Below are 57,671 nucleotides of genomic sequence, written 5' to 3' on the forward strand. Positions count from 1 at the left end.
CCACCGTCCTGGGCTACCTGGCAGGCTGGGGCATAGCGAAGGTCATCCCCATCGCCTGCAGGAACGCCGACCGCCGTCGCGCCAACGACTTCTTCGGCCGCATGCAGGTGGTCGGCGCCGCGGGCGTGGCCCTCATGCACGGTGCCCAGGACGGCCAGAAGTTCATGTCCACCGCCATGGTGGCGATCGCGCTCGCCGCGAACATGGGCGTCTCGGACGTGGGCGGCTTCCCCCTGTGGATCGAGGTGCTCTGCGCCGGCGTCATGGCCCTGGGCACCGCCGTGGGTGGCAAGAAGATCATCAAGACCGTGGGCATGAGCATGGTGCAGCTGGACAAGTACCAGGGCTTCGCCGCGTCCATCAGCGCCACGGCGTCACTGCTCGTCGCCACGCTCACAGGCCTTCCCGTCTCGACCACGCACACCAAGACGGCGGCCATCATGGGTGCCGGAGCGGCCGAGAATGTCCGCTCCGTCAACTGGGCGATCGCCAAGGACATGGTCCTGACCTGGGTATTCACCTTCCCGGGCTGCGGGCTCATCGGGTACCTCCTCGCCCGGCTCTTCCTTGTGCTCTTCTAGGGGCACGCATTGACCGGTGGCCCGAGCGGCAGCCGGGCCTCCAACGACCAACGGACCACGCGCAGAAAAGAGAGGGACATGGCTCGCATCAAGAAGGAAGACCCGTTCTACACCCTGCTGAGAGACTTCTCGACCGAGATCCTTGCCACCGCCGAGGACTACGTGAAGTTCGTCGAGGGCTACCCCGACTCCATCACCATGATTCCCGCCATGAAGCTCCACGAGGGGTGCTCGGACGAGCACGTGCGCAAGATCATGAAGGAGCTCTATGCCTCCTTCATCACCCCCTTCGATCGCAACGATATCTCTGACCTGGCCCTCAAGATGGATGACATCGTGGACTACATCGAGGGCGTCTGCACGGGTCTGGACCTCTTCAACATGAGTGGCACCCGCGTCGAGGCGCGGCAGATGGCCGAGCTCACCCTGCAGGCCATCAAGGAGCTCTGCGTGATGTTCGACCACCTGTCCGACTACAAGAGCGACCCCGTGGTCATGGAGAAGGCCATCGCCGTGGGCAACATCGAGGACGAGGGCGACAACGTCTACGAGCAGGGCCTGCGCAACCTCTTCCATGACGACACCCTGGACGAGGCGCGTCGCGGCCACGTGGTGGGCTGGATGCGCGTCTTCGACCGCATGGAGGGCTGCCTGGACGCCTGCGACGCCGCGGCGGGCGTCGTGCGCTCCGTGATCATGAAGAGCGCGTAGGGCAGGCAGGGCAGGGGCTGGGCGAGAGGGGCTCGGCTTCGGGCCTGCGGCCGCTCGCTCGACAGCGTCCGACGCGTTTCTCGTCCAGCGTCGACAACGCCCGGTGCGTCTTCGCGTTCGCGCGACAACGTCCGGCGCGTCTTCGCGTTCGCGCGACAACGTCCGGCGCGTCTCTCGCCTGTTCGACAACGTCCGACAACGCCCAGCGCGTCCCTGGCGCGCCCGACAACGTCTAACGCGTCTCTCGCCTGCTCGACAACGTCCAACGCGTCTCGAGTTCGCGCGACAACGTCCGGCGCGTCTCGAATTAGCGCGACAACGTCCAACGCATCTTGTCGCTCCGCATCGCCCCAGTTGGCGCGCGACAGTCGCGCGCGTTGGGCGCTTTCGGCGCAAGCGGAGACGCGTTCGGCGCTCTCGACGCGGAGAGAGGCGCATTGGACGTCGCAGAGGCGCCATCGCACGCGTTCGGCGTGCACGGCGTCGAGTGGCGCGCACGAAACGCCGCCGGCGTCGAGTGGCACGCGTCGGGCGCCCCCGCGACAGCCTCCGCACGCGTCGGACGCCCCGCGACAGGCCCCGCGGCGGAGAACGAGGAAGTAACTCGTAGCGCCTCCGCGTGCGAGCTACTCGCGCTTCCTGTCCAAATGGACCATTCGCGTCCTAACGGACTAGGGAGGTGCGAGGCAAGATGCTACGCTCTTCCAACAGTAACCCTAAGCTAACTCCTTGCGAGTCCCATCGGGCTGGCTCGCAGGGCTTCTCGGAAAGGAAGACTCATGAGCGCACGCATACCCGCAAACGGCGACGCAAACGCCGGCGCCGCCTCCACCACCCCCTCCACAGACCTGGGCCTCAAGGGGCGCGACCTCATAACCATCGGCATCTTCACGGCCCTCTACTTCGCGCTGACCATGATTCCCATGTTCGTCTCGGGCATCCACCCCATGGTCTGGGCGTTCTTCCCCGCCATGGCAGCCATCCTGGGGTCCGTTCCCTTCATGCTGCTGTGTTCGCGCGTGCGGAAGCCCTTCGCCATCCTCATCATGGGCTCGGTGATGTGCCTCATCACCCTCACAGGCAGCTTCACGCCCCTCATCGTGGGGCTCTTCGTGGGCGGCGCTCTCCTGGCGGAGCTCGCGCGCTACCTGACCCACTACGAGCGCTACCTGGGCAACGCCGTCGCCTTCGCGTTCTTCTCCCTGGGCTGGCTGGGGTCGCCCCTGCCCATCTGGCTCTTCCACGACGCCTTCGCGGCCCACATCGCGCAGGCGGGCATGCCGGCCGAGTACGTCGCGCAGCTCGTCTCGGTCTCCGACCCCATCTGGATGGCGGCCTGCATAGGGGCGACCGTCGCGTGCGCGTGCCTTGGCTCCCTGCTCACGCGCGCGCTGTTCAGGAAGCACTTCGAGAGGGCGGGGCTCGTATAGTGGGACTCCCTGCCACCTCGCGTTCGCGGCAGGGGCATGGGGGAGAGGGGCGCGGCGGGCTCCTGAGGCTCGACCCGCGCACGCTCCTGGGGCTCCTCGTGGCTTCGACGCTGCTCTCGTTCCTCGGGCTTCCCCTGTGGCTCGAGGCGACCCTCGTCCTTGTGCTTGCCCTCCTCCAGGCGGCCTGCGGACATGCGGCGCTCGCCGCGCGCTCCGTCGTGACGTATGTCGTCGTGGTCGCTACGCTCGACCTCGTGCTGGCCCGGCTGGGCATCGTGTTCGTCTCGGCGTTCACCTACTCCCTCTCGCTTGCACGCTCCGTCTTCCTGTGCGGCATGTGCTGCGCCCTCATCGTCGCGGAGTGCAGCGTGCATCGCGCCGCAGCAGCGCTGCGTGCCCTGCATGCGCCCGAGCCCCTCATCATTCCGTTCTCCACCACCCTGCGCTACTTCCCGACTCTCGTGCGGGACGCCGGCCACATCCGCGACGCCATGGCCCTGCGCGACATCCCTCCTCTCGAGCGCCTCGAGGCCTTCGTGGTGCCCCTCATGGTCTGCGCCACCAACACGGCCGACGACCTCTCGCGTGCGGCGGTGTGCCGGGGCATCGAGGACCCCTCGCGCGTGACGGACACCGAGGGCCTGCGCATGCGCATGGCCGACTGGGCTGCGCTCGCATCGGCGGCGCTCGCGGTGGCCGTGGTGCGCAGCGGGGTGCTCCTGTGAGCGCGCCGGTCCCCGTGGCGTCGCTGCGGGACGTCGGCTGCCTCGCAGGAAAGAGGGCCCTCCTGGCGGACGTGTGCCTCGACGTCGGGCCCGGCGAGTGCGTCCTGCTCTGCGGGCGCTCCGGCTCCGGCAAGACCACCCTCACCAAGTGCATGAACGGCCTCGTCCCCGCGCTCGAGCCGGGGCTCGAGCGCACGGGCGAGCTACGCGTCCTGGGCATGGAGCCCCTGTCGTGCGAGACCTGGGAGCTCGCGCGCGTGGTCGGATCCGTCTTCCAGAACCCGAGGTCCCAGTTCTACCACCTCACGTCGACCGACGAGCTCGCCTTCGGCCTCGAGAACCGCGGGACCGACGCGGCCCGCATCGCCGCGCGCGTGCGCGAGGTGGTGTCGGACATGGGTCTGGAACGCCTCCTGGACCGCGACGTGTCCCGCATGAGCGGGGGAGAGAGGCAGGCGCTCGTGTTCGCCTCCGTCGCCGTGGCCGACCCGGAGCTCTACGTCCTGGACGAGCCCACCGCCAACCTGGACGAACGGGCGACGTCGGTGCTCCACGACCAGATCGCCGCCGTCCTCGCGCGGGGCAAGACCGTCGTGGTGGCCGAGCATCGCCTGGCCTTCCTCTCTGACCTCGTCACCAGGGCGCTCCTGGTCGAGGACGGACGCATCGTGCGAGAGATGGGCGCGGGCGAGCTCGCCTCCCTCACCGAGGGAGAGAGGCTGGCCCTGGGGCTGAGGGCGACGCTGCCGAGCCAGGTCCCCGCGCCCCACGTGGCCCCGGTGCCGTCCGAGGACGCCCCGGCGCTGGGAGAGGGCCTCTCCCTTCGCGGCCTCTCCGTGCTGCGTCATGGCAGGCAGGTCTTCTCTCCCCTGAGCCTCGACGCTCCCCGTGGCATGGTCACGGGAATCGTGGGTGCCAACGGCGCCGGCAAGTCCACCCTCCTGCGCGCCCTGGCCGGCCTCGAGCGACGGACCCAGGGCCGCGTGACGCTCGACGGCGTCCCGCAGTCGGGGCGCAGGCGGCGCAGGCGCTGCTCCATGGTCATGCAGGACGTCAACCACCAGCTGTTCAGCGACAGCGTGCGCGGGGAGTGCGAGCTCTCCTGCCGGGCGCGCGGGGACCTGGACGACCGTGGGGAGTACGGTGGCGTCGACGCCGTGCTCCGGTCGCTGGACCTCACGGACCTCGCCGAGCGACACCCCATGTCGCTCTCCGGCGGTCAGAAGCAGCGCCTGGCAATAGCCTGCGCGATGCTCTCGGGCAGGCCCGTCGCACTCTTCGACGAGCCGACGAGTGGCCTGGACCTCGGTCACATGATCGAGGTGAGCGCCCTCATGAGGAGGCTCGCTGACGCGGGGACGGCCGTGCTCGTGGCGACGCACGACTGGGAGCTTCTTGACAGGTGCTGCGACCGGGTCTTCAGGCTGGAGGGACGGGGCGATGGAATGGCGGGGTGACGGGGACGACGCGATGCGGCTCCTGATGGACGAGCTCGACCAGGCCGACAACATGAGCGTGAGCAGGGAGGGGGAGGGCTGCCGCATCACGGTGAAGAGCGATTCCGGCACGGGGTCGATGCTCTTCTACGAGGTCATGCCCGGCGTCATTCTCACCTACAACGACTTCCACATGGCCGAGTGCTACTCGGGGTTCTCGCGGAGCTCCGACTACCTGAGCGTCAACCACTGCCGCGAGGGGCGCCTCGAGCAGCTCATGCCCGGCGGGACCTACTCCTACACCTCGGCGGGTGACCTCAAGCTCGACGACATCTCGCACCATGCGGGGAACTACGTCTTCCCCGTCGAGCACTACCACGGCATCAGCATCGGCTTCGACGTCGCGGCCTGCAGCGACGGCGTGAGGGAGGCTCTCGGGGACCAGGCCCCGGACGTCTCGGAGCTCCGCCGCCGATTCTGCCGCGGGGGGAGCCCCTACGTGCTGCATGACTTCACGGAGGCGGAGGAGGTCTTCGCGGGTCTCTACCACGTGCGCCCGGCCATCCGCAGGCCCTTCGCCCGCCTCCGGGCGCTCGAGCTGCTGCTCCTGCTCTCGCAGCTGGAGTACGACGAGTCCTGCCAGGCCGTCGAGTACTTCACGTGCGCGCAGGTGCAGAAGGTCAAGGAGGCCCGCCGCATCATGGTGGCGGACCTCATGAGCATCCATACCGTGGGAGAGCTGGCGGCTTGCGTCGGCATGCCGACGACGGCCTTCAAGGCCTGCTTCAAGGGCGTCTTCGGCCTGCCGCCCTATGCCTACCTGCGCTCGTATCGCATGGAGCGGGCGGCCGCGTTGCTGCGGTCCGGCAAGCTGTCCGTCGCGGCCATCGGCGCCCAGGTGGGCTACGACAGCCCGTCCAAGTTCACCGCGGCCTTCAAGGCGGTCATGGGGCTCACCCCCACGTCCTACCGCCGGGGGCAGTAGGGCACGTGTCGCGGCACAGGCCCGGGAACTTTCCTGTCCGGACGGGCCATTCGAGGCCACATGGGGCGGAAGTGCCAGCTCCAAGCACATAGAGTTCCCTGTCAGGACGGATTCCTTGTCCCGCCGCAGACGTCGGCGGGCTTCCTGAGGCGATGGAGGTGCCTGTATGGCAGAGGCCAGCGGAAGCGGTGGCAGGATTGGCGTCCCTGACGGTGGGGGCGGAAAGGGACGGAGAAGGGACACGAGTGGCTGGGTCTCCACGCTCCTCTCGTACGCCGGACGCTGCCGGGGCAAGATGGCGGCCTCGGTGCTGCTCTCGCTCCTGAGCGTGGGGGCGGGACTGGTGCCCTACTATGCGATCTATCGCGTGCTCGACGTGGTGCTCTTGGGGGGCGGCTGGGACGGGGTCGTGCCCTGGCTCGTCGTGGCGGTCGTGGCCCACGTCGCCACACGCCTGCTCTTCGCGGGCTCCACGCTCCTCTCGCACATCTCCGCCTACACCATCCTGGCCGACCTGCGCCACGACGTGGCGAGGAAGCTCATGCGCGCGTCGCTGGGCACCGCCACCTCCAAGGGCGTGGGATCGCTCAAAAACCTGCTCGTGGACCGCATCGAGTCCATCGAGGTGCCTCTCGCCCACATGATCCCCGAGCTCACGGGCAACCTGCTGCTCTCGCTGGGCATCCTCGCGTGGCTGTGGGCGGTGGACTGGCGCATGGCCCTGGCCTGCGCGGCGACCGTCCCCGTGGGCTTCCTCGTGTTCGCGAGCGGCTTTGCCAGCTACAACAGGATGTACGCCGGCTACATGGAGGCGAGCGACCACGTCAACAGCGTGATGGTCGAGTACATAGAGGGCATCCGCGTGGTGAAGGCCTTCAACCAGACCTCGGGGTCCTACAGGCGCTATGCGGACGCCGTGCGGGCGTTTCGCGACTACACGCTGGGATGGTTCAAGGCGACCTGGGTCACGCAGAACCTCGCCCTGGCGGTCATTCCCACCACGCTCCTGGGCGTGGTGCCCGCCGGCCTTGCGCTCTACCTCGAAGGCAGTCTCGACGCCGCCCAGTTCGCCCTCTGTTGCGTGCTCGCCCTGGCCGTGGTCATGCCCGTCACCTACCTGGGCGCCAGCTTCAACGTCGCCAACAACGTCTCCTACGCCATCGCGGACGCGAGGGAGTTCCTCGACCTTCCCGAGCTCCCCCAGCCCAGCGCCCGTGCGGACGTGCGGGGGCGGGGACTCGTCCTCGAGGGCGTGCGCTTCTCGTACGGGGAAGGTCGCGACGAGGTGCTGCACGGCGTCGACCTGGAGGTGGGGGAGGGCGAGTTCCTGGCCCTGGTTGGCCCCTCCGGCTCGGGCAAGTCGACCATCGCGCGGCTCGTCGCCCGCCACTGGGACGTCACTGCGGGCTCGGTGCGCATAGGTGGGCGAGACGTGCGCGACATGCCGCTCGACCAGCTCTCGGAGCTGGTGAGCTACGTGTCGCAGGACGACTACCTGCTGGCAGGGACCCTGCTCGACAACGTGCGCCTGGGGAGGCCGGGCGCCACGGACGAGGAGGTCCTGGCTGCCGCACGGGCCGCGAGCTGCGAGGAGTTCGTCTCTCGCCTGCCCCAGGGGTGGCAGACGCCGGCGGGCGAGGCGGGCCATGCCCTCTCGGGCGGGGAGCGGCAGCGCATCTGCATCGCGCGGGCGATTCTCAAGGACGCGCCGATCGTCGTCTTCGACGAGGCGACTGCCTTCGCCGACCCCCAGAACGAGGCGCGCATTCAGGCCTCGGTGGCCCGTCTGGCCAGGGGAAAGACCCTGGTGGTCATCGCGCACCGCCTCTCGACCATCACGGGGGCGGACCAGATCGCCGTGGTGAGCGAGGGGGCGATAGTTGCGCGTGGCACCCACGAGCAGCTCCTGGAGGGTTGCGAGCTGTATCGGGGCATGTGGCAGGCGCACGTGGGGGCCAGCTCCTGGGCGGCGGGGTCGCGCGGTGCAGCGGGGTCCCGCGGTGCGGCGGCCCCATCGGAAGCGTCGGACAAGAAGGGGGATGACCGGTCATGCTGAGGGTCATCAGGAGGATCGTCGCGTGGTGTGGCTCGTATGGCTGGCGCGTCTACCTGGGCATGGCCATCTCTGTCCTGAGCGCGATCGCCATCGCGTCGCCCGCCTTCGTGGCGGCGCTTACCATGGGGCGTGTGGTCGAGGACGCCCAGGGAGGAGCCCCGCTCGACCCCTCCCTGGTGTGGCAGAGCGCGCTCGCGATCCTGGCCTGCGTGCTCCTGCGCTTCGCGGTCTCCTACGCGAAGAACCGCATCCAGGAGAGCGTGGGCTACGAGCGCGCGCCGGAGGTCCGCATAGAGGTCGGCGACGTGCTCAAGCGCGTGCCCCTGGGATACTTCTCGCGGGTGAGCACAGGTGACATACTCTCGACCGTGACCACCAACCTCTCGACCCTCGAGCTGGAGGGCGTGCGCCAGGCCGACGCCGCGGTGGGCGGCTACCTCTCTGCCGCGGTCATCACGGCGTGGCTCTTCTCGGTGAGACCCTGGTGCGGCATGGTGTCGGTGTGCGCCGTCCTGGCTACCCTCCCCACCCTGAGGGCGGTCAACCGCGCGAGCGCCCGCCTCGCCGCCCGGGCGCATGCCGACCAGGAGCGTCTGTCCGGCTCGGTCGTGGAGCTCTTCAGGGGGCTGGGCATGGCGAAGTCCTACGGACATGCGGGTGCCGTGCTGAGGCCCTTCTCGGACGACGTCGACGCACTGAGCGACACGCGCGTCTCCATAGAGAAGGCCTTCACGCCCATCAACGCGCTGCACAAGGGCATCCTGGAAGTCGCCTCGGTGGCGCTGCTGGGGGTCGCCGCCGCAGGGGCGCTGGCGGGGGAGGTGCCGCTCTGGAGCTTCGTGGGCATAGCGCTCTTCTCGACCACCATCTTCGGTGCCATCGGACGGCTGACCGACGCCGCCCACATGTTCGCCGACCTCGATGACGTGCTCGACCGCCTGGAGCGCATAGAGAAGGCCCCGTTCATCGACGGGGACGGGCGGGACGTGGTGCCGGAGCGCCACGACATACGCCTCGAGCACGTGAGCTTCTCGTACGAGGGACGCGACGGCGTCAGACGAGAGGTGCTGCACGACGTGAGCCTGGACGTCCCGGAGGGATCGACCTGCGCGATTGTGGGGCCGAGCGGCTCGGGCAAGACCACCGTCTCGAGCCTCATGGCGCGCTTCTGGGACGTCGACTCCGGCAGGGTGTGCGTGGGCGGACACGACGTGCGCGAGTTCACCTGCGACAGCCTTCTGCAGAACTTCTCGATGGTGTTCCAGGACGTCTACCTCTTCGACGACACGATAGAGGCGAACATCGCCTTCGGGTGCGAGGGGGCCACGCACGAGCAGGTGGTCAAGGCGGCGCGGCGCGCGCGGTGCGACGAGTTCGTGAGCCAGCTGCCGCAGGGCTACGACACGGTGGTGGGAGAGGGTGGGAGTGCCCTCTCGGGCGGCGAGCGCCAGCGCGTCTCCATCGCGCGAGCCCTGCTCAAGGACGCTCCCATCGTCATCCTCGACGAGGCGACCGCCAGCATGGACCCCGAGAACGAGAGGCTGGTGCAGCTCGCGCTCACGGAGCTGACGCGCGACAAGACCGTCGTGGTCATCGCGCACCGCCTGCCCACGGTGGAGCAGGCCGACCAGATCCTGGTCATGGACCAGGGTCGCATAGTGCAGCGGGGCACGCACCGGGAGCTTCTGGAGCGAGAGGGGCTCTACCGCGACTTCGTGGAGGCACGTGCCCAGGCCGAGGGCTGGCGATTGGGCTAGGCTTCGGACTGGGCCCGAACGGGCTCCCGCCCCCAGGATCCTGCGGCGTTGAGCGTGCATGACGCGCCTCGCGTCCAGCGTTGACGTCGCCGGATGCGTCTCGCGCCTGTTCGACAACGTCCGGCGCGTCCCTGGCGCGCCCGAAAACGTCTAATGCGTCTCTCTCCTGTTCGACAACGTCCAGCGCGTCTCGAATTAGCGCGAAAACGTCCAACGCGTCTTGTCGCTCCGCATCGCCCCAGTTGGCGCGACGCCGCCGCGCGCGTTGGGCGCTCTCGGTGCAAACGGAGACGTGTTCGACGCTCTCGATGCGGAGAGAGACGCATTTGACGTCGTCGAGCTGCCGTCGCACGCGCTCGGCGTGCACGGCGCCGAGAGACGTGCGCGTGACGCCGCCGGCGCCGAGAGACGCGCGCCGGGCGCTATCGCTGCGTGCCTCGCACGTGCGAGACGCCATCGCTGCGGAGAAGAGCACGCCCTCGCGGCCGCTGCGCCCAACAGCTACGCCAGGGTCGCAGCAAACCCCAACAGCTCGTCCACGTCCTCCTGTCGCGTGGCCCAGGAGCAGACGAAGCGGATGACCTCTTCGCCCGTGGGCAGGACGGCGAAGGTCTCGGAGCCGACGGCCTCGTCGAAGGCGCGCGCCTGCTCGGGCGAGACCACGAAGAACTGCTGGTTGGTGGGGGAGTCCAGGTAGCTCCTGAAGCCCAGCCCGGCCATGCCCTCCCTGAGGCGCGCCGCGCACGTGTTGGCCTGCCGTGCCAGCCTCCAGTAGAGGGCCTCCCCGCTCCCGTCGCGCTCGAAGGCTGCCTCGAACTGAACGCCCAGGAGGCGTCCCTTGGCCATGAGGCCGCCCCTCTCCTTCACCAGATAGGGGAAGCTCCGCTTGAGCTCGGGGTCGGCGATGACCATCGCCTCGCCGAAGAGCATGCCGTTCTTGGTTCCGCCGATGTAGAAGGCACTCGCGCGCTCGGCGATGTGCGTCAGGCTGAGGTCGTTGCCCTCGCTGGTGAGGGCGCTGCCCAGCCGCGCCCCGTCGACGAAGACCTTGAGCTCGTGCCCCTGGGCCCAGTCGCAGATGGCGTCGAAGCGCTCGCGACTCCACACGCCCCCGAACTCGGTCGAGTTGGTGATGTAGACCAACTTGGGAAGGGTCATGTGCCGCCCGGTGAGGGTCTGTCGCGCGTACACCTGCTCGGCCTGCTCTACCGAGAGGAAGCCGTCTGCGTCCTGGGTGGGTAGCACGGTGCGTCCACAGGCGGCGATGGCGCCGGTTTCGTGCACGTTGATGTGGGCGTCCTTGGTGCAGATGACGCCCTCCCAGTCGTGCAGCATGCCGGTCACGCCCACGACGTTAGCCGAGGTGCCGCCGATGCAGAACTCCACATTCACGTCGTCGCGGCCCACCTCGGCGCGAATGAGCTCGCGGGCCCGCTCGCAGTGAGAGTCTCCCTCGGTGTATCCCACGCACTGCTCGTCGTTGCTGCGAACGAGGGCGTCCAGGATCTGGGGTGCCGCGCCCTCGGAGTAGTCGTTCTTGAACATGCGCATGCCGCGCTCCTCTCGCCTTGCCGTTTCGTCCCGTCCATGGTGGCACCGTGCGTGCGGGCAGGGGCACATCGTGCGGACGGGCGGGGGGGCAAAAGGAAACAAAAAAGGCGGCGGAGAGAGGCCTTCCCTCCGCCGCCGATGCCGCGTTGGCTGGGGTAGTAGGATTCGAACCCACATTCCAGGCACCAAAAACCCGTGTCCTAACCGTTGGACGATACCCCAGTGCGCTCGCCGCGCTGGGCTTGCTTCGCCCCAGTCACGCAAGCAAGGTGTAGCAGGCAGATTGTAGCAGCTGGGCAGACGGTCCGCCAGACGGGCATGGGCGCTCCTGCCTGGACGTGTCAGGACGTGCCAGGACGTGCCGACCGGTCCGCTCGCCGCGCGTCGTCGTTGCGATTCGCGAGTTCGTGCCGACGGGCCTCTCCCCATGCTATGTTCGAGGTGTGGACGTCCGGGCACAGGGGTCGGACGCGCCAGGGGCAGGGGGCCGGCGGCTCATGATGAAGGCGATCCAGCGCTTCGGCGGCACCATGTTCGTTCCCGTGATGCTCTTCACCTTCGCGGGGGTGGTCATAGGCCTTGGCACGCTCTTCACCACGTCCAGCCTCATGGGTCCCCTCGCCGCGGAGTCCAGTGCCTGGGGACAGTTCTGACGGGTCGTCCTCGCCGGCGGCTGGACCGTCTTCAACCAGCTCCCCCTGCTCTTTGCGGCATCGCTGCCCATAGGGCTCGCCCGCAAGCAGGCGAGCCGCTGCTGCATGGAGGCGCTCGTCGGCTACCTCAGCTTCAACTACTTCGTCAGTGCGATCCTAGGCGCCTGGGGTCCGGAGCTGGGCGTCGACTTCGCCGCCGAGCCGGGCGGCGCCTCCGGCCTCGCGCTCGTGGCGGGAATCAAGACCCTCGACATGGGCATGGTGGGTGCCCTCGTGGTCTCGGGCATCGTCATAGCCCTGCACGACCGCTTCTTCGACACCCGTCTGCCGGAGTGGTTGGGCGTCTTCTCGGGCTCGACCTTCGTGTACATGCTCTCGTTCTGCGCCATGCTGCCCCTGGCCGGCGTGGCGGTGCTCGTCTGGCCGCGCATCCAGGCAGGAATGTGCCTGCTGCAGGCGGCCATCGTTGGCGCGGGCACGCTGGGGGTGGGGGCCTTCGTCTTCCTCGAGAGGGTGCTCATCCCCTTTGGGCTGCACCATCTCCTCTATGCGCCGGCATACTACGACAACGTAGTGGTGGGCGGGGGCATCTATGCCGCCTGGGCCAACGCCCTTCCCCAGCTCGCGGCCAGCACGGCCCCGCTCAAGGAGCTCACGCCCTGGGCCGCCATCACGGCCACGGGCTGGTCCAAGCTCTTCGGGACGCCGGGCATCGCCGCCGCCATGTACGTCACCGCCCGGCCCCAGAACCGCCGACGCCTCCTGGCGCTCCTCGTGCCTGCCACGCTCACGGCCGTGCTCTGCGGCGTGACGGAGCCGCTAGAGTTCACCTTCCTCTTCGTGGCCCCGCCGCTCTTCGTGATGCACGCCGCCCTCGCGGCCCTGCTCTCGATGGCGATCAACCTGTTGGGGGTCGTCGGTGTCTTCTCGGGTGGCCTGATAGAGATGTCGTCCTTCAACTTCGTCCCCCTCGCCGCCACCCACGGAGGCTCCTACCTCGCGGCCCTTGGCGTGGGTGTCTGCTTCGCCCTGCTGTACTTCGTCACGTTCCGTGCGCTCATCCTGCACTTCGACTTCCTGACTCCCGGCAGGGGAGTGGGGCCCGAGTTCGAGCTTGGAAGCAAGGGCGCCTTCCGCTCGCTCCACGGCATGGAGCAGCCGGCGGTCCCCTCTGACGACCGAGACGAGCTGGCGGCGCGCCTCCTCGAGCTCCTGGGAGGGCCGCAGAACGTGGAGGACGTGAGCTGCTGCGCCACCCGCCTGCGCGTGAGCGTGGCAGACCCTGCGCTCGTTGCCGCGGACGATGAGTTCGTGTGTGCCGGGGCCGTCGGCGTCATGCGCCGCGGACAGGCCCTGCAGGTCGTGGTGGGACTCTCCGTGGCAACGGTGCTCGAACGCCTCTGCGACCTCATCGAGGGCTGACGTCGATACGGGGGTTGCGCGCGCCTCTCGCTCATGTGCCATGCCGCGGGAGACATGATGTGGGTGGACCTCCCTGCCGCCACAGGGGCGATGTGGGTGAGAGTAACCGCCGCAAGCCCGTTGTGGGCGCTTCTCTCCTCCGCAAGCCACCCACTTCGGTCCTCTCGCGCGGGAAGTTTCGCGGGGACGCCGCCACCCTCCCGCGCGGGGAGTTTCGCCGATTTCGCCGATTCCGCCCCCGCGCCCTCGGACCTGCCCCTAGCGCCTCGAGACCGTGTTGAAGCAGAAGGCGTCCGGATGGTGCCTGACCTGCGTGTACTCGAACATCACGCCGTCGGAGTTGTACGACTGGCTCTCCACCACCGCCACGCAGTTGTAGGGGCCGAGCTCGAGGTAGCTGCAGTCCTCGTCCGTGGCGAGCTGCACCGTGATGCTGCGTCTGCTGGTGAGGATGCGCATGCCCAGTCGCTCCTCCAGGAAGGAGTAGACCGATTCCTCGGCCACCTCTGCGGTGAGGCCGGGGGCGGCGGAGGCCAGGAAGTAGTCGTGGTCCACCTGTCGTGCCACCCCGTCGAGCGACCTCACGCGGACGACGCGCAGGAGCTCCGTGCCTTCGGCGAAGCCCGTGCGATGCGCGAGCCCCGCGCTGCAGACAACATGTTCAAATGACTTGACCGAGGTGCTGGGCTCGAGACCGTTGCGTCGTGCGTACTCGCCGAAGGACTCCACGCCCTCGAGCACGCCCTGGGTGCTGTGGTCCTTGCGCTGCCAGATGACGCGCACGCCACGGCCGTGCATGGGCTGCACGTAGGCGTCGTCCGCGAGCATCGAGAGGGCGCGCCTCAGGGCGTTGCGGGAGCAGCCGTACTCCTCGGTGAGGGTGCTCTCGGGGGGAAGAAACTCCTGGTAGGCATAGCTCCCCTCCTGGATCTTGCCCTTGAGGTCACGGTAGATCCCCTCGAAGATCGCCCTTGGCATGCCACTCTCCCTGCTCGTCTCGCCGTCCGCGTCGCGCACCCTAGCCTAACTCTGCGGCGACGGACGCCGCGCACATCCAACCCAGGGCTTCCAAAACTGCAGAAGATGGTAGCGCGACAGGGTCCGCCCCCGCCTAGGCTAGACGTCCACTAAAGCTCGTTTAGTCCGTTTATCGGCAGAATCGACCGTTCAGGTCTAAGTTGTTCAAACAAGTAGTACAGGCTAGCTATATTTGCAGTCAAGAGGGACGCGAGGCGTCCTTAGGCAAGAGGGACGCAAGGCGTCCCAGGACGTGCGGATGCCGGTGCCAGGGCGTGCCGGTGCGGGTGCTGAAGAGGAGAGAGACATGAAGGCGAACGACATCAGCAGGCGTGGCTTCATCGGCATGGGCGCGACGGGGCTCCTTGGCCTCGCGCTCGTGGGCTGTGGCAAGTCGGGCGACGCCGGCAGCGCAAGCTCCGGCAGTGGCGACGCCAAGAAGGGCTCGGTCTACTACCTCAACTTCAAGCCCGAGGCGGACGAGCAGTGGCAGGCCCTGGCCAAGGCATACACGGAAGAGACGGGCATTCCCGTGTCCGTCGTGACCGCCGCGTCCGACACCTACGAGGAGAAGCTCCAGAGCGAGATGTCCAAGAGCTCCGCCCCCACCCTCTTCCAGGTCAACGGCCCCGTGGGACTGCAGAATTGGAAGGACTACTGTCTCGACCTCAGCGGCAGCCAGGTCTACGGCGAGCTGAGCAACCCGGCCCTCGCGCTCAAGGCGGACGGCAAGGTCTACGGCATCGACTACGTCGAGGAGGACTACGGCATCATCTACAACAAGGAGCTGCTCCAGAAGGCGGGCTACTCCGAGTCTGACATCACCAGCTTCGCGAGCCTCAAGAAGGTCGCCGACGACATCCAGGCCCGCAAGGACGAGCTGGGTGTCAAGGGCGCCTTCACCAGCGCGGGCATGGACTCCAGCTCCAACTGGCGCTACACAACCCACCTCGCCAACATGCCCATCTACTACGAGCTCAAGGCCGACGGCGAGGAGGACACCGACGCCATCAAGGGCACCTACCTGCCCAACTACAAGGACATCTTCGACCTCTATATTACCGACAGCACCGTCGACCCCGCTCAGCTCGCCTCCAAGACCGGCGACGACGCGGTCAACGAGTTCGTGAACGGCGAGGCCGTCTTCTACCAGAACGGCACCTGGTCCTACAAGGACGTCAAGTCCCTGGGCGACGACAAGCTGGGCATGCTGCCCCTCTACATCGGCGCTGCGGGCGAGGAGAAGCAGGGCATGTGCTCCGGCGGCGAGAACTACTGGTGCGTGAACAGCCAGGCCTCCGCCGACGACCAGCAGGCTACCCTCGACTTCCTCTACTGGGTCGTCACCTCCGACAAGGGCACCACCGCCCTCGCCGACGGCATGGGCTTCACCTGCCCCTTCAATTCCGCCAAGGAGACCGCCAACCCCTTCGCCAAGATCGCCAAGAAGGCCGTCGAGGACGGCAAGGAGCCCGTCACCTGGGCCTTCGTCCACATTCCCTCCGAGGAATGGAAGAAGGGCCTCTCCAGCGCGCTGACCGCCTATGCCGCCGGAACCGCCGGCTGGGACGGCGTCCAGGCAGCCTTCGTGGACGGCTGGGCGAAGGAGAAGGCCGCGACCGCCTAGGCGCATCCCTCCTCCGCGATGACGTCATCCCGGGGCGGTCGGCTCGCGCGCCGCCCGCCCCTGCGACCTGAGAAGGGAACGCGTGCATGGTTAAGTCACTCAGGAAGTGGTGGCCGCTCTTCGTGCTGCCCACGGCGCTCTCGTTCGTCTTCGGCTTCGTCATCCCGTTCGCCGAGGGCGCCTACCTCTCGTTCTGCCAGTTCATCAGCATCTCCAACCCGACCTTCGTCGGCCTGAGCAACTATGCGGCCGCTCTCTCTGACCCGCAGTTCGCGCACGCCTTCTGGCTCACGGCGCTCTTCACCGTGACGGTCACTGTGCTGGTCAACGTCATAGCCCTGGCCATCGCGCTAGCCTTTACTCGCAGCCGTCTCTGGGGCACCAACGCCTTCCGCACGGTCTTCTTCATGCCCAACCTCATCGGCGGCATCGTGCTGGGCTACATCTGGCAGATTCTCATCAACTGCGTCCTGGCTAACGTCGGCCAGCAGCTCCTGGCCCTCAACACCCACGCGGGCTTCTGGGGCCTGGTGGTCCTCACCCTCTGGCAGCAGATCGGCTACATGATGATCATCTACATCGCCGGTCTGCAGTCCATCCCCAGCGACTACCTCGAGGCGGCCAAGGTGGATGGGGCCAACGCCTGGCAGACGCTGTGGAAGGTCAAGATCCCCAACCTCATGCCCACCATCACCATCTGCCTCTTCCTCACCATCACCAACGGCTTCAAGCTCTTCGACCAGAACCTCGCGCTCACGGGCGGAGAGCCGAGCCACTCGAGCGAGCTCCTCGCCCTGAACATCTACAGCACCTTCTACTCGAGGGCAGGAGCCAAGTGGATGGGCATCGGGCAGGCCAAGGCCGTCATCTTCTGCCTTCTGGTCATCGCCATCTCGCTCGTCCAGCTCAGGCTCACCAAGTCCAAGGAGGTGCAGCAGTAATGCAAAGGGAGAGAACCATCAACCGCGTGCTCTCGGCCTTCTTCACCGTGCTGAGCCTGGCGTGGGTGTACCCCATGTTCATGATCCTCATGAACTCGCTCAAGGACGAGTCGAGCATCGGGACCAGCACGGCCTTCGAGCTGGTGGGGCCCCAGAACGCGGCGGGGCTTGCGAACTACGTGAGCGCCCTCTCGAAGCAGGGCTTCGCCTCTGCCTTCGCCTACTCGCTCGTCATCACCGTGACCTCGGTCGCGCTGATACTCGTGTGCTGCTCCATGTGCGCCTGGTACGTTGTGCGCGTGAACAGCCGACTCTGCAAGGGCCTGTACTACCTCTTCGTCTTTTCGATGGTCGTGCCCTTCCAGATGCTCATGTTCACCCTCTCCAACGTGGCCGACTCCATGGGCCTCAACACGCCGTTCAACATCTGCTTCATCTACCTGGGCTTCGGCGCGGGCCTGGCGGTCTTCATGTTCGCGGGCTTCGTCAAGACGATCCCGCTCGAGATAGAGGAGGCCGCCACCATCGACGGCTGCAACCCCGTGCAGACCTTCTTTCACGTGGTGCTCCCCATCATGAAGCCCACCTACATCTCGGTCGGAATCCTCGAGACCATGTGGGTGTGGAACGACTACCTCCTGCCCTACCTGGTCCTGGACAGCACCAAGTACAAGACCATACCCATCCTGATCCAGTACTTCCGCGGCGGCTACGGCCACGTGGAGCTGGGGCCCATGATGGCCTGCATCATGATGGTCATCGTCCCCATCGTCGTGGTGTACCTGGTCTGCCAGCGCTACATCATAAGTGGCGTGGTCTCGGGCGCGGTCAAGGGCTAGTCTCGCAACTACCACGGGCGCCCGCACCGGGCGCAGGGCATGAAAGGCAAGGAAGATGGCACAGATCGTCCTCAAGAACATCAAGAAGGTCTATCCCAACGAGCGGGGCCGCCGTGGCCTCTTCGGACGCCGCCGCGAGGAGGAGCGCAAGAGCAACCTGGAGGTCACCTCCGAGGGCGTCGTGGCCGTGCAGGACTTCGATCTCACGGTGGGCGACGGCGAGTTCGTGGTGCTGGTGGGGCCCTCGGGCTGCGGCAAGTCCACCACCCTGCGCATGATCGCCGGCCTGGAGGACATCAGCTCCGGTGACCTGCTCATCGACGGCCGTCGCGTGAACGACGTGGCCCCCAAGGACCGCGACATCGCCATGGTCTTCCAGAGCTACGCCCTGTACCCAAACATGACGGTGTACGAGAACATGGCCTTCACCCTCAGGCTCAAGAAGGTCGACCCCGCCGAGATAGACCGCAAGGTCCGCGACGCCGCCGAGACCCTGGGCATCACCCCCTACCTCGACCGCAAGCCCAAGGCGCTATCGGGCGGGCAGCGCCAGCGCGTGGCCATCGGCCGTGCCATCGTGCGCGACCCCAAGGTCTTCCTCATGGACGAGCCCCTCTCCAACCTCGACGCGAAGCTGCGCAACCAGATGCGTGCCGAGCTCATCAAGCTGCGCCACAAGGTGAGCGGGACCTTCATCTACGTCACGCACGATCAGACCGAGGCCATGACCCTGGGCGACCGCATCGTGATCATGAAGGACGGCTACGTCCAGCAGATCGGCACTCCGCAGGAGGTCTTCAACCATCCCGCCAACCTCTTTGTGGCCGGCTTCATCGGCATGCCCCAGATGAACTTCTTCGACGCCCATCTGGTGCACGTGGGCAACGAGTACCACCTCGAGACGAGCGACCACGACATAGCGCTCGCCCCCCAGACCTGCAACCGCCTCTCCGAGTCTTGGGTCGATGGTACCTCCGAGGTCGTCGCCGGCGTGCGCCCGGAGCAGATCTCGCTCGCACGCGAGGACGACCCCGATGCCATCTCGGGCACGGTGGAGGTCTCGGAGCTCATGGGCTCCACGGTCCACGTGCATGTGACGGTCGAGGGCAGCGAGCTCGTCCTGGTCATCCCCACGGTCGACTTCGAACGCGAGGGCGGCAGCTTCGCCGACGGCGAGCGCATCTCCTTCAAGTTCGACCAGAACGCCATCCACCTCTTCGACAAGCAGAGCGGCAACAACCTCGTCAGGCCGTAGCCGCGACTCTCTCTGCGGCTCGGCTTAAGGACCCCGGCCTGCCTGCTCGGGCCGGGGCCACGGCCTGGGAAAACGACACGACGACGTCGCCCGCGCCAAGCTATCGTGGGAGACATGGCGGCGAGAGGAGCTGGGACATGGAGCGTGCGAGCGGAATCCTGCTGCCGGCGTTCTCGCTGCCCGGGCCGGGGGGCATCGGCGGCTTCGGGCGCACGGCGAGAGAGTTCGTGGACTTTCTCGCCCGGAGCCGCCAGCGCTACTGGTAGCTGCTCCCCCTGACCACCACGAGCTACGGGGACTCCCCCTACCAGTCGTTCTCGGCGCATGCGGGAAACCCCAACCTCGTCGACCTCGAGGGGCTCGTGCGCGAGGGCTGGCTCGAGGAGGGCGAGCTCGAATCGGCGGAGCTGGGGGACGACCCCTGTCGCATCGACTACGGGGCCGTCTTCCGCGGACGCAGGATCTTGCTGGAGCGCGCGCTGCCCCGCTTCCTGGCCGCCCCGCCCGAGGACCTGGACGCCTTCGTCCGCGCGAGTGACCCCTGGCTCGCGCCCTACTGCCAGTTCATGGTCTGCAAGGAGGAGTTCGGCCTCGGGCCCTTCTGGGAGTGGCCGGAGGAGTTCCGCCGCCCCGGCCCTGCGGTCGACGCCCTCTGTGCAGAGCGGCGCGAGCGCTACCTCTACCACCAGATGACCCAGTACCTCTTCTTCGGCCAGTGGTCCCGCCTCAAGGGCTACGCCAACGGGCGCGGCGTGCGTGTCATAGGCGACATCCCCATCTACGTCCCGCGCGACTCGGCCGAGATGTGGTCTGCCCCCGAGCTCTTCATGACGGACGAGACGGGCGCGCCCGCGCTGGTCGCGGGGACGCCGCCCGACCAGTTCTCGGCCACGGGCCAGTACTGGGGCAATCCCATCTACGACTGGAAGCGCATGGGGGCCGATGGCTACTCTTGGTGGGTCGAGCGCCTGAGGTCGAGCCTCGAGCTCTATGACCTGGTCAGGATCGACCATTTCCGCGGCTTCGAGTCGTACTGGGGCGTGCCCTTCGGGGCGGCGAGCTCGGCCGCCGGGTCCTGGCGCCAGGGGCCGGGCATCTGCCTCTTCGAGCGCGTCAGGCAGGAGCTGGGCGAGCTTCCCATCATCGCCGAGGACCTGGGCTTCCTGACGCCGGAGGTCCTGGCCCTGCGCGATGCCACGGGCTATCCCGGCATGAAGATTCTGCAGTTTGGCTTCGACGGCCGGAACGACTCCTACTACCTCCCGCATCACTACGCGAGCAACACCGTGGCCTACGTTGGCACGCACGACAACATGACCGCGCGCGGCTGGGAACGGGACGCGGCCAGCGCCGAGCAGCTCGCCCAGGCGCGGCGCTACCTGCACCAGGCGCCCGGCGAGCCGCTGTCTGCGGCGATGAACCGCGGCATCGCCGCGTCCGTGAGCGACACCTGCATCTATTCCATGCAGGACCTCCTCGACCTGGACAACGAGGCACGCATCAACGTGCCGTCGACCCTGGGCGGCAACTGGAGCTGGCGCATGCGAGAGGGGGCCCTGACGCGGGAGCTGGAGGAGCGGCTCCTCGAGCTCACCCGGACCTACTGCCGCGTTCCCGGCGCGGGGGACCCGCCTCTGCCGCAGTAGGGCCGCGCGCTCGGCCATTGTCGTGGGGTCGTGTCGGGGGGCGACACGTTCGGCGGTCGGCGAGCCGTGTTGGGCAGCGGGTCTGGTCATGGGCCGCCGCGAGGTATGGGGCACTTCTATCATCTTGTCCTTTGCCACGAAAATCCGCTGATTTCGGTCCAAAAGCGTGGCGGAATGCAAGATGGTCCTTCCGGGTGGCGCGTCTAACGAGACTGGCGGCGTGCTGCGGTCCTTGGTCCAGTCGAGAGGAGGCCGCGTCCGTGCCTGGCAGCCACTGCCTGCGTCCGCCTTGGCGTTTCCGCCCGCCAGGTGAACACGCCCGCCAGGTGACCACGCCCGCCAGGTGACCACGCCCGTGGCTGACGACTTCATCGCACGTGTGGATTAAGGCAACGTTATGGTTTGACTCACGTTCCCCTCAGGGTCGCGGCCCATCATGGGACTTGCAATCGAGGGACCACGTCCAAGGAGACGACATGTGGGAGCGTAGCGAGCTCAAGGAGAAGGGCAAGGCCAGCCTCAAGGCCAACTATTGGAAGACCGTCCTGGTGGCGATCGTCGCAACCTTCGTGATTGGCAGCGGCGTGGGCGGTGCCGGCAGCGCGTCAGGCGTCGTCGTGGGCAGCATCGTCACCCTCGGGGGCATGGCTCCGGTCACGCGCACGGACGTCAACCAGGGGCTCGTCGACCGCGTCGAGGCGAACCGGCTGGACGAGGGGGACGTGGACGGAGGCGGGGACGGTCGCGCGGCAGCCTCGGCCGAGGAAGGCGCCACCTCGACTCCGGTGGCCGAGCACCGCGACAGCCCCGAGTCGGCAGACCCCGCCGAGATCGCGGCCGTGGCCCTGTCCATCGCGCTCTTGGTCTGCCTCGTCATGCTCGTCACCGTCGCCATGCTCATTGCCGTCGACATCCTGATCCTGGGTCCCCTGCAGGTGGGCGTGTCCCGCTTCTTCCTGAGGAACCTCAACCAGCGCGCCGAGGTGGGCGAGTGCGGGCGCGGCTTCGACCGCAACTACGTCCAGAACCTGAAGACCATGTTCTTCCGGGAGCTCTACACCTGCCTCTGGAGCCTCCTCTTCGTGATTCCTGGCATCGTGAAGAGCTACGAGTACCGCATGATCCCATACCTCCTGGCGGAGGACCCCAACATGACCCGCGAGGAGGCCTTCGCCCAGAGCAGGGCGCTCATGGACGGCAACAAGTGGGACGCCTTCGTGCTTGACCTCTCGTTCATCGGCTGGGACCTGCTCTCGCTTTTGACGCTGGGCCTGCTCGATGTCCTCTACGTGGCGCCCTACAGGCAGATGACCTACGCGGCCCTCTATGAGGCCCTGCGCTACGGCAGCGACTCCCGCGTGCTCCCGCAGGCGTCCATCCCCGGTGCGCCCATGGCGTCAGAGGGCGGCGAGGCCCCGAGCGACGGGGCGCAGCAGGACTAGGCGCACCGCGCTACCATCGATGCGCAGAGCCGCCCGGGCCATGCGTCCGGGCGGCGTTTCGGGAGGGAGCGGTATGGCCGAGGAAGCGCGTCACACGGTCCTCGTCGCCGACGACGAGGACGAGATTCGCGAGGTGCTGCGCCTCTACCTGCAGAACGCTGGCTACCACGTCGTCGAAGCGGCGGACGGCGGCGAGGCCCTACGGCAGCTGCGCGAGGGGCCCATCGACATCTGCCTCCTGGACATCATGATGCCCGAGGCTGACGGCTACGAGGTGCTGAGGCGGCTGCGCGCGGAGCGACCCACGCCGGTGGTGCTCATCTCCGCCAAGGGCCAGGATGCCGAGAAGGTCCTGGGTCTCGACCTCGGGGCCGACGATTACCTGGTGAAGCCCTTCAACCCGCTTGAGGCCGTGGCGCGGGTCAACTCGCTCATGCGCCGCGTCTACAACATGGACGCCCGCCCGCTGCCCTCAAGCGGGGGGATGGTGGGGGCTGCGACGCCCCTGCCCGTCTCGCCCAGGCTGGTCGTGCGTGACCTGGAGCTGGACGTCGACGCCTGCCGCCTCACACGGGCGGGAAAGGCGGTCGAGCTCACCCCCGTGGAGTACCGGATCATGGAGCTCATGATGTCGCATCCGGGCAGGGTCTTCACCAAGCAACAGATCTATGAGGCAGGTTGGGAGGAGAGCTACCTCGCGGCAGACAACAACGTGATGGTCTGCATCAGCAAGCTGCGCGGCAAGCTCTCGGACGACCCTGGCGCCTACATCAGCACCGTGCGTGGCCTGGGTTACCGGCTCGAGGGGTAGGGGACATGGGCGAAGGCGAGAACGGCGAGCGCATCGAGTCGGCGGGGTCGTCTGGGTTGGGCGGCTTCCTGGTTCGTCGCTTCCTCATGGTCGCCGTGCCCATGGCTGCCGCAGAGGCATTGCTGCAGCCCCTCGCCTTCGGGACGCTGGTGCCCCTGGCGCTGGAGCGAATCGTGGTCGGCGGCCTTGGTGACGTCCTGGGGGCGCTGCTCGGCCTTGCGATGCTCGCCCTGGGAATGGTGCTGTTCGTACTGCCGCTCGCGGTGGGCGCCATGCTCTTCGCGCGGATGGTGGAGCGTAGGGTGGCGCAGGTCCAGGAGGAGCGCGACCAGGAGCGCGAGAGGCTCTATGCGCGACGCAACCTCCTGGTGACCGACATGGCGCATGACCTCAGGACCCCGGTGATGAGCGTCCTCTCGCTTGCACAGGCCCTGGGCGACGGGCTGGTGAGGGATGCGACCGACCAGAGGCGCTACCTGGCCTCCATCCGCTCGAAGGCGGAGCGGCTGGGGAGGCTCACTGACGTGCTCTTCGACTTCACGCGGCTCGAGAGTGACGGCTTCAGGTTGGACCTCAGGCCTTGCGACCTCCCCCAGCTCGTGCTGAGGGAGGCGGCGGCCGCCTACTCGGACGCGGAGGCGGCGGGGATGAGCCTCGAGGTGGACGTGAGCGAGCAGCCGTTGGAGGTGCTGGCGGACGACGTGCAGCTGGGAAGGGTCGTCTCCAACCTGATCGCCAACGCGGTGAGGCACTGCCCCAGGGGGACGGCCGTCCACGTGCGGCTCGTGCGGCGCGCCGGGGTCGCCGAGGTCGTCGTGGCGGACGACGGGATGCCCATAGCGGGTGACGTGGACCGACTCTTCGAGCCCTTCTCGCGCGGGGACGAGGCTCGCCGCGGAGAGGGGAGCGGCCTGGGACTCTACATCGTCAGGCGCATCGCGGAGCTCCACGGCTTCGCCATCCGCCTGGAGCAGCCCTACGGCAGCCTGACCAAGGCCTTCGTGCTGACCTGCCCCGTCTGGGACTAGCGCCAGCTGCCAGCCAGGTCGGCCCCGCGTGTTCCGCCAGTTCTCTGGGCCCCGCGGCCTACAGGTCGAAGGCGGCGCAGATGGCATCGAGGAGCATGACCGCGAAGGTCTGCGCGTCCCCCGTGGTGAAGGTGCCGTCGTAGTCAAGGCCCAGGGGAAGCTCCAGGCGCACCACGGGGACCTCCTCGCGAGAGCTCTCGCAGGTGGTGCGCAGGCGCTGGGGCAGGGAGTCGACGTCGTCGGTCGAGAGGTTGGCCATCTTGCTGCCCTCGGGCAGGGGGGTGGAGGCCAGCACCAGCACCGCACGGTCCCCCTCGCGCGCGGCAAGGGGGCTCTCGATGAGGTCGAGGCCGCTCTTCTCGCTCGTGGCGCTTGCCAGGTTCCAGATGCGACCCGCCACGTTGCGGCTGATGGGGTCTTCGGCGGTGATGGAGAGCTGCGTGCTCTCGAGCACCCCGGCGGCCCGGGCGAAGCCCATGCCGCCCATGGGGTGCGGGCCCGAGGCGGGCTTGCCGCTCCACACGTGGTGCAGGCGCTCGATGGCGTCGAAGGTGTCCTGGAAGGCCATGCCGTCCGCCAGCATGCCCTGGCTCTCCTGGAACTGCTTCACCGCGCTCTCGGTGTAGACGCCGAAGCAGCCGTCGGGCTCGCCGCAGGAGAAGCCCAGGATGTTGAGGCAGTGCTGCAGGGCCAGCACGTCGCTGCCGTGGAAGTTGGGGAGGCGGAGGTAGAGGGTGCGGTCGCCCATGGAGTAGCCTGCGTCGACGAGGGCCGCCCAGGTCGCGGAATCCACCTCGCCGCCCAGGGGCAGCTGGTGGTCGAGCCGGAACTTGGCCACGGCGGTCGCGGTGGTCGGTCCGAAGGCATGGCCGTCGAGCTCGGCGGCTTCCACCTCGTAGCCCAGTCTTCCCAGGCGCTCCTGGATGTCCTCCACCGCGGCGCCGCTTGCGCCCTCACGAATTGCTTCCATGCGTGTCTCCCGTTGCGAAGGCCTCGGGACGGGTGCCCCGGGGCCTGGTGGTGTCATCCCCTGCGCTCCACGAAGAAGTCTGCCATAGAGCGGAGCGTCTCGTGCGGCCCGTCCTCGAGTCCCACGCCCTCGAGCCTTCCCTTTGCCCTCGCGACGAGCTCGCGTGCGACCGAGCGGGCGTGCTCGACGGCGCCGGCCTCGTCCATGAGGAGCACCGCGCGGGCAAGTGCCCCCTCGTCCGTGACGTGGGCGTCGAGAAGGCCCTGGAGCTCCTCTCGCCTGCTTCCCTCCAGCCGCTCCAGGGCCCAGGTCGCCACGAGGGTGCGCTTGCCCTCCGTGACGTCGCTCCTGAAGTCCTTGCCCTGTGCCACGGAGTCTCCCACCAGGTTGAGGAGGTCGTCCTGGATCTGGAAGGCGAGTCCCGCGTCCAGGCCGAAGGCGCGCAGGGCCTCCACCTGCCGCTCGCTGCCTCCGGCGCAGACGGCGCCCGCGGCCAGGGGGACGGCGGCGGAGTAGTGCGCGGTCTTGAGCGTCGCCATGCGCAGGTAGTCCGTGGAGCTCACGTCCCAGCGGCCGTCGCGGACCCATCCCAGGTCGAGGGCCTGGCCCTCGAGGGTCCTGAGCTCCATGAGCGAGAGCTCCTCTAGGAGGCGCAGCCTCGTGTCCGCGCCAAGGGACCCGTCGTCCAGGACGAGGCGGAAGGTGGTCACGATGCCCAGGTCGCCCATGTTGATGGCGGGGCCCGTCCCCTCGCTGAGGTAGGTGCAGGGCTCGCCGCGGCGCGTCTCTCCCTCGTCCGCGATGTCGTCGTGGATGAGGGCCGCGCTCTGGAAGTGCTCGATGGCGGCTGCGACGGGCAGTGCCGCCTCGGCTCTACCGCCCACGGCCTCTGCTCCCAGGAGGCAGAGCGCGGGGCGCGTACGCTTGCCGCCCGCCCGCGTGAAGTGCGCGTAGGGAGCGTAGAGGTAGCGCTCCAGCTCGGGGCCATGCGACGCCGCATCGTGGTCGTGGGGCTCCACCTTCGCAAGATAGCCCTCGACGAGGGGAAGCACCCGCGCCAGGTAGTCCCTGAAGAGCTGACCGTCAGGCATGGGGCCGCCTAGCCCTCGTAGCCGTCGGGGTTGTGGGACTGCCAGTTCCACGAGTCGCGGCACATGTCGTCGGTGTCGTACTTGGCCTCCCAGCCCATGAGTTCCCGGGCCTTCGCGCAGTCGGCGTAGTTGGCCGTGACGTCGCCGGGGCGGCGCGGGTCTATCTGGTAGGGCAGCTCGCGCCCGCAGGCGGCCGAGAAGGCCCTGATGATCTGGAGCACGGAGGTTCCCCGACCGGTGCCCAGGTTGAAGACCTCGACGCCCGTGCGGCCGTCCATCCAGGCCAGGGCGGCGGCGTGGCCGGAGGCGAGGTCCATCACGTGGATGTAGTCGCGCACGCCGGTGCCGTCGGGGGTGTCATAGTCGTTGCCGTAGACGTGGACGACCTCGCGCTTGCCCACGGCCACCTGTGCCACGTAGGGCAGGAGGTTGTTGGGGATGCCCTTGGGGTCCTCTCCCATGAGTCCGGAGGGGTGGGCACCGATGGGGTTGAAGTAGCGCAGGAGGACGACGTTCCACTCGGGGTCGGCGGTGTGGAGGTCGCAGAGGATCTGCTCGATCATCCACTTGGTCCAGCCATAGGGGTTAGTGCAGGCCTTCTTGGGGCTGGCCTCGGTGATGGGCAGGCTGTCGGGATCGCCGTAGACGGTGGCCGAGCTGCTGAAGATGATGGACTTGCAGCCGTGCTCGCGCATGACGTCTACCAGGGTCAGGGTGTTGCCCAGGTTGTTGCTGTAGTACTCGATGGGCTTCGAGACGGACTCGCCTACGGCCTTGAAGCCTGCGAAGTGGATGACGCGGTCTATGTCGTTGTCGTCGAAGATGGCCTCGAGGGCGTCGCGGTCGTTCACGTCGGCACGATAGAACGAGAGCCTCGCCGACGCCTCCTCGCCCACAATCTGGTCGATGCGGTTGAGCACCTTCTCGGAGGCGTTGCTGAGGTCGTCCACGATGACCACCTGGTAGCCGCCCTGGAGCAGCTCGACCACGGTGTGGCTGCCGATGAAGCCGGCGCCTCCGGTGACGAGGACGCAGGTGTCCTGGGGTGACTTTTCGACGCTCATGGGTGCTCCTCGTCTACTGGACGGCAGGCTTCTTCCTGGAATGGCTGTGCCCTGGCGCAGGCTACTGCCGTGCGATGGGCGCAACCGTCCATAAAGAGTATAGGGCAGGGCAGGGGAGGGCAAGGCAGGGGAGGACAGGTGCCGTCGCGCGCGATCGGGCGCCGTTCTCTATGCAACTTCCTGAAGTCGCTTGGTTCTCTATGCATTTCTCGGAAATCCTGCCTACAAAAGCCCTGTTGGCGCTGGGTCGGTGTCAGAGAATGGTATAGAGAACGCTTGCCGGAGCATGTCGGAGCATGTCCCGGTATGACCCAGCTTGCCCCGTCATGTCCCATCATGCTCCAGCTTGTCCCGCTCTTGGCGTCGAGGGGGGCGGGGCTCTCTCGACGCAGGATGTGGCCTACTTCGAGGTCCCGCCGTCCTCGCGTGACGCGCCGTGCCCCTTTCCGGGCAGCGCGCTCGTGGCGATGTCGACCGCCTCCGCCGGGTCGTCGGTGAGCCTGACCAGGGACGGGTCGAGGGGCGAGATGTTCCCGGAGTCAGAGACGGTGCCCCTGAGCCACTCGAAGAGCCCCTGCCAGTACTCGCGGTCGAACATGACGACGGGGGTGCGCTCGACCTTGTGGGTCTGCACCAGGGTGAGCAGCTCGAAGGCCTCGTCGAGGGTCCCGAACCCGCCCGGACAGATGATCGCGCCCTGCGAGTACTTCACGAACATGGTCTTCCGCACGAAGAAGTACCTGAAGCTCATGCCCAGGTTGACCCACTGGTTGATTCCCTGCTCCTGGGGAAGCTCTATGCCCAGCCCCACGGACGTCCCGCCCGCCTCTGACGCCCCGCGGTTCGCCGCCTCCATCACGCCCGGCCCGCCGCCCGTTATGACGGCCACGCCCCGCTCGGCGAGGAGGCGTCCCATGGCGAGCGCGGCGTCGTAGCCGGGGCTCCTTCGCGGCGTGCGGGCAGACCCGAAGACGCTTACGGCCGGTCCCAGCCTGGCGAGGGCGTCGAATCCGTCGACGAACTCCGCCTCTATGCGCATGACGCGCCATGGGTCCATGCGAATCCAGTCGGCGGGGTCGTCTGGTGCGAGCAGGCTGCTCGTGGTGGTGCGTTCGGGAATCATCTGGCCCCTGAGGAGCACTGAACCTCTGTGGTAGGCGTCCGCACCTCGCCTGTCCGCCGTCTCGTCGTCCCGCGCACTACGTCCCGAAGGCTCGTTCCAGCCGTCCCGCTCCTCGTGTTGGCGCCTCTCGCCCATGCCCATGCGTCTCCCATCTTCGCTTCCTGGTGGAAGATGCTACGCCAAGGCCCCCTCTGGTGCGTCCGTTCTCCGCGTGCGGTGCCCTTGGACCAAGCTTGGGCCAAGCCCTGAGGCCGTGTTGCCTCTCGCCTTGCGCTCTCAGCCGAGGGTGTAGCGGGTGGCCGCGTGGCGCATGTTGACCTCGCTGAGTTCCATCTCGCCGTCGATGTAGGGCTGGTACATGGCGTCTATGGAGCCCACGCCCATGCTGCATCCGCTGCAGCTCTCGCAGCTCGAGTCTCCGCAGAAGTCCAGCCCCTGGTGGACGATCTGGATGCGCTCCACGCGCGTGGTGTCCTTGATGAGTAACGACCTCATGGCATGTGGCCCCTCTCCGCCGGCCATGCCCTTGCCGGGGGTGGTCGGTCGTCTGGTCTCCTGCCGCTCGCTAGATGCGGCTCACGAGCTCGTCGGCAGGCTTGCGCATCGTATGGCGCGGGGCGGGCTCGGCATCGTCGGCGGGATACCCCAGGGGGAACAGCGCGATGAGGTCGTAGCCCTGCATCTGCGGGAAGGCCTGCTTCAGCGCCCCGGCGTCGAACTTGCCCACCCAGGTGCTGCCCAGGTCGAGCGAGTACGCGGCGAGCATGATGTGCGTCGCCACGATGCTCGCGTCCACGTCGGCGAAGTTGCGCCCGTCGAAGGAGCGCACCCACGCCTCGTCCTCCTTGGCACCGACGGCCACGATGAGGGGGGCGCCGAAGCCGTAGGGGGTGTTCTCTCGCACGGTCTCGAGGGCGTCGGGGCTCTGGATGATCCAGGCGTGCCAGGGTTGCTTGTCCACGGCCGTGGGGGCGGCGACCGCAGCGGCGATCAGGGCGTCGACCTTATCGGGCTCCACCGGGGCGTCGCTGAACTTGCGGCAGGAATAGCGTTCGCGAGCGAGCGTGAGGAAGTCTGACATCTGGGTGCCTCCCGTCCTGGGGTGACGTCATCCCGTGCGCTTCCGGACGGGGCGACCGCTGCGACACTGCAGCTAAGCCTGAGTGTAGCCCTTCTCGCTGCCATGCTCCGCGCGTCTTCGCTTCCGTCCGTTGTTCCGTCTGCCGACTCGCGCCACCATCTGCGTGCGTCCGCCCCCTAGCGTGCCTGCCCGCCATCCCCACGTTCTCTATGCCATTCTCTGAAACTGCGGTCGCAAAATCCCTGTTGGCGAAGGGGTGAGTTCAGGAGAATGCATAGAGAAGGGGGTGGGGGCCCGGCAATCGGCATAGAGAACGAGGCCTCGGGCCTAGGGGAGGGGCGCAGGCGAGAGGAGCGCGCCATCCGGCCAGGAGAGCACCCGCTCGAGCATGCCCCGCACGTCCAGGACGCCCAGGGCGAAGCCCTTGCGCACCAGCTCGTCGGGGACGAACTCGTCGTACTTGTCGAAGCGGGGCACCTCCCCCGGATACACCAGCTCCATGGGGTCCACGCCCCGCGCGGCCTCGCGCTTGAGCACCTGGTAGAACCAGCTCGCGTCGGCCCTCATGGTGAACTGCATGAAGTAGGGGCGCGAGGAGTCGAGGCCCTTGAGCCCCAGCTCGTCGGCGCAGCGCAGCTTGATGAAGCGCTCGAGCGCCAGGAAGGCGTAGGACCCCAGCCAGGGGAAGAGGCACCAGGCGGTGCCTCCCACGTTGACCAGCGGCTCCGTGCCCACGTGGGCGTTGGCCGCGACATGACGGGCCTGGAGCAGGCGCGCGTGGGCGTTGCGCCTGAGGTAGGGGTACTCGTCCTCCTCGCCCAGGGCCTGGCGCATGCGCTCGAGCACGCGGGTGTGCACGTCTCCCGCGCACATCCCGAAGTAGGCGGGCACCTTGCCCTTCACGCGGCTGCACTCGATGAGGTGGCGCTTGTAGTCGATCTCCTCGATGACCCAGACGGCCCCGGCGATGGCGATGCGCTCGCCCACGGGCGGCGGCGCCACGACGGTCCCAAGCTCCTGGGACTCGCTGCGGACGGTGAACTCCTCGTTCTCCGCGAAGGTGGCGTAGAACTTGAAGTTGTTGGTCACGCGCTCGCCCGCGATCCCCACGATGAGCCCACCCGACTCCGTCTCCTGCAGGTGGTCGATCGCGAGGAGGTGCCTGAGGAGGACGCGGTAGTCGTCGAGGCTCACGCGCCAGAAGGGCGCGAGGGTGAGCACGCGCCGCGCGAGGTCGGCGGGACTCAGCTCGCCGGAGGAGGCGAGCGTGGCCATGGTCTGGTGGTAGAGGAGGCTGTAGGGCAGGCCGTTCAGCTTGGGTGGCTCGACCCAGCGCTCCTCGAGGTAGAGCTGCACCAGGGCGATGCCCTGCAGGAGCTTCCAGGGGATGGTCTCGAGCAGGAGGGCTCGCGCCTCGGGCTCGTCCTCGCGCATGACGAACCACATCTCGCTGGGCTGTCCGCGCCGTCCCGTGCGGCCCATGCGCTGGAGGAAGGAGCTCACCGTGAACGGCGCGTCGATCTGAAAGGCGCGCTCCAGCCGGCCGATGTCGATGCCCAGCTCGAGGGTCGAGGTAGTGACGGTGGTGAGGCTCAGGTCGTCGTCGCGCATGAGGTCCTCGGCCGAGAGCCTGAGGCTGGACGAGAGGTTGCCATGGTGGATGAGGAAGCGGTCTCCCTCCCCGTTGGCCTCGCAGTACTGGCGCAGGCTGGTGGTGACCTCCTCGCACTCCTCGCGGGAGTTGGCGAAGACCAGGCACTTGCGGTTGCGGGTGTGCTCGAAGACGTAGGCGAGGCCGGGGTCGGCGAAGACGGGGGCGACGTCGGAGGAGGGCTCCCAGTCGGGCTGCTCGGGGGTGGGGGGCAGGTCGTCCGCCTCTGCGGCGGATGGTGCCGTGTCGTTGGCGGACGTGGCGTCGCGGCCCTGCGGCGTCCTCGCACCCACGTCCTCTGCCCGGTCCGAGGGGGCGGGGACTCTCTCGCCTTGGGCAGGGGAGAGGGGCATCTCGTAGCTGGGCTCGGGCCCCTCCGCAACCGACGCCCCGCCGTGTCCCAGGCCGTCGGCGCCGCGGTCGGGCGCCTGGGGGCCGCTCACATAGAAGTGCTCCATGCTGAGGCGCCAGCTCTCGCGTGGGGCGTCCATGCGCGGGATGAGGCAGCCGCGCCCGGTGCCCGAGCTGAGGTAGGCGCCCGTGGCCTCGGGCTCGCCGATGGTGGCCGAGAGCCCGATGCGACGGGGGTTCACGCCCGCGATGCGCGAGAGGCGCTCGATGCAGCAGAGGGTCTGGTTGCCGCGGTCGCCGCGCAGGAGCGAGTGGACCTCGTCGATGACCACGTAGCGCAGGTCGCAGAAGATGCGCGCGATGGCGGCGTGGCGGTGCAGGAGCATGGCCTCGAGGGACTCTGGCGTGATCTGGAGGATGCCGGAGGGATGCTTGAGCATCTTGGCCTTGTGGGACTGCGACACGTCACCGTGCCAGTGCCAGACGGGGATCCGCGCCTCGGCGCAGAGGTCCTCGAGGCGGATGAACTGGTCGTTTATCAGGGCCTTGAGGGGTCCGATGTAGATGGCTCCCACCGACGCGGGCGGGTCCTCCCAGAGCTCGGTGAGGATGGGGAAGAAGGCCGCCTCCGTCTTGCCCGAGGCCGTCGAGGCGGTGAGGAGGACGTTCTGGTCGCTGCCAAAGATCGCCTCCGCGGCAGCGACCTGCACGGCTCTCAGTCTCTGCCAGTCGTGCTGGTAGATGAAGTCCTGTATGAAGGGGGCATAGCGGTCGAAGACGTCCAAGGCACTCCCGTCCTAGATCTTGAACTCTGCGAACTCGTCCTGTTGCCGCGGTGTCGCCTGTGCGGGCGACACGTGTCCCTGTCCCGCCGCCGCGAGGGAGGTCGGCGCCACTGCCTCCGCCGGCATGTTCGCTCGACGCGTCGGTGCTGGTCGCGGGGCTGCGACGGGGGTCTGGAACTGCTCGCTCCCCAGCAGGTCCGCCGCATCGAGCTGAGGGTTCTGGAACAGGATGTCGAGTAGCTCGACGAAGTCGCGGATGACCTCGCGCGGCGTGAGGTGGGTGTCGGCCCCCACGCGGCCGAACTCGGCCTGGAGGAAGGCCATGAGGTCGTCCTGGCCGATCGTGCGCTCGTAGCCGAAGAGCCCGGCGTGGATGTCCGCGAGCTTCTCGACGAGGACCAGGAGCTCCTCGTGAGTGAGGGGCTGGAGCTCGATCACCGGCGCCAGGAGGTCGGCGAAGCCGCCCTGGGCGAAGCGTCCCTGCGTCAGGCGCGAGCGCAGGGCCTCGTAGGAGTAGAGTCCGCGACGGCGGTCCTGGATGGTCTGGGGCGTGCCGCTCATGATGATGCCCAGGTGGCTCGCCTTGCCCTGCAGGGTGTCGTTGTACATGGTCAGGATCTTCTCGTAGTTGTACTGGCGGCTGATGGCGTTGGGGATCTTGTAGAGGTTGACCAGCTCGTCCACCAGCACCACGAGGCCCTGGTAGCCGGCCCCCCTGAGGAAGGCGGCGAAGAGCTTGAGGTAGTCGTACCAGTCGTCGTCGCCGATGGCGATGTTGACGCCGAGCTCCTGGCGCGCCTCGGTCTTGTTGCGGTACTCCCCGCGGAACCACCTGGTGACGTTGGCCTTGGTGTCGTCGTCGCCCTCGAGGTGGGCGTGCCAGTACATAGTGAGCAGGCGGGCGAAGTCGTAGCCGTGCACGAGCTCCTGGAGCGACTGCACGGTGGAGAGGATCCGCGCCTCCATCGCGGGCGAGAATCCCGCGTCCTCTGGCACGAGGCCGTCCTCGACCTGCACCTGCGCCTGGACGTTCGAGACCCAGCGGTCGAGGATCAGGTTGAGCGCCCCTCCCTCGGGGCGCGTCTTGGTGCTGAGGTTGCGGATGAGCTCGCGGTAGGTGGCGAGTCCCTGGCCGTTCCCGCCCTGGAAGCGCCTCTCGGGCGAGAGGTCGGCGTCGCAGACCACGAAGCCCCTGCCCATCGCGTGGTTGCGGATGGTCTGGAGCAGGAAGCTCTTGCCGCTGCCGTAGCGGCCCACCAGGAAGCGGAAGCTCGCGCCGCCGTCCGCCACGAGCTCGAGGTCGTGGAGGAGGGCCTGAATCTCTCGCTCGCGGCCCACCGTGACGTAGGGGAGGCCCACGCGCGGGACGACGCCGCCCTTGAGCGAGTTGACTATGACGGCGGCGATGCGGCGGGGCACGTGCGTTGTGGGCTCTGTCATGGCTCGAGCATTCCTCTCAGGTCTTCTGCGTAGTCCTCGACCAGGCGGGGACCTTCCTCGTCGAACTCTATGGCTGTGTCACCCAGGAGGTCGAAGAGCTTCTCGTTGGCGGAGTCGGCGAGCATCTCCGTCGTGCGCGCGGTGCCGCTGGGGCCTGGCCTCCCGTCGAGCAGGGCGCGCAGGAGCCCGAGCTCCTCCGGGTCGAGGCCACAGGGGGACGGCGTGCCCCCCTCCGGGCTGCCGTCCCGCGTGCCGGCCGATGGTTGGGCCGTCGGGGCGGGTGGCGCTGCCGCGGGGCGGGGCGTGTCGGCGGGGGACGTGGCGTCCCTCTCGCCTGGCATGGGGGGTACCGTCGTCACGGGGATGGACGACGGCGCCTCGCGGGGTGGGTCGTCGGGCAGGTAGCCGTCGCGCTCCTCGTCCACCAGCAGGGCCTCGCGGGTGAGGGCCGCGGCGGAGCGGATCGAGCCCAGCTTGGAGAGGTCGAAGCTGATCCGGCGCCGCTCGGCCTCCTGTGAGAGCTCGAGCGTCAGTGCGCTCTCCTTCTGGATCATGCGTGCGACATAGGCGGGAAGCCGCTTCTCCTTGAGGGGGCGGCCGAAGTCCCAGTCGTCGCGCATCTGGCGGTCGATGCCGCGGACGATCCTTCCCAGCTCGCGGCTCCTGCCGCTGGTCGAGAAGTCCTTGCGCAGCTTCCAGCGGCCAAAGCGGTGCGTGATCGTCTCTGCGGCGGTGAGGCGCACGCGCAGGCCCTCCGGTTTGGGGGCGTCCTCGAGGGGGACGCCGGCGAAGGGGTAGTAGGCGTGCTCCTGGACGGGTCCCACCAGGCTGTCGACGAAGTCGGTCTTGCGCCGCTTGGCGCAGTGGCGGACCAGCCGGGCAAAGACGCCGGCCGCCACCTGGGCCGACTCGTCCGCGTGCGTCCTGAGGAAGGGCGAGCGCTCAGGTGGGTAGGACGAGACCCTTCCCAGGGCCTCCCAGAGCTCGGCGTCCGTGGGCGTCGGACCCTCCTGGTCCTTGGACGTGAGGCCTCGGAGGCCCTCCTGGCAGAGCCGCGCCCGCTCGGCGAGGCGAAGGGTCATGACCGCCCGTGCGAAGGCGCGCTCCTCCTCGCTGGTGGCGAGCTCGGGGTCGAGCTGGTGGCAGACCACGTAGTCGTGCAGCAGCCGCTCGAGGTCGAGCACGACCCCTCCCGCGGCACCCGGCTGCTTCGCGGCCTGGTCCCGGCAGGCGTCGACGAGGCGGCGGAGCTCGAGCGCCACGGGGGTACCGGGCTCGACGCCCACGCCGTTGACGAGCTCGAAGGAGAGGAGCCGCACGAAGGTGGAGGGGGCGTCCGACGCCTCGCCCCGCCGCCAGAGCGTGCGCCAGCTGAAGTACCCGCGTAGCTCCCGGTCGCTGAGCTCCTGATAGGTGGGCAGGTAGCGGAAGGGGAGGGCGCCCTGGTAGGGCTGGTCGTCCTCGAAGTCCGCCGCGAGGCGGGCCTGTGCGGCGAAGAGCTTGCCCCCACGCAGGAGGACGCCCTGGTCGTCACAGCCGCCCTCGAGGTAGCGGAGTCGCGCGAGCGTCGGGGGCAGGGCGGGATGGGGCAGGGGGCGGGGGGCGTCGCGTGGGAGGGGCTGCTGGTTGAAGCGGGCCTGCGACCGGTAGGCCCTGCGCGCCCGCTCGGCTCGGGTCGAGGCGATGGAGCGCTCCTGCAGGGGACGTCCCGCCGAGGTGGGACGTGCGCTTGCGGGACGCTCGGATGACGTGGACCGCTCTGCCGAGGCGGACTGCCCTGCTGGCGTGGGCCGCCCCGCTCCGGCGGGCCGCTCCTCTCGCTCGCGGCGCCAGTCGGAGCCCCTTCGGAGGATGGGCTGGTCGGAGTACGAACGCTCGCTGAAGCTCGCTCCCTCGCGGCGGCGCTCGACCTCGAGGACGCGCTGGACGATGTCCTGGACGAGCGTGTCCAGGTCGGCTCGGGGCCTGCCTTCCGCCTCGTTGCTCCGGTCGTCCATGCGCACCTCCCTCCCTCGTCGTGGCCTGTCTCGATTCTACCCACGGCGCAGGACGAAGGGAACACATGTACGAAGAATGCCAGAGCGCCCGGGGGTGGCGTGGGCCCTCGGTCCCTCTGCGTCCAATCCGATTTCGCTGCCAGGGAGCTTGTGTAAGCGTCGGACGATTTTGTTCTCTACTGCCCCGTATATGCGCCAATCCACCCCGAGGCCGCCAGTAAAGAACGTCTGCCGGGTATGCGGCACGGAATCTGTTCTTTACTGGGATGCACTCGGCCGGCTCCCATCCGATGGCGTCAGTAAAGAACGCCCGTCGGGCGCACGACACGAAATCCGTTCCTTACTGGGCCGCTCTCGGCCGGTTCCCATCCGAAGTCGCCAGTAAAGAACATCTGCCTAGCGTTGGCGACGGGCCCTCCTTGCGCAGAGGTCCTGCCTGTTCGGTAGCTCGTCCGGCGGTCGTCCGATAGGTCGCTCGAGCGCACTTTTTGCGCAACAAAGGAGGCGGGACACGGGAGGTTACCCCCTCGTGCCCCGCCCCAATGTCCTCCAGCTCAGACAAGCCCTACTTGAAGTACGCCACGCCGCCCTCGAAGAGGGGCTGGTAGTGGTTGCCGGGAACGTTGGCGAAGTTGCCCGTCGTGTAGCGCTCGCTGTGGCCCATCTTGCCGAAGACGCGCCCGTCTGGGCTGGTGATGCCCTCGATTGCCCACGCCGACCCGTTGGGGTTCACGTCGAGGCTCATGCCCGGAACGCCCGTCTCGTCCACGTACTGCGTGGCAACCTGTCCCGTCGCAGCCATCTGCGCGAGCAGCTCGTCGGAGGCGACGAAGCGTCCCTCTCCGTGGCTTATCGCGATGGTGTGCACGTCTCCCACCTCGCAGTTTGCGAGCCAAGGCGAGAGGTTCGAGGCCACACGGGTGCGGACGAGCCTGCTCTGGTGGCGGCCGATGCCGTTGAAGGTCAGGGTCGGGCAGCCGTCGTCCATGGGCCGGATGTCGCCGAACGGCACGAGGCCCAGCTTTACCAGCGCCTGGAAGCCGTTGCAGATGCCCAGCATCAGACCGTCGCGCGCTTGCAGCAGGTCGCGTACCGCCTCGGTCACTGCAGGCGCACGGAAGAAGGCGGTGATGAACTTGGCCGACCCGTCGGGCTCGTCCCCGCCGCTGAAGCCGCCGGGGATCATGACCATCTGGCTCTTTCCGATTCGCCTCACGAGTTCATCGGCGCTCTGGGCCACGTCCTCGGGAGAGAGGTTGCGGATCACCAGGGTACTCACCTCGGCACCGGCGCGCTCGAAGGCGCGCGCGGAGTCGTATTCGCAGTTGTTGCCCGGGAAGACGGGAATCACCACACGCGGGCGCGCCAGCCTCACGGCAGGCGCCGGCCTCGTGACGCCGGCTCGCGCGACGTCGAAGCTCGGCGTCTCGACCTCCTCGCCCGCGGCGCGGTAGGGGAAGACGGGCTCGAGCCTTGCCTCCCACTCCTCCTGGAGTGGTGCGAGCCCTATGCGCCCTCCCTCGATGCCAAGGACGTAGTCGTCGCAGCTGCTGCCTATCTGGCGCAGCTCGAAGTCACCTGCCTCGGCGGGCACGAAGGTCGACGCGCCCAGCTCGAGCACGAGGCTGCCGTAGGCCGGGCGGAAGAGCTCGTCCGCCGCGAACCCGTCATCGAGCAGGATGCCCAGCTGGTTGCCCACGGCCATCTTGAACAGGGTCTCGGCAAGGCAGCCGTAGCCGGGGGTCGAGGCCGCAAGCACCTCTCCCCAGCCGATGCGCTCCTGGACGAAGTCGAGCACGGCCAGGAGCGACTCGGCCTCGGGCGTTATGCCGTCGGCCTTGTAGCGGGGCCTGACCAGCAGCAGCTTGGAGCCGGCACGCTTGAGCTCGGGGCTGGTCACGTGGTCGACCTTGCCCACCGCCGTCGCGAACGAGACCAGGGTCGGCGGGACGTCCAGGTCCTCGAAGGAGCCGGACATCGAGTCCTTGCCCCCGATGGCCCCGACGCCCAGGTCCGCCTGAGCCATGAGCGCGCCGAGAAGCGCCGCGACGGGCTTGCCCCAGCGCTCGGGCACGTCGCGCAGGCGCTCGAAGTACTCCTGGAAGGTGAGGTAGGCGTCCTGCCTCCTGAGGCCGGCGGCCACGAGGCGGCAGAGCGACTCCACGACGGAGAGGTACGCGCCCGCGAACTGGTTGGCGCTCATGAGGTAGGGGTTGAAGCCCCAGGCCATGCCGCTCACGCTGGTGGTCCGCCCGTCGACGGGGAGCTTGGCCACCATGGCCATGCTGGGGGTGAGCTGGGTGCGGCCGCCGAAGGGCATGAGCACCGTGGCCGCGCCGATGGTCGAGTCGAAGCGCTCGGAGAGTCCCTTGTTCGAGGCGACGTTGAGGTCGCGCAGGACGGAGCGCAGGCGCTCCTCCGGGGTCGTCCCCTCCCAGCTCGGCGCCCAGCTGCCCTGGCGCTCGACGTGCACGACCTGGTGCTTGGCCGCTCCGTTGGAGTCCAGGAAGTCGCGGCTGACGTCCACGATGGTCTGGCCCTGCCAGCCCATGCGGAGCCTGCGCTCCTCGGTTACCTCGGCGACCACGGTCGCCTCGAGGTTCTCCTCCGCGGCATAGCCCATGAACTCGTCGACGTCCCCGGGGGCCAGCGCCACGGCCATGCGCTCCTGCGACTCGCTGATGGCGAGCTCGGTGCCGTCCAGGCCCTCGTACTTCTTGGGGACCGCGTCGAGGTCGATCAGGAGGCCGTCCGCGAGCTCGCCGATGGCGACGGAGACCCCGCCCGCGCCGAAGTCGTTGCAGCGCTTGATCAGGCAGCAGGCGTCCTCGCGGCGGAAGAGGCGCTGGAGCTTGCGCTCGATGGGGGCGTTGCCCTTCTGGACCTCGGCGCCGTCCTTGGCGAGCGACTCGACGTTGTGGGCCTTGGAGGAGCCCGTCGCGCCGCCGATGCCGTCGCGGCCGGTGCGCCCGCCCAGAAGGACGATCCTGTCGCCGGGCGCGGGCGTCTCGCGGCGGACGTGGCTCGCGGGCGTTGCGCCCACCACGGCGCCGATCTCCATGCGCTTGGCCACGTAGCCGGGGTGGTAGAGCTCGCTCACCTGGCCCGTGGCGAGGCCGATCTGGTTGCCGTAGGAGGAGTAGCCTGCGGCGGCGGTGGTCACGAGCTTGCGCTGGGGGAGCTTCCCCTCGAGCGTCTGGCTCACGGGGACCAGCGGGTCGGCCGCTCCGGTCACGCGCATGGCCTGGTAGACGTAGCTGCGGCCGCTCAGCGGGTCGCGGATGGCCCCGCCGATGCAGGTCGCCGCGCCGCCGAAGGGCTCGATCTCGGTCGGGTGGTTGTGGGTCTCGTTCTTGAAGAGGAAGAGCCAGTCCTCGTCGTTGCCGTCCACGTCGACCTTCACCTTCACGGTGCAGGCGTTTATCTCCTCGGACTCGTCGAGGTTCCTCAGGATGCCGCGGGACTTGAGCCACTTGGCGCCGATGGTGCCCATGTCCATGAGGCAGAGGGGCTTCTGGTCGCGACCCAGCTCGTGGCGCATCTGCAGGTAGCGGTCGAAGGCGGCGCGGACCACCTCGTCGTCGATCCGGACGTCCTCAAGCTCGGTTCCAAACGTGGTGTGGCGGCAGTGGTCCGACCAGTAGGTGTCGATCATCCGTATCTCGGTGATCGTGGGGTCGCGCTTCTCGCCGGCGAAGTACTCCTGGCAGAAGCCGAGGTCGGCGAGGTCCATGGCCAGGCCGAGGTCGTCGATCATGGCCTGGAGGCCGTCGGGTCCCAGCTCGCGGAAGCCGTCGAGGGTCTGGACCATGGGCGGCTTGGGATAGCTGCCCCTGAGGGTCTTGCGGGTCTCGAGCGAGGCCTCGCGGGCCTCGACGGGGTTGATTACGTAGTCCTTGACGGCGGCGACGTCGGCGTCGGAGAGGCCGCCCTCGAGGTAGTAGAGCTTGGCCGACGCGACGAGGGGGCGCTCCCCCTGGCTGATGAGCTGCACGCACTGCGCCGCGGAGTCCGCGCGCTGGTCGAACTGGCCGGGGAGGAACTCGACGGCGAAGACGGCCGTGCCCTTGCCGGCGGAGGGACGGCGCGTGCTGGCGACGTCGGACTGGGGCTCGCTGAAGACGGTGGGGATGCACTGCCGGAAGAGCTCGCGCGAGATCCCCTCCACGTCGTAGCGGTTCACGATTCGCAGGCGCTCGAGCCCCCTCACCCCCAGGATCTCCTTGAGCTCGCGTTCGAGCTGCCGTGCCTCGACGTCGAATCCGGGCTTCTTCTCCACATAGACGCGAGAGACCATGGGTCCTACCTTCCGTCAGTTCGTCGCTGTAGCGATGAGGTGCGAGCGAGTCAATGATACGCGCCGCGCGACGGCGGAAGGGCGATGCCGGAGGTCTTGTCATGAGGGTGAAAGAATGATGGCGGGGGAGAGGGGCGCGCCGCGTTGGTGACCTGTCTTGCGCCCTGCCGCTACGGCCCCTGCCGCCAGGAGCCCTGCGTCTTCCCGCCGGGACGTCCTGCCGCCAGGAGTTCTGCCGCCAAACGCGATCCTCCGCCAGAAGTCCTGCCGCCAGGAGCTCGATGTGGGTGGTTCTTCCGCCGCCGCAGGGGAGAAGTGGGTGGTTCAGGGCGTTTTTCTCCGAGAAAACCACCCACATCTGGCTTCCGGTGGCAAGGGCATGACTCTGGCTCCCAGCGGCAAGGAGTGGCCCCGGCTTCCGGCGGCGGGGACGCGATTGAGGCAGGGTTGCAGCCGGGGTGCGTTGTCCTGGCAGCTACAGCGCCGCGAGCTACAGCGACGTGAGTCCCAGCGCCACCAGCACCGCGACGTATGCCGTCGTGGCGCCCACGGCGAGCCAGTCCGCGCCACGCATGCGCAGCGGGTGCCAGTGGCTGCGCTCGGCCCCGCCCTCGTAGCAGCGGGCGTCGAGCGCGCGCGAGAGGCCCTCCGCGTGGTGGATTGAGCTCGCGAGCAGCGCCACGAGGATCGCCCCCACGGCACGTATCCGCCGGACCGGGCTGCCGGCGAGGAGCCGTCCCCCGCGCGACGCCTGCGCGTCCAGGATGGACTGGGTCTCGTCGGCGAGGGTGGGGATGAAGCGCAGCATGAGCGAGAAGACCATGGCCAGCTCGTGGCCGGGTAGCCCCAGGCGCGCGAGCGGCGCGAGCCCCGCGTCGAAGGCGTCCGTGAGCTGGGTGGGCGTGGTGGTGAGCAGCATGAGGGCGGCCGCCACCACGGCGATGACCAGGCGCAGGCTGTAGACGAAGGCAGCGCGCAGGCCGCCGGTGGTGATTGCCAGAACGCCAAGCCGCCACACGACCTCCCCGCTCCGGTTGACCAGGAGGTTCACCAGGCCCAGCACGAGGAGCATCGCCACCAGGGGACGGATCGACTCCAGGACCTTGTGCGCGGGCACCTGCGCCAGGGCCAGGAGGGCGAGCGCGAACGCGAAGCCGAAGGCGAGCTGGAGCGGCGTCGAGATGGCGAAGACCGAGACCATGACGGCCAGCGCGGCGGTCACCTTGGCACGCGGGTCCAGGCGATGGATGGGGGAGTCTCCGGGGTAGTACTGGCCCATGCGTATCCTGAGCGCCATCAGGCCTCGCCTCCCCCGGTCGGCAGGAGCGCGGCCAGCCGGTCGGCGAGCTCGTCCAGGACGAGGGGCTCGCCCAGGTCCGCGACGCCCCGCGACTCGAGCGTGCGCGCCCACTCGAGCGCGCGGGGCAGGCCCAGGCCCGCCTCGCGCAGCCGCCCCTCGTTGGCGCCGCGGAACACCTCGCGCGGCGTTCCGCTCGCCAGCACGTGGGAGCGGTCGAGCACCACGACCCGCTCGCAGCGGGCGGCGTCCTCCATGGAGTGGGTGACCTGCACAACGGTCACGCCTCGCGCGTGGACCTCGTCGAGGAGCCGCCTCAGCTTCCTGCGGCCCCTCGGGTCGAGGCCCGCAGTGGGCTCGTCCAGGACCAGGACCTCCGGCTGCATGGCGAGCACGCCCGCGATGGCGCACATGCGCTGCTGCCCGCCCGAGAGCTCGAAGGGCGAGGCCTCGGCCTTGTGCGAGAGCCCCACGAGCTCGAGGGCAAGTGCGACCCTCTCGTCGAGGGCCCTGCCGCGAAGCCCGAGGTTGCGGGGGCCGAAGGCCACGTCCTCGGCGACGGTCTGGGCGAAGAGCTGCCGCTCGGGATGCTGCATCACGTAGCCGATGCCCCCCTGCAGCCGCAGGCGGTCGCGGCGCGTGGCGATGGCCCTTCCCCCGATGCGGACCTCGCCCGCATCGGGCGCCTCCAGGCCGCAGACGATGCGCAGGAGGGTGGACTTCCCCGAGCCGGTCTGGCCCACGATGGCGCAGGTGCTGCCGCGCGCGACGCGCAGCGACACCCCGTCGAGCGCCGGCCGCGCGTCGCTGCGGGCGTCCTCGTCGCGATACGAGTAGCGGACGCGCAAGAGCTCGATGGCGGCCGGCCCCCCGATGTCCGCCACCTGGGCGGATGCAGGCGAGACCTGCCGGGGCTCCTCTCGCCCGCCATCCTGCGGCGTGCGGTCGCCGCGCCCGCAGAGCCTGAGTACGCCCCCCGCCAGCTGCTCTCCGTCGCAGGTCCAGGGCAGGGCGAGCCCGCGTTCGCGCAGCGCCTCCGCCAGGCGCGCCGCGAAGGGCTCCTCGAGCCCCAGCTCGGCAAGCTCTCCCGCGTGCGAGAAGACCTCGGTCGGCGTGCCCTCGAGCGCGACCCTCCCGTGGGACATCACGACGACGCGGTCGGCCTCCAGGGCCTCCTCCATGAAGTGGGTCACGTGGACGACGGTCGTCCCGGCTGTGGCGAGGCGTGCCATGACGCGCATGATCGAGCGGCGTCCGCGCACGTCGAGGAGGGCGCCGGGCTCGTCCAGGACGAGGGCCTCGGGCTCCATGGCCAGCGCCCCGGCGATGGCGACGCGCTGCTTCTGCCCTCCCGAGAGCCGGGTCGGGTCGGCCTGGGCGAAGTCGTCCAGGGCCACGCGGTGGAGCTCCCGGGCTACGCGCTCGCCAATCTGCTCCGAGGGGACGCCCAGGTTCTCGGGGCCGAAGGCGACGTCCTCCGCGACCACGGAGGTCACGATCTGGTCGTCCGGGTTCTGGAAGACCAGGCCCAGGCTGCGCCGGGCCAGGCGGTAGGCGGCGAAGTCGACCTTTCCGCCCACAAGCACGCGCCGCCCCACCAGCTCGACGTCGCCCGCGTCGGGTGCGAGCAGGCCGCAGAGCACGCTCGCGAGCGTCGACTTGCCGGAGCCGTTGGCGCCCAGGACGCAGAGACGCTCGCCTCGCGCGACCTCCAGGGACACGTCATCAAGCGCTCGCACGCCGCCCTCGTAGTCGAGGGTGACGTGCGAGAGTCTCAGCACGGGGTCGCCCGTGACGTCCTTTGCGGCGGCAGATTCCAAGTCGCGACCTAGTTGCCCAGGGCCTTGGTGACGGGCTTGTAGACCAGCGCGCACACCACGCAGTTGAGGGCGATCTTGATCAGGTTGAAGGGGAGGAGCGCGGGGACGATCAGCGCGACGACGGCGTCGACGGGCATGCCCGCGTAGAAGGGGGTGATGATGACGTTGCCCAGGATGCAGGCGACCAGGCAGACCACGGCACCCACGACCATGCCCAGGATGGCGCCGCGCAGGCTGGTGTCGCGGCGGTACACGAGGGCAGCGGGCACCGCGAGCGAGAAGGTGGCCAGCACGGCCATGATCACGCCGTAGATGCCGCTGGCCGTCGCCAGATGCACCAGGTAGGGGATGACGGAGACCGCGGCAGCGGTGGCGGGGCCGAAGGCGAAGCCCGCGATGAGGGCCACGATGCCGGAGGGGTCGTACTTGAGCCAGGACACGCCCGGGAGGATGGGGAACTCCAGGAAGAGGGTGGCGATGACAGCGACGGCGCAGAAGAGCGCCGTGACGGCGATGCGCTTGGTCGACCAGCCGCGCTGCTCGGTGGTGGAGTGGGTGTCGTGACGCATGGTGGAGTCCTGTGCCATGGTGGCCTCGTTTCTCTCATCCGGACTTTGACCGTTGGTCCTGGGATCTCACCAGGTCAGCCGCTCTTTTCTGTGCGGCGCGCGGACTCGGGCGAACTTCGCGCCCATCACCGCCAGTGGGGAATCTCACCCCGCCCCGAAACTGTCTGCGTGACTATAGCACTTCTCGTGCCGAGAAAAACTGCGCACGGGATTTTCGCAAGAGGGACGTCTTGCTGCATATGTCCAGCTAGCGACTTTGTACACAATGCGTCTCTCCATAATTCGGAGCTTCCGTGCGCAGTTTTTGGCGGGGTGTCCGAGTACGGTCGTCTCAAACGGCCCCCGCCATCGCCAGGCAACCTATAATCTGCTGCGACGGCGGCGCCACGAGGGCGTCGTGCCAGACGAGCCGCGCCGGGGAGCGCGCCGGGGAGAGTGATTCGGGATGTCAGAGAGCGGCGACCACTTGCAGGGACTCGCCTGGAGGCTGCGCTCCATCGTGGGCGAGGAGAACGTCCTGGAAGACGAGCCCATGAGCCGTCACACCAGCTTCCAGATCGGCGGGCCTACCGACCTCTATGTCATCCCCGAGGACGTCGAGGAGCTGCGTGACGTGCTCGCCGCCTGCCGCGAGGCGGGGGTGCCCCACTTCGTCCTCGGTCGCGGGAGCGACCTGCTCGTCTCTGACGAGGGCTACCGCGGCGTCATCGTGGCCATGGCCGAAGGCCTGGTCAACGTGTCCGTCGACGGCACCCAGATGACCTGCCAGGCAGGCGTGACCCTCAAGGAGGCGGCCGAGATGGCCTGCGAGCTGGGGCTCTCTGGCCTCGAGTTCGCCTGCGGCATTCCCGGCTCCATCGGCGGTGCCTGCTTCATGAACGCCGGAGCCTACGGCGGCAGCATGTCCGACGTCCTCGCGAGCGTGCGCGTGGTCATGCCCGACGGCAGCCTGGCCACCATCCCCGCAGGCGAGCTCGCCCTGGGGTACCGCACCAGCCGCATCCGCACCGACGACCTGGTAGTCGTGTCCGCGACCTTCGACCTCGAGCCTCAGGACCCCGCCCGGATTCGCGCGACGATGGACGACCTCACCCACCGTCGCGAGGAGAAGCAGCCCCTGGAGCTTCCCAGCGCCGGCTCGACCTTCAAGCGCCCCGAGGGCCACTTTGCTGGCAAGCTGATCATGGACGCGGGCCTGCAGGGCTGGCGCTCGGGCGGGGCGGAGGTCTCGACCAAGCACGCGGGCTTCGTGGTCAACGTGGACAACGCCACCGCGGCCGACGTCCACGCCGTGATCGAGCACGTGCAGGAGGAGGTCCTGCGCCAGTTCGGCGTGAGGCTCGAGCCCGAAGTGCTCTTCCTGGGCTAGCCGCCATCTCCGGGCGCGACCGCCACAGGCGGGCCGTCAGAGGCTGAGGCTCAGCTCGTCCAGAGTCCGGATGACCCCCTCGAGTGCGTCGAGGTCAGCTGGTGAGGTTGACATGACGGCCAGCACGTAGCCGCTCCCGTTCTGGTGGAGCACGATGCCGGCGTCGTTGGCCGCCGGGGTCACGAGATCGCTCTCGCGCGTGGGGAACCAGCCCGCCTTCGACCAGCTGCGCGCGTCGCTGCCCAGCGCATCCCTGATGGGGCTCGTCTCGCGTTCCTCGAAGAGGCCCGCAAGGAGCTCGGAGGCCTTCGTCCTGTGGTCCAGGTAGGCATGGATGCCCTCCCACTCGTCTGCCAGCTGCGAGGGGGTGCTTCGGGGGTACTTCGTTTCCGCGTACGCGCCGAGGTCGTCGTAGACGCCGGTGTCGACGCCGGCCTCCTCGAGCCATCCTGCGAAGCCTTCCTCGCCGTACTGGTCGACCAGGCTCGCGTAGGCGTCGTTGTCCGAATAGAGGACGATGCTCCTCACGCGGGAGGCGACGTCGCCCAGGGGGAGGTCGCCCCCGTCCACGCGCCGCTCGAGGAGCGAGGCCACGTAGGGCCCCTTGATGCTGCTCGCGGTGTAGAAGTCCCTGTTCGCCTGGTAGGCCACGAACTCGTTGCCGTCGAGGTCGCGCAGGCAGAAGCCCACGTCCACCCCCTGCGCGGCGAGGCGGACGATCTCCTCCTGGACGGCGCTCATGCAGGCTATGGTCTGCGGTCGGGGATGCCCCAGAGCCGTGAGGGACGCGTCGGGGAGCTCGAGCGAGAGGAGCACGTCCGAGGGCAGCGACTCGTCGGGGTCTGCGGCCGCAGCCTCCGTCCCGTCGTGCGTCCCGACCACGAGCTCGCCCAGACCCAGGGGCCAGGCGAGGCTCAGGGCGGCGATGGAGAGGGTCACCAGCGACACCTCGAGGAAGTTGTAGGGGAGCAGGGGCTCGCGGCCCTTGGGTCCCCTCGGCCTCGGCCTGGGCTCCATCCCAGCCCCGGGCTAGTTCTTGAGCGAGTTGAGCGGGGCGGGGAAGCGGCCGCCGCGATGCGCCAGCACGTCTCCCGCGAAGCGGTTCACGGGCATGACCGGGGCGGAGCCGAAGAGGCCGCCGAACTCGAGGACGTCGCCCTCTCGCTTGTCTATGGCGGGGATCAGCCTCACGGCCGTGGTCTTGGCGTTGATCACGCCGATGGCCATCTCGTCGGCGATGATGCCGGCGATGGTCTCGACCGAGGTGTCGCCGGGGATGGCGATCATGTCGAGCCCCACGGAGCAGACGCAGGTCATGGCCTCGAGCTTCTCGAGGCTGAGTGCCCCGTCCTGGGCGGCGCGGATCATGCCCGCGTCCTCCGAGACGGGGATGAACGCGCCGGAGAGGCCACCCACGATGGAGCTGGCCATGACCCCGCCCTTCTTGACGGCGTCGTTGAGGAGGGCGAGGGCGCAGGTGGTGCCGGGGCCGCCGCACTCGCCCACGCCGATGATCTCGAGGATCTTCGCGACGGAGTCGCCCGCCGCCGGGGTGGGCGCCAGGCTCAGGTCCACGATGCCCCTCTCGGCGCCTAGGCGCCGCGCCGCCTCGCGGCACATGAGCTCCCCGGCGCGGGTGATCTTGAAGGCGGTCTGCTTGATGCGCTCGGCCACCTCGGTGAGGTCCGCGTCCGGTGGCAGCTCCCCGAGGGCTGCGGCCATCACGCCCGGGCCCGAGACGCCCACGTTGATGACCGCGTCGGCCTCGCCGCCGCCATGGACGGCGCCCGCCATGAAGGGGGAGTCCTCTACCATGTTGGAGAAGACCACGAGCTTCGCGGCACCGTAGCAGTCGATGTCCTGGGTGAGCTCGGCGCACTCCAGCATCTTCTGGGCCATGAGCAGCACGGCGTCCATGTTGATGCCGGCGCGCAGGCTGGCCACGTTGACGCTGGAGCAGACGCGCTCGGTGGAGGCCAGCGCCGTGGGAATGGAGTCGATGAGGCGGCGGTCGGTGGCTCCCATGCCCTTCTGGACGAGCGCCGAGAAGCCGCCCATGAAGTCGATGCCCAGGGTCTCGGCCGCGCGGTTCATCGCCCGCGCGATGGGCGAGAGGTCCCGGTCGGGGCAGGCGGCAGCGATCTGCGCCACGGGGGTGACCGAGACGCGCCTGTTGGCGATGGGGATGCCGTACTCGCGCTCGAGCTCGCTGGCGACGGGCACCAGGCGCTCGGCCGTCGTCGTGATGCGGTCGTATATCTTGGTGCACATGCGCGCCATGTCCTCGTCGGCGCAGCCGAAGAGCGAGACGCCCATGGTGATGGTCCTGAGGTCGAGGTTCTGGCGAGAGACCATGTCGAGGGTCTCGCGGACCTCTTCGGGGGTGATTGCCATGGGGCTCCTTCTCTCTTCCGCGCTCTATTGCACTGGCTATTGTTGCGTATTGGCGGGCCGCGTGTGGGGCAGAGGGGCCCGACTCCTCCCGGGCTCCTCCTGCCAGACCAACTCTCTGGCACCCATCCAAATTGTTAGGTGAACAAATCCATAAATGTTCAGTTTCGAATTACTAAAATAGTCCTCACACACTGCTATTTAACTGATGTTTCTCCGTTCACAACTGTTTTGTAACCGTTCGCGGGCAAATGAGTTTCGCGAACGTGCCAGAGAGGCTACAACGTTGTTAGGCAAAGGGTCGATGAACGAAACACGTCACATTGACCCGCATGTTCTGCGGCACTTTCTTACATGGGGGGCGTTCTTCGAGGTCCGGACCGTCGTTTTTCTCTCTTGTGGGCAGTAAACAGAGACCTAAACAACAGGGGCCAGGGGACGACAGGCAAGAGGGTCCGCAGACGGGTGCCACGGCACCCACGAAGGCGACTGTTTGGTCGGGAAGGTTCTTGAAGGGAGTACTTGGAATGGGCAATCTCTCTAGGCGCGATTTCCTCAAGCTTTCGGGCGTCACCGGCGCGGGCCTGGGCGCGGCATCCGTACTCGCGGCCTGCAGCGGCGGGTCCGGCAGCTCCGACTCCGGCAGCTCCGACGCGTCGGGCAGGGACGTCAAGATCGGCGTCTCCATCTGGAGCTCCACCGACGCACTTGGTTCCCTCTCGGTCGACATCGTGAAGAAGGCCGCGAGCATCCTGGGCGTCGAGACCACCGTCGTCGACCAGGGCCACGTCTCCGAGCAGGTCACCGCCTCCGCCGAGACCCTCGCCGCGGCCGGCTGCAACGGCATGATCATCTGCAACTCCGCGGACTCCGAGATGACCTCCGTCATCAACACCTGCAACGAGAACGAGATGTACGTCACGCAGTTCTACCGCATCATCTCCGAGACCGCCTCGCCCGACGTCTACGCCGCGGCCAAGAGCTCCAAGTACTACGTCGGAGCCGTCCACGAGGACGAGGTCCTCAACGGCAAGACCCTGATGGGCCTCCTGCTCGAGAAGGGCGGCCCCAACAAGACCGGCGCCCGCCACATCTGCCTCGAGGGATGGACCGTCGGCGACGCCACCTTCCAGCTGCGCTGGCAGGGCTACAAGGAGGGCCTCGAGGAGTGGAACGCCGCTCACCCCAGCGACCAGGCGACCATGACCGAGCCCGTCTACGCCAACACCTCCTCGGCCGAGGGCGCCAAGGTCACCGAGCAGTTCGTCAACACCAACCCGGACATCGACGCCCTGATCGTCGCCGGCGGCGGTGGCGACCCGCTGGTGGGCTCCATCGGTCAGCTCGCCAACATGGGCCTCACGGGCAAGATCTCGGTCGTCTCCACCGACTTCCTTTCCGACCTCGCCGACCAGCTCACCTCCGGCGGCATCTTCGCCGAGTCCGGCGGCCACTTCTGCGACCCCCTGTACGCCTTCATGCTCACCTACCAGGCCTGCACCGGCAAGCTCGAGGTCAAGGAGGGCGAGTTCGGCGCCGAGATTAAGTTCCCCTACGTCTACGTCTCGAGCTCCGATGAGTACGCCGACTACGAGAAGTACTTCGTGAACGACGCCCCCTACACCGACGACGAGATCAAGGCACTCGCGGAGAAGAGCTTCGACGACCTCAACAAGGCCGCCACGTCGCTCAGCATCGAGGACGTCAAGACCCGCCACGCCTAGACCCGCCACGCCTAGACCCGTCACGCCCGGGCAGCGCTTGACGTCGGCCAGGCCGGCACCATAGCGGCATCCGAATCGGAGGGAGCCCGAGAGTCCTCGGATTCCCTCCGATTCACTGCGAAACGCCTGTCAGCAACATGAGGAAGGGGCGATTGATGCAATCGTTTCTGAAGAAGGCCCGGCAGAGCCAGTGGTACGGGGTGGGGCTGCTCCTGCTCATCGCCGCGGTGATCTGGGCCGTGTTCAAGGTCTCGTCTCCCGACACCTTCGGCTCGTCGGACAAGCTCACCTCGTACCTGCAGACCGCCCTCATCTACGCGGTGGGCGGCTGTGGCATGTACTTCATCTGCGTCATGGGGCTCTTCGACTTCTCCATCGGCTCCATCCTGATTGTCTCGGAGCTCGCGGCCATCGCCCTGACGCCCCAGCTCGGCTGGGTCTCGGTCATCGTCGTGCCCATCCTGGTCGGCCTCGCCCTGGGCTTCTGCAACGGCATCGCCTACATCAAGATGCACATCCCGTCGATCATCGTGACCACGGGCCTCTCGCTCATCTACGAGAGCTTCTCCGTCTGGATCGCCAACGTGAACGGCACGCGCCTGAGCGACTCCTACAAGCTCTTCGGCTCCTACCCCTGGAACCTCGTGGTGGCGCTGCTCGCCTTCCTGCTCTGCTGGTTCATCCTCAAGTACACCAAGGTGGGCACCTACACCAACGCCATCGGAGCCAACGAGCTCGTGGCAAAGAACATGGGCGTCGACGTCGACCGCTACAAGGCCATCGCCTTCATGCTCTGCGGCACCTTCATGGGCATCATGTCCATCCTCTACCTGGGCTACGGCACCGCGCAGACGCCCCAGACCGGCATGCTCTCGCAGGCGCTCAACTTCCAGCCGCTCATGGGCACCTTCTTCGGCCTGGCCTTCAAGAAGTACGGCCACCCCGTGGTGTCCATCCTCATCGGCGAGTACATCGTGGCCATGATCTTCGCGGGCTTCGTCGCCCTGGGCATGCCCACAACCGTCAACAACATCGTCACCGGCGCGACGCTGCTCGCCATCGTCACGCTCACCACCAAGCGTCGCAACGGCGCCGTCGTCAAGTAGGAAGGGAGGACGCAGGATGGCAAGGGAAATCATGCTCCATGCCGTGGGCATCGACAAGCGCTTCGGGCCCACGCACGCGGTCGACCACGTCTCCCTGGACTTCTACAAGGGAGAGGTGCACGCCCTCATAGGCGAGAACGGCTCCGGCAAGTCGACCTTCACCAACATGCTCACCGGCATCATCACCATCGGCGAGGGCACGTTCGAGCTGGACGGCCAGAAGATCGCCCCCAGGAACCAGGTCGACGCCAACCACCACGGTGCCGCCGTCATCGTCCAGGAGCAGGGCACCCTCGACGGCCTCACCGTCGCCGAGAACATGTTCCTCGGCGACGAGGACCAGTTCATCAGCGGCGGGATCAAGAACACCCGCGCCATGTACAAGAAGGCGCAGGAGCTCCTCGCGGACTACGGCCTGGACTACATCAAGGCCTCGGACCCCATCGAGAACTACAACTTCGAGGACCGCAAGCTCGTCGAGATCGTGCGCTCCACCTGGTTCGCGCCCAAGGTCCTCGTCGTGGACGAGACCACCACGGCCCTCAGCCAGAACGGCCGCTACAAGCTCTTCAGCGTCATGAACAAGGTCCGCGACGACGGTCGCACCGTGATCTTCATCAGCCACGACATGGCCGAGGTCCTCTCGATGTCCGACACGATCAGCATCCTGCGCGACGGCGAGTTCATCAAGACCGTCAGCGCCAAGGACGTGACCGAGGAGGAGCTCAAGACCCTCATGGTCGGCCGCCAGATGAGTGGTCACTACTACCGCGAGGACTACGGCGAGTCGCTCGCCGCCGGCGTGGCCCTCTCCATGAGGGGCGTCAGCGTCCCCGGCCAGCTCGAGGACGTCTCGCTCGAGCTGCACAGGGGAGAGATCCTGGGCATCGGCGGCCTCTCCGAGTGCGGCATGCACGAGGTGGGCAAGGCCCTCTTCGGCGCCTCCTACGAGCGCACGGGCGAGGTCACGCTCTCGGACGGCACGAGCGTCGACAGCATCAACTGCGCCATCGACCACTCCATCGCCTACGCCTCGAAGGACCGCGACAACGAATCGCTCCTCATCGCCGACACCATCCAGGACAACGTCACGCTGCCCTCGCTGCGCAAGATGGGGCTGCCCCTCTCGGCCAAGAGGCAGCGCGAGTTCGCGGAGCGCTACGCCAAGGAGATGTCGGTCAAGATGGTCGGCGTGAGCCAGTTCGTCTCCGCGCTCTCGGGCGGCAACAAGCAGAAGGTCGTCCTGGCGCGCTGGCTGGGCGCCGAGTCCGACATCCTCCTGCTCGACTCGCCCACCCGCGGCATCGACATCAAGGTCAAGGCCGACATCTACGCCCTCATGGACCAGATGCGCAGGGACGGCAAGGCCATCCTCGTCATCTCGGAAGAGATCATGGAGCTCATCGGCATGTGCGACCGCATCCTCGTGATGAAGGACCACAAGATCAACGGCGAACTCAAGCGCTCCCGCGACCTGAGCGAGCAAGACCTCATCTCTCTGATGGTTTAGGAGGCGAACAAGATGACTGAAACCAACGGCGTTGCCACCGTGGCAGGCGAGAGTGACAAGCAGACCAAGTCCGGACTTCTCTCCAAGATCAACGTGCGATCCATCCTGCCGCTGCTCGGCTTCCTCCTGATCTTCCTGTTCTTTGCCGTCGCCACCGGCGGAAAGCTCGTCCAGGTCAAGAACATCAGGCTCATCCTCAACTCGACCTACGTGCTCATGATCGCGGCCATCGGCGTGTTCATGATCATGTCCATGGGCTCGCTCGACTTCAGCCAGGGCTCCATGATCGGCGTCTGCTGCATCGTGGTGTGCTACCTCTCGCAGGTGAATCCGGTCCTGGCCGTGCTGGGCGGCATCGCCTGCGGAGGGCTCATCGGCGCGGTGAACGCCTACTTCCACGTCCGCAGGCAGATAGCCTCGTTCATCGTCACGATCTGCACCATGTTCCTGCTGCGCGGCGTGGTGGCCTTCCTCACCACCAACTCCCCCGCGCAGGGTGCCGGCTACCTGCAGGCCGACCTCAACAACCCCACCCTGCTCATGGCCATCACCATCGCCTGCCTCGTGGTCTTCTACGCCGTGTTCACCTTCACGCCGCTGGGCTCGAACCTCAAGGCGATCGGCGCGGGCCAGACGGCCGCGCGCTTCGCGGGCATCGACGTCCAGCGCACCAAGGTCCTGGTCTACGTCGCCGCCGGCTGCATCACGGGATTCGCCGCCTTCATCCTGGCCATCCGCAACGGCTCGGTCACTGCCACCGGCGGCAACATGATGGAGACCCAGATCATGCTCGCCCTCGTCCTGGGAGGCCTGCCCATCTCGGGCGGCGCCAAGGTGCGCTTCTCCAACATCGTCGTGGGCGTCCTGACCTACTGCATCCTGGACCGCGGCCTCTCGATGATGGGCTTCGAGGCCGCCCCCAAGCAGCTCATCATGGGCGTCGTGTTCCTCATCTTCCTCGCCCTCTTCTCCGACCGCGAGGCCAACCAGGTCATCAAGTAGCCCTCTCTCGGGGAGGTCCCGCCCGGGGCCTCCCCTCCCGAACGGCATCGCCGCGAAAGCGCGGCTCGCAAAAGGAGGCTCTTCATGCTGAAGATCAAGCAGTACAAGTTCTGGTTCTGCCCCTGCACCCAGGACCTCTATGGCGACGAGGTGCTCGAGCACGTCGCCCAACACGCGGCCGAGGTCGTGGCCGAGCTCAACGCAAGCAAGCTCGTGCCCTTCGAGGTCGTGCTCAAGCCCAACCTACTCACCAGCGACGTCATCCGCGCCACCTTCAACGCCGCGAACGTGGACGACGAGTGCGCCGGCATCATCACCTGGGCGCATACCTTCTCGCCCGCCAAGTCCTACATCCTGGGCCTGCAGGACCTGCGCAAGCCGCTCTGCCAGTTCGCGACCCAGTACAACGAAGAGATTCCCTACGATACCATCGACATGGACTTCATGAACGAGAACCAGGCCGCCCACGGCGAGCGCGAGCTGGGGCACATCTTCGCCCGCATGCGCTGGAACCACAAGGTTGTCTTCGGCTTCTGGAAGGACCCCGAGGCCCAGGCCGAGCTCGGTGCCTGGCAGCGCGTGGCCGTGGGCGTCAACGAGAGCCGCAACATCCGCGTGGCCCGCTTCGCCGACACCATGCGCAACGTCGCGGTGACCGACGGCGACAAGATTGAGGCCGAGGTCAAGTTTGGCTGGACCGTCGACGCCTGGCCCGTGAACGACCTCGTCCCCTACGTGGAGGGCGTGACGGACGCCGAGGTCAAGGCCCTGACCGACGAGTACTACGACAGCTACGACCTGGTGCTGGACGGCCGCGACCCCGAGGAGTTCCGCCGTCACGTCGAGGTGCAGGCCGCGCAGGAGATCGGCATCGAGCGCTTCCTGGTCGAGCACGGCTACAATGCCTTCTCGGACCACTTCGGCGACCTGGGCGGCCTCAAGCAGCTGCCGTCCCTCGCCATCCAGCGCCTCATGCAGAAGGGCTACGGCTTCGGTCCCGAGGGCGACTGGAAGACCCCTGCCATGGTGCGCCTGATGAAGGTCATGACCGCGGGCATGGAGGGTGCCAAAGGCTCCGCGCTCATGGAGGACTACACCTACAACCTGGTCAAGGGCAAGGAGGGCATCCTCGAGTCCCACATGGCCGAGGTCGACCCCGCCGTCGCCGACGGCAAGGTCTCGATCCGCGCGACCCCGCTCTCGATGGGCGAGCGCGAGGACCCCGCGCGCCTCATCTTCACGGCCAAGACCGGCCCCGCCATCGCGACCTCCCTCGTCGACCTGGGCAACCGCTTCCGCCTGATCATCCAGGACGTCGACTGCAAGAGGGTCGAGAGGCCCATGCCGCTGCTCCCCACCGGCACCGTCTTCTGGACACCGCGCCCCGACCTCAAGGTGGGCACCACCGCCTGGATCTACGCCGGCGGGGCGCACCACACCGCCATGTCCTACGACCTCACGGCAGATCAGATGGTCGACTGGGCCGAGGCCATGGGCATCGAGTCCGTGGTGATCGACGAGAACACCAGGCTCCGCGACTTCCAACGCGACCTCAAGCTGGGCGAGGTGTACTACCGCTAGGCCCCACGGACGGCGGGCCGACATGCCCGCCACCGCCCCCATCTCTGGCTGACCTGGGCCGCAGCCCCTCGCGGGTTGCGGTCCTTCCCTTGGAGGAGACATGACGAAGACCACACAGCAGATCGCCCAGGAGCTCGAGGCGGGGAAGTGCACCCTGGGCATCGAGTACGGGTCCACTCGCATCAAGGCCGTCCTGGACGACGCGGACGACCAGCCCGTCGCCATCGGCGCCTTCGACTGGGAGAACTCCCTGGTCGACGGCTACTGGACCTACGCCCAGGAGGAGCTGGACGAGGGCATCGCGGCCGCCTACGCCGCGCTCAAGGCGGACGTGCTCGCACGCTACGGCGTGACCCTGCGCCGCGTCGCGGGCCTGGGAGTGAGTGCCATGATGCACGGCTACCTGCCCTTCGACGCCGCAGGCGAGCTCCTGGTGCCCTTCCGCACCTGGCGCAACACAACCACGACCCGCGCCGCCCGTGAGCTCTCGGGCCTCTTCGGCTTCCACATCCCCGAGCGCTGGAGCGTGAGTCACCTCTACCAGGCCGTGCTCGACGACGAGGAGCACGTGGGACGCATCGCGAGCCTCACCACCCTGGCAGGCTACGCGCATCGCAGGCTCACGGGCGAGCACGTGCTCTCGGTGGGCGACGCCTCCGGCATGTTCCCCATCGACTCCGCGACCAAAGACTACGACGCGGGCATGCTGGCCAAGTTCGACGAGCTCGTGGCCCAAAGGGGGGTCGTGTGGAAGGCCGAGGACCTTCTCCCTCGCGTGATGCTTGCCGGGGAGGTCGCGGGGCACCTGAGCGAGGAGGGCGCGCGCTTCCTCGACCACGACGGCGACCTCGAGGCGGGCTGCCCCGTCTGCCCGCCCGAGGGCGACGCCGGCACCGGCATGATCGCCACCAACGCGGTGGCCCCGCGCACGGGCAACGTCTCGGCTGGGACCTCCGTCTTCTCGATGGTCGTGCTCGAGCACGCGCTCAAGGACCCCTCCAACCCGCTGATCGACCTCGTCACCACCCCTATGGGAGATCCCGTCGCCATGGTCCACTGCAACAACTGCAGCTCCGACATCAACGCCTGGGTCGACCTCCTCGCCGACTTCCTGCGCGTCATGGGCCAGGAGGCGGACAAGGCCAGCATCTTCGCCACCCTGTTCAACGCGGCCCTGGAGGGCGAGAAGGACGCGGGCGGCCTGGTGTCCGTGCCCTTCGTCTCGGGCGAGACGGTCATGGGCGTCCAGACGGGCTTTCCCCTCTTCCTGCGCCGGCAGAACGCGCGCCTCGACGTGGCCAACTTCATGCGCTGTCACATTATGGCGGCCTTCGGGGCTCTCGCCGCGGGCAACGAGGCCCTGCGCGAGGAGGGCGTGCGTATCGACAAGCTCTACGGGCACGGCGGGATCTTCAAGACGCCCAAGGTGGCTCAGGGCCTGCTTGCGGCGGCGCTCGAGGCGCCTGTCACCGTCATGGCGACGGCGGGGGAGGGAGGCGCCTGGGGCCAGGCGGTCGCTGCATCCTACATGGTCAACAAGGCCGAGGGGCAGTCGCTCTCGAGCTTCCTGGACGAGCGCGTGTTCGCCGGCATGGAGCAGCTGACGCTGGAGCCCGATGTCGACGACGTCGCGGGCTACCGCGCCTGGCTCGCTGACTTCAGGCGCGCCAACGAGGCCGAGAAGGCCGCGGAGGCGCAGCTGGCGTAGGCCACGTCTCACCACTTACCACTTTGAAGATTTGATTGACGCACGGGCGTCGGCCGCAGGTTGGTCGGCGCGCGCCTCGCGTTGCCCACGATGCCCACCCACGACGTCAAACGCGTGTCTCTCCACCGAATACGTCCAACGCGTGCGAGAGTTGTCCGACTACGTCTAACGCGTGCAAGGAACACTCGACTACGTCGAACGCGTGCGAAAAATGCCCGACTACGTCCAACGCGTTTTTTCTCGCCTGTTCAACTGGGCAAACGTGAGTGCTTCGGACGCGTTTGACGTATTTCTTGCTGAGAGACGCGCGTTTGACGTCGTGGGTGCTCGAAGCTATCCGTCATGATGTCGCGCGTCGCCGGCGTGTCTTGTGTAGGAAATGTGAACGAATGAATTATGCAGTGGCTCTCATAAAAGAATGCATGCGAATCGTGCTTGTCGAGAAGGACGCTGACCTTTGAGGACGAAGTAAAGGACCAGTAATCTGAATACAAATTTCGTATGAACAATATTCGATAGTTTACAAATCTGAATAAAACGTAGCCCCCAAAGGGTCTAAGCTCTCTGCGGCAAGCAAGCTGCGACATGGAAGGGAGCAGGGCATGGCTTTTGACTTCACGGGCAAGACCGCGATCGTCACCGGCGGCACCCGCGGCATCGGCGCCGAGATCTGCAAGGGCATCGTCGAGGGCGGCGGCCACGTCGTCGTCATCGGGCTCAACGAGCAGCGCGGCAGGGAGTTCGTCGCGTCGCTGGGGGAGGGCAACCGCTACTACCGGCTCGACGTGGGCGATTCCGCGGCAGTTCGCTCGACCGTCGCACGGATCCTGGACGAGGTCCCGGGCGTCAACATCCTGATCAATGACGCGGGCGTCATCTCGGCCAAGCCCTTCGAGCAGGTCGACGACGCGGAGTGGAAGCGCACCATCGACGTCAACCTCACGGGCACCTTCACCATGTGCAGCGCGATCTTCCCCTACTTCAAGGAGCACGGCGGCGGGCGCATCGTCAACGTCTCGTCCGTGGCCGGCAAGATCGGCGGGGGCCTGCTGGGCACCGCCGCCTACGCCTCGTCCAAGGCAGGAGTGAACGGTCTCACCAAGGCCATCGCCAAGGAGGGCGGCAAGTACGGCATCTCGTGCAACGCCGTCTGCCCCTCCTTCACCCTGACCAGCATGACCACTGCGCTCAGCGAGGACCCGGTCAAGCACGACAAGGTCATCTCGATCATCCCGCTGGGCCGTGCCGCCGAGCCTTCCGAGCCCGCGCAGATGGTGCTCTTCTTCGCGTCCGACCTCGCGAGCTTCGTCAACGGCGAGGTGGGGGACTGTGACGGCGGAATCGTGATGGACGGGTAAGCACCCGCGCACGTCACGTCGTACGACCAGTTGGGGCCCGGCTCGGCCAGGGCCCCGAAGCATGCGCAGGCAAACCGAAGGGAAGCGTACATGTCCGAGGCAACAACCAAGGCGGAGAAGGGCGGCGGCTTCTTCAAGATGCTCGGCCGCATCCCCGGGGCCAACATCCTCGTGCCCCTGCTCCTCGCCTGCACCATCAACACCTTCTTCCCACAGGTCTTCGCCCTGGGGAGCTTCACCACGGCCATGACCACCGGAGGTACGGGCGCGCTCGTCGGCGCCTTCCTGGTCATGGTGGGCACCACAATCTCGTTCGAGTCGGCGCCGAAGGCCGCCGTCCGTGGCGCGATCATCATCGCGACCAAGGTCGTCTTCTGCGTGGCGCTGGCGCTCATCGTGCAGTTCGCTCTGGGCGACAACCTGCTGGGACTCTCGTCCATGGTCATCCTTGCCGCCTGCTCCGGCGCGAACAA

The 57,671-nt window shown here is 67.8% G+C and carries 45 protein-coding genes, 1 tRNA gene, 1 pseudogene and 1 riboswitch (2 of these 48 cut by a window edge); of the genes and pseudogenes, 29 read left to right on the forward strand and 18 right to left on the reverse strand.

Going from position 1 to position 57,671, the window contains the following annotated elements; all coding sequences use genetic code 11:
* From Q5923_RS04900 to Q5923_RS04935, 8 genes are all read left to right on the forward strand, one after another.
* Positions 1-581, forward strand: partial view of an inorganic phosphate transporter gene (locus tag Q5923_RS04900; protein ID WP_303132510.1) — the 3' portion only. The gene continues 469 nt to the left of window position 1, outside the view; the window shows 581 of its 1,050 coding nt (coding positions 470-1,050); its start codon lies off the left edge, out of view; the stop codon is at positions 579-581.
* A gap of 78 nt (positions 582-659) precedes the next feature.
* A complete protein-coding gene (locus Q5923_RS04905; RefSeq protein WP_009278574.1) occupies positions 660-1,292 on the forward strand; it encodes a DUF47 domain-containing protein in 633 nt (210 codons plus the stop codon).
* Positions 1,293-2,071: 779 nt separating this feature from the next.
* Positions 2,072-2,722 carry an MptD family putative ECF transporter S component gene (locus tag Q5923_RS04910; RefSeq protein WP_009278576.1) on the forward strand — a complete coding sequence of 217 codons (651 nt, stop codon included), beginning with the start codon at positions 2,072-2,074 and terminating at the stop codon, positions 2,720-2,722.
* Positions 2,722-3,447, forward strand: a complete 726-nt coding sequence (locus Q5923_RS04915; RefSeq protein WP_303132513.1) for an energy-coupling factor transporter transmembrane component T — start codon at positions 2,722-2,724, stop codon at positions 3,445-3,447. Before Q5923_RS04910 ends, Q5923_RS04915 begins: the two co-directional genes overlap by 1 nt.
* Positions 3,444-4,904, forward strand: a complete 1,461-nt coding sequence (locus Q5923_RS04920; RefSeq protein ID WP_009278578.1) for an ABC transporter ATP-binding protein — start codon at positions 3,444-3,446, stop codon at positions 4,902-4,904. Before Q5923_RS04915 ends, Q5923_RS04920 begins: the two co-directional genes overlap by 4 nt.
* Positions 4,888-5,868, forward strand: a complete 981-nt coding sequence (locus Q5923_RS04925) for an AraC family transcriptional regulator (protein WP_303132516.1) — start codon at positions 4,888-4,890, stop codon at positions 5,866-5,868. The genes Q5923_RS04920 and Q5923_RS04925 overlap by 17 nt, the downstream gene beginning before the upstream one ends.
* Positions 5,869-6,034: 166 nt before the next feature.
* A complete protein-coding gene (locus Q5923_RS04930) occupies positions 6,035-7,924 on the forward strand; it encodes an ABC transporter ATP-binding protein (RefSeq protein ID WP_303132518.1) in 1,890 nt (629 codons plus the stop codon).
* A complete protein-coding gene (locus tag Q5923_RS04935) occupies positions 7,918-9,681 on the forward strand; it encodes an ABC transporter ATP-binding protein (protein ID WP_303132520.1) in 1,764 nt (587 codons plus the stop codon). The genes Q5923_RS04930 and Q5923_RS04935 overlap by 7 nt, the downstream gene beginning before the upstream one ends.
* Positions 9,682-10,182: 501 nt before the next feature.
* Here Q5923_RS04935 and Q5923_RS04940 read toward each other — a convergent pair.
* Positions 10,183-11,232, reverse strand: a complete 1,050-nt coding sequence (locus Q5923_RS04940; protein WP_303132522.1) for a low specificity L-threonine aldolase — start codon at positions 11,230-11,232, stop codon at positions 10,183-10,185.
* Between the two features lie 147 nt (positions 11,233-11,379).
* Positions 11,380-11,454, reverse strand: a tRNA-Gln gene (locus tag Q5923_RS04945).
* A gap of 275 nt (positions 11,455-11,729) precedes the next feature.
* Between Q5923_RS04945 and Q5923_RS04950 the strand changes: the two genes are divergently transcribed.
* The 3 genes and pseudogenes from Q5923_RS04950 (at position 11,730) to Q5923_RS04960 (ending at position 13,307) form a co-directional block, all read left to right on the forward strand.
* Positions 11,730-11,885, forward strand: coding sequence for a hypothetical protein (locus tag Q5923_RS04950; RefSeq protein ID WP_231782284.1), 156 nt, complete (start codon positions 11,730-11,732; stop codon positions 11,883-11,885).
* Between the two features lie 27 nt (positions 11,886-11,912).
* A pseudogene (locus Q5923_RS04955) lies at positions 11,913-12,752 on the forward strand (PTS transporter subunit EIIC); the annotation flags it as partial.
* Positions 12,753-13,034: 282 nt separating this feature from the next.
* The gene (locus Q5923_RS04960) at positions 13,035-13,307 is read left to right on the forward strand and encodes a PTS transporter subunit EIIB (protein WP_232202877.1); all 273 of its coding nucleotides are present in this window, start codon (positions 13,035-13,037) and stop codon (positions 13,305-13,307) included.
* Positions 13,308-13,565: 258 nt separating this feature from the next.
* Here the strand turns inward: Q5923_RS04960 and Q5923_RS04965 are convergent, their stop codons facing one another.
* On the reverse strand, positions 13,566-14,285 hold the full coding sequence (locus Q5923_RS04965) for a GntR family transcriptional regulator (protein ID WP_009278586.1): 720 nt from the start codon (positions 14,283-14,285) through the stop codon (positions 13,566-13,568).
* 346 nt (positions 14,286-14,631) lie between these two features.
* On the opposite strand from Q5923_RS04965, the gene Q5923_RS04970 reads away from it, so the two are divergent.
* The 9 genes from Q5923_RS04970 (at position 14,632) to Q5923_RS05010 (ending at position 23,913) form a co-directional block, all read left to right on the forward strand.
* Complete coding sequence (locus Q5923_RS04970) at positions 14,632-15,951, forward strand: ABC transporter substrate-binding protein (protein WP_303132525.1); 1,320 nt, start codon at positions 14,632-14,634, stop codon at positions 15,949-15,951.
* Positions 15,952-16,037: 86 nt separating this feature from the next.
* Positions 16,038-16,892, forward strand: coding sequence for a carbohydrate ABC transporter permease (locus Q5923_RS04975; RefSeq protein ID WP_072500234.1), 855 nt, complete (start codon positions 16,038-16,040; stop codon positions 16,890-16,892).
* On the forward strand, positions 16,892-17,731 hold the full coding sequence (locus tag Q5923_RS04980; RefSeq protein ID WP_009278589.1) for a carbohydrate ABC transporter permease: 840 nt from the start codon (positions 16,892-16,894) through the stop codon (positions 17,729-17,731). The genes Q5923_RS04975 and Q5923_RS04980 overlap by 1 nt, the downstream gene beginning before the upstream one ends.
* Positions 17,732-17,786: 55 nt before the next feature.
* Entirely contained in the window at positions 17,787-18,986 is a 1,200-nt protein-coding gene (locus tag Q5923_RS04985; RefSeq protein ID WP_303132528.1) for an ABC transporter ATP-binding protein, read from the forward strand.
* Positions 18,987-19,123: 137 nt separating this feature from the next.
* On the forward strand, positions 19,124-19,252 hold the full coding sequence (locus Q5923_RS04990) for a 4-alpha-glucanotransferase (RefSeq protein ID WP_303132529.1): 129 nt from the start codon (positions 19,124-19,126) through the stop codon (positions 19,250-19,252).
* A gap of 9 nt (positions 19,253-19,261) precedes the next feature.
* Positions 19,262-20,632 carry a 4-alpha-glucanotransferase gene (gene malQ, locus Q5923_RS04995; protein ID WP_303132635.1) on the forward strand — a complete coding sequence of 457 codons (1,371 nt, stop codon included), beginning with the start codon at positions 19,262-19,264 and terminating at the stop codon, positions 20,630-20,632.
* A gap of 476 nt (positions 20,633-21,108) precedes the next feature.
* Positions 21,109-22,074: a DUF975 family protein gene (locus tag Q5923_RS05000; RefSeq protein WP_009278594.1), complete on the forward strand. Its 966-nt coding sequence runs from the start codon at positions 21,109-21,111 to the stop codon at positions 22,072-22,074.
* A 73-nt stretch (positions 22,075-22,147) separates the two neighbouring features.
* A complete protein-coding gene (locus Q5923_RS05005) occupies positions 22,148-22,885 on the forward strand; it encodes a response regulator transcription factor (RefSeq protein ID WP_303132531.1) in 738 nt (245 codons plus the stop codon).
* A gap of 5 nt (positions 22,886-22,890) precedes the next feature.
* Positions 22,891-23,913 (forward strand): sensor histidine kinase KdpD, encoded by a 1,023-nt coding sequence (locus tag Q5923_RS05010; protein WP_009278596.1) that lies wholly within the window; start codon positions 22,891-22,893, stop codon positions 23,911-23,913.
* Between the two features lie 58 nt (positions 23,914-23,971).
* Here Q5923_RS05010 and Q5923_RS05015 read toward each other — a convergent pair whose 3' ends face one another.
* The 13 genes from Q5923_RS05015 to Q5923_RS05075 form a co-directional block, all read right to left on the reverse strand.
* Complete coding sequence (locus Q5923_RS05015) at positions 23,972-24,883, reverse strand: peptidoglycan-binding protein (RefSeq protein ID WP_009278597.1); 912 nt, start codon at positions 24,881-24,883, stop codon at positions 23,972-23,974.
* Positions 24,884-24,936: 53 nt separating this feature from the next.
* The gene (locus Q5923_RS05020; RefSeq protein ID WP_062531754.1) at positions 24,937-25,974 is read right to left on the reverse strand and encodes a polyprenyl synthetase family protein; all 1,038 of its coding nucleotides are present in this window, start codon (positions 25,972-25,974) and stop codon (positions 24,937-24,939) included.
* An 8-nt stretch (positions 25,975-25,982) separates the two neighbouring features.
* Entirely contained in the window at positions 25,983-27,038 is a 1,056-nt protein-coding gene (gene galE / locus Q5923_RS05025; RefSeq protein WP_303132534.1) for a UDP-glucose 4-epimerase GalE, read from the reverse strand.
* A 400-nt stretch (positions 27,039-27,438) separates the two neighbouring features.
* Positions 27,439-28,296 carry a TIGR00730 family Rossman fold protein gene (locus Q5923_RS05030; RefSeq protein ID WP_303132535.1) on the reverse strand — a complete coding sequence of 286 codons (858 nt, stop codon included), beginning with the start codon at positions 28,294-28,296 and terminating at the stop codon, positions 27,439-27,441.
* A 141-nt stretch (positions 28,297-28,437) separates the two neighbouring features.
* Complete coding sequence (locus Q5923_RS05035; protein ID WP_009278601.1) at positions 28,438-28,656, reverse strand: hypothetical protein; 219 nt, start codon at positions 28,654-28,656, stop codon at positions 28,438-28,440.
* A gap of 70 nt (positions 28,657-28,726) precedes the next feature.
* On the reverse strand, positions 28,727-29,242 hold the full coding sequence (locus tag Q5923_RS05040; RefSeq protein WP_009278602.1) for a nitroreductase family protein: 516 nt from the start codon (positions 29,240-29,242) through the stop codon (positions 28,727-28,729).
* A gap of 327 nt (positions 29,243-29,569) precedes the next feature.
* On the reverse strand, positions 29,570-32,029 hold the full coding sequence (locus tag Q5923_RS05045; RefSeq protein WP_062531756.1) for a DEAD/DEAH box helicase: 2,460 nt from the start codon (positions 32,027-32,029) through the stop codon (positions 29,570-29,572).
* Positions 32,030-32,041: 12 nt separating this feature from the next.
* On the reverse strand, positions 32,042-33,469 hold the full coding sequence (locus tag Q5923_RS05050) for an ATP-binding protein (RefSeq protein ID WP_062531757.1): 1,428 nt from the start codon (positions 33,467-33,469) through the stop codon (positions 32,042-32,044).
* A complete protein-coding gene (locus tag Q5923_RS05055; protein ID WP_303132536.1) occupies positions 33,466-35,466 on the reverse strand; it encodes a TerB N-terminal domain-containing protein in 2,001 nt (666 codons plus the stop codon). Before Q5923_RS05055 ends, Q5923_RS05050 begins: the two co-directional genes overlap by 4 nt.
* A gap of 565 nt (positions 35,467-36,031) precedes the next feature.
* On the reverse strand, positions 36,032-39,763 hold the full coding sequence (locus tag Q5923_RS05060; protein ID WP_303132538.1) for a phosphoribosylformylglycinamidine synthase: 3,732 nt from the start codon (positions 39,761-39,763) through the stop codon (positions 36,032-36,034).
* Positions 39,764-40,253: 490 nt separating this feature from the next.
* Positions 40,254-41,060: an energy-coupling factor transporter transmembrane protein EcfT gene (locus tag Q5923_RS05065; protein ID WP_303132540.1), complete on the reverse strand. Its 807-nt coding sequence runs from the start codon at positions 41,058-41,060 to the stop codon at positions 40,254-40,256.
* Positions 41,060-42,880, reverse strand: coding sequence for an ABC transporter ATP-binding protein (locus tag Q5923_RS05070; RefSeq protein WP_303132542.1), 1,821 nt, complete (start codon positions 42,878-42,880; stop codon positions 41,060-41,062). The genes Q5923_RS05065 and Q5923_RS05070 overlap by 1 nt, the downstream gene beginning before the upstream one ends.
* 8 nt (positions 42,881-42,888) lie before the next feature.
* Positions 42,889-43,467, reverse strand: a complete 579-nt coding sequence (locus Q5923_RS05075) for an ECF transporter S component (protein WP_062531762.1) — start codon at positions 43,465-43,467, stop codon at positions 42,889-42,891.
* Between the two features lie 4 nt (positions 43,468-43,471).
* A riboswitch (FMN riboswitch) is annotated at positions 43,472-43,615 on the reverse strand.
* 279 nt (positions 43,616-43,894) lie between these two features.
* On the opposite strand from Q5923_RS05075, the gene murB reads away from it, so the two are divergent.
* Complete coding sequence (murB, locus tag Q5923_RS05080) at positions 43,895-44,818, forward strand: UDP-N-acetylmuramate dehydrogenase (protein WP_062531763.1); 924 nt, start codon at positions 43,895-43,897, stop codon at positions 44,816-44,818.
* Positions 44,819-44,854: 36 nt separating this feature from the next.
* Here the strand turns inward: murB and Q5923_RS05085 are convergent, their stop codons facing one another.
* Both Q5923_RS05085 and Q5923_RS05090 read right to left on the reverse strand, forming a co-directional pair.
* Positions 44,855-45,835 (reverse strand): serine hydrolase, encoded by a 981-nt coding sequence (locus tag Q5923_RS05085; protein WP_303132545.1) that lies wholly within the window; start codon positions 45,833-45,835, stop codon positions 44,855-44,857.
* Between the two features lie 12 nt (positions 45,836-45,847).
* On the reverse strand, positions 45,848-47,212 hold the full coding sequence (locus Q5923_RS05090) for a PFL family protein (protein ID WP_303132547.1): 1,365 nt from the start codon (positions 47,210-47,212) through the stop codon (positions 45,848-45,850).
* 524 nt (positions 47,213-47,736) lie between these two features.
* On the opposite strand from Q5923_RS05090, the gene Q5923_RS05095 reads away from it, so the two are divergent.
* The 8 genes from Q5923_RS05095 to Q5923_RS05130 all read left to right on the forward strand — a co-directional run.
* Positions 47,737-48,933 (forward strand): substrate-binding domain-containing protein, encoded by a 1,197-nt coding sequence (locus Q5923_RS05095; RefSeq protein WP_009278613.1) that lies wholly within the window; start codon positions 47,737-47,739, stop codon positions 48,931-48,933.
* Positions 48,934-49,088: 155 nt separating this feature from the next.
* Complete coding sequence (locus Q5923_RS05100) at positions 49,089-50,039, forward strand: ABC transporter permease (RefSeq protein WP_082719613.1); 951 nt, start codon at positions 49,089-49,091, stop codon at positions 50,037-50,039.
* Positions 50,040-50,055: 16 nt separating this feature from the next.
* Entirely contained in the window at positions 50,056-51,549 is a 1,494-nt protein-coding gene (locus Q5923_RS05105; RefSeq protein ID WP_062531766.1) for a sugar ABC transporter ATP-binding protein, read from the forward strand.
* Between the two features lie 12 nt (positions 51,550-51,561).
* Positions 51,562-52,551: an ABC transporter permease gene (locus tag Q5923_RS05110; protein ID WP_303132551.1), complete on the forward strand. Its 990-nt coding sequence runs from the start codon at positions 51,562-51,564 to the stop codon at positions 52,549-52,551.
* An 84-nt stretch (positions 52,552-52,635) separates the two neighbouring features.
* A complete protein-coding gene (gene araA, locus Q5923_RS05115; protein WP_303132552.1) occupies positions 52,636-54,132 on the forward strand; it encodes an L-arabinose isomerase in 1,497 nt (498 codons plus the stop codon).
* A 100-nt stretch (positions 54,133-54,232) separates the two neighbouring features.
* Entirely contained in the window at positions 54,233-55,840 is a 1,608-nt protein-coding gene (locus tag Q5923_RS05120; protein ID WP_303132554.1) for a xylulokinase, read from the forward strand.
* 602 nt (positions 55,841-56,442) lie between these two features.
* Positions 56,443-57,198, forward strand: a complete 756-nt coding sequence (locus Q5923_RS05125; protein WP_303132556.1) for an SDR family NAD(P)-dependent oxidoreductase — start codon at positions 56,443-56,445, stop codon at positions 57,196-57,198.
* Between the two features lie 90 nt (positions 57,199-57,288).
* On the forward strand, positions 57,289-57,671 hold the 5' end (the start) of the coding sequence (locus Q5923_RS05130) for a 2-keto-3-deoxygluconate permease (protein ID WP_303132557.1). It continues 613 nt past the right edge of the window; 383 of the gene's 996 nt are visible here — the first part of the coding sequence; the start codon lies at positions 57,289-57,291; its stop codon lies beyond the right edge, outside the window.

The organism is uncultured Olsenella sp., from assembly GCF_959602185.1.
In the GTDB taxonomy this organism is placed as follows: Bacteria; Actinomycetota; Coriobacteriia; order Coriobacteriales; family Atopobiaceae; genus Olsenella_I; species Olsenella_I phocaeensis.

Bases quoted from the DNA above. Each gene is read 5' to 3' on its own strand.
- Q5923_RS04905 (WP_009278574.1), top strand. From the start codon at position 660: ATGGCTCGCATCAAGAAGGAAGACCCGTTCTACACCCTGCTGAGAGAC.
- Q5923_RS04910 (WP_009278576.1), top strand. From the start codon at position 2,072: ATGAGCGCACGCATACCCGCAAACGGCGACGCAAACGCCGGCGCCGCC.
- Q5923_RS04925 (WP_303132516.1), top strand. From the start codon at position 4,888: ATGGAATGGCGGGGTGACGGGGACGACGCGATGCGGCTCCTGATGGAC.
- Q5923_RS04930 (WP_303132518.1), top strand. From the start codon at position 6,035: ATGGCAGAGGCCAGCGGAAGCGGTGGCAGGATTGGCGTCCCTGACGGT.
- Q5923_RS04935 (WP_303132520.1), top strand. From the start codon at position 7,918: ATGCTGAGGGTCATCAGGAGGATCGTCGCGTGGTGTGGCTCGTATGGC.
- Q5923_RS04940 (WP_303132522.1), bottom strand. From the start codon at position 11,232: ATGCGCATGTTCAAGAACGACTACTCCGAGGGCGCGGCACCCCAGATC.
- Q5923_RS04950 (WP_231782284.1), top strand. From the start codon at position 11,730: ATGATGAAGGCGATCCAGCGCTTCGGCGGCACCATGTTCGTTCCCGTG.
- Q5923_RS04960 (WP_232202877.1), top strand. From the start codon at position 13,035: ATGGAGCAGCCGGCGGTCCCCTCTGACGACCGAGACGAGCTGGCGGCG.
- Q5923_RS04965 (WP_009278586.1), bottom strand. From the start codon at position 14,285: ATGCCAAGGGCGATCTTCGAGGGGATCTACCGTGACCTCAAGGGCAAG.
- Q5923_RS04970 (WP_303132525.1), top strand. From the start codon at position 14,632: ATGAAGGCGAACGACATCAGCAGGCGTGGCTTCATCGGCATGGGCGCG.
- Q5923_RS04975 (WP_072500234.1), top strand. From the start codon at position 16,038: ATGGTTAAGTCACTCAGGAAGTGGTGGCCGCTCTTCGTGCTGCCCACG.
- Q5923_RS04980 (WP_009278589.1), top strand. From the start codon at position 16,892: ATGCAAAGGGAGAGAACCATCAACCGCGTGCTCTCGGCCTTCTTCACC.
- Q5923_RS04985 (WP_303132528.1), top strand. From the start codon at position 17,787: ATGGCACAGATCGTCCTCAAGAACATCAAGAAGGTCTATCCCAACGAG.
- Q5923_RS04990 (WP_303132529.1), top strand. From the start codon at position 19,124: ATGGAGCGTGCGAGCGGAATCCTGCTGCCGGCGTTCTCGCTGCCCGGG.
- Q5923_RS05000 (WP_009278594.1), top strand. From the start codon at position 21,109: ATGTGGGAGCGTAGCGAGCTCAAGGAGAAGGGCAAGGCCAGCCTCAAG.
- Q5923_RS05005 (WP_303132531.1), top strand. From the start codon at position 22,148: ATGGCCGAGGAAGCGCGTCACACGGTCCTCGTCGCCGACGACGAGGAC.
- Q5923_RS05010 (WP_009278596.1), top strand. From the start codon at position 22,891: ATGGGCGAAGGCGAGAACGGCGAGCGCATCGAGTCGGCGGGGTCGTCT.
- Q5923_RS05015 (WP_009278597.1), bottom strand. From the start codon at position 24,883: ATGGAAGCAATTCGTGAGGGCGCAAGCGGCGCCGCGGTGGAGGACATC.
- Q5923_RS05020 (WP_062531754.1), bottom strand. From the start codon at position 25,974: ATGCCTGACGGTCAGCTCTTCAGGGACTACCTGGCGCGGGTGCTTCCC.
- galE (WP_303132534.1), bottom strand. From the start codon at position 27,038: ATGAGCGTCGAAAAGTCACCCCAGGACACCTGCGTCCTCGTCACCGGA.
- Q5923_RS05030 (WP_303132535.1), bottom strand. From the start codon at position 28,296: ATGGGCGAGAGGCGCCAACACGAGGAGCGGGACGGCTGGAACGAGCCT.
- Q5923_RS05035 (WP_009278601.1), bottom strand. From the start codon at position 28,656: ATGAGGTCGTTACTCATCAAGGACACCACGCGCGTGGAGCGCATCCAG.
- Q5923_RS05040 (WP_009278602.1), bottom strand. From the start codon at position 29,242: ATGTCAGACTTCCTCACGCTCGCTCGCGAACGCTATTCCTGCCGCAAG.
- Q5923_RS05050 (WP_062531757.1), bottom strand. From the start codon at position 33,469: ATGACAGAGCCCACAACGCACGTGCCCCGCCGCATCGCCGCCGTCATA.
- Q5923_RS05055 (WP_303132536.1), bottom strand. From the start codon at position 35,466: ATGGACGACCGGAGCAACGAGGCGGAAGGCAGGCCCCGAGCCGACCTG.
- Q5923_RS05060 (WP_303132538.1), bottom strand. From the start codon at position 39,763: ATGGTCTCTCGCGTCTATGTGGAGAAGAAGCCCGGATTCGACGTCGAG.
- Q5923_RS05065 (WP_303132540.1), bottom strand. From the start codon at position 41,060: ATGGCGCTCAGGATACGCATGGGCCAGTACTACCCCGGAGACTCCCCC.
- Q5923_RS05075 (WP_062531762.1), bottom strand. From the start codon at position 43,467: ATGGCACAGGACTCCACCATGCGTCACGACACCCACTCCACCACCGAG.
- murB (WP_062531763.1), top strand. From the start codon at position 43,895: ATGTCAGAGAGCGGCGACCACTTGCAGGGACTCGCCTGGAGGCTGCGC.
- Q5923_RS05085 (WP_303132545.1), bottom strand. From the start codon at position 45,835: ATGGAGCCCAGGCCGAGGCCGAGGGGACCCAAGGGCCGCGAGCCCCTG.
- Q5923_RS05090 (WP_303132547.1), bottom strand. From the start codon at position 47,212: ATGGCAATCACCCCCGAAGAGGTCCGCGAGACCCTCGACATGGTCTCT.
- Q5923_RS05095 (WP_009278613.1), top strand. From the start codon at position 47,737: ATGGGCAATCTCTCTAGGCGCGATTTCCTCAAGCTTTCGGGCGTCACC.
- Q5923_RS05100 (WP_082719613.1), top strand. From the start codon at position 49,089: ATGCAATCGTTTCTGAAGAAGGCCCGGCAGAGCCAGTGGTACGGGGTG.
- Q5923_RS05105 (WP_062531766.1), top strand. From the start codon at position 50,056: ATGGCAAGGGAAATCATGCTCCATGCCGTGGGCATCGACAAGCGCTTC.
- Q5923_RS05110 (WP_303132551.1), top strand. From the start codon at position 51,562: ATGACTGAAACCAACGGCGTTGCCACCGTGGCAGGCGAGAGTGACAAG.
- araA (WP_303132552.1), top strand. From the start codon at position 52,636: ATGCTGAAGATCAAGCAGTACAAGTTCTGGTTCTGCCCCTGCACCCAG.
- Q5923_RS05120 (WP_303132554.1), top strand. From the start codon at position 54,233: ATGACGAAGACCACACAGCAGATCGCCCAGGAGCTCGAGGCGGGGAAG.
- Q5923_RS05125 (WP_303132556.1), top strand. From the start codon at position 56,443: ATGGCTTTTGACTTCACGGGCAAGACCGCGATCGTCACCGGCGGCACC.